The following is a 57,404-nucleotide window of genomic DNA, read 5'->3' as shown; positions in this document are numbered from 1 at the left end:
CGTCACCACTCGTTTTTCCGACAGCGGATGGTTGCTCGGCATGGCGCAGACCACCTGACTGCGGCGCCACGGCATGAGGTGAACACCAGTTCGTTGGATCATCGCACTCGTCAAACCAAGATCGTAGCGGAGGTCGAGAATGCCGGCGACCAGCACGTCTGTCGCCTGAATATCCAATTGAAGCTGCTTTCCTTCATTCTTCTTGAGAAAACTGGCGACCCTAGAGATGACAAAGTGATGCGCCAGTGTCGGCGGCACGATCAGACGCAACGGCTCGTTATCCGGAGTAGCCCATTCTGCGCCCTCGATATCGGCAAGCGTCTCGAAGATTGGGTCCAGTTTTTCGTTGAGGCGCAACGCTTCGTCGGTTGGGTCAATGCGTCCCGACCGGCGGAGAAACAGCGACCGTCCAACTCGGGCCTCGAGTTGCGACAAGGACCGACTTACGGCAGACTGAGAAATCCCGAGACGCCGTGCGGCGCCGATTGTCGTCCCAGTTGTGATCACGGCTCTTAGCGACTCGAACTCGCGCAGTCTGTGTCGGTGTTCCGTCATGCTGCATTCCTCCCCCGGTATGAGCGATTGAACATCCAAACTCTTGGATTGGTCTATGCAAAATTGCATAGCATTGAGTATTGGCAATGATTTTTGCGGTAGCTAGCCTTTTTTAATAGGGCGCGGGATCGGCCGAGGATTCGCCTATTCACAAGCGCCATACAAACAGGGAGTCTTTTTGATGAGGAAACTCACATCTGCGACAGCCGTCGCTGTCGGCATTTTGGCTTTCGGCGTCGGTGCTGTTTCGGCCGAAAAACTGACGATCGGCCTCGCTTCGGAGCCGACGTCGCTCGATCCGCATTTTCACAACTTGGGTCCGAACAACGCAATGTCTGTGCACATCTTTGACCGGCTGATCGCGCAGGATGAAAATCAGCGCCTATCACCGGGTCTTGCAGAGTCATGGGAGCCGATTGATGAATTGACTTGGGAGTTCAAGCTGCGTGAAGGAGTAAAGTTTCACGACGGAAGCGACTTTACGGCAGATGATGTAGTCTGCACCATGGCGCGCGCGCCGGACGTACCGAACTCTCCATCGGGATACGGCACCTATCTCAAGGGTAAGGAAGTCGTCAAGATCGATGACTACACGGTGCACTTCAAAACGGCCGCACCTTATCCGTTGATGGGCAATGACATTTCCACGATCCCTGTGATCTCAGAAGTGGGCTGCGAGGCAACGACGGAAGACTTCAACGCGGGTACGGCCGCCATCGGCACAGGGCCATTCAAGTTCCAAAGCTACACGCCGGGTGAAAGCATCGTGCTAGTACGGAACGACGGCTACTGGGGTGATGCGCCGATCTGGTCCGAGGTGGAATTCCGCCCGATCACCTCCGGTCCGAGCCGTGTTGCATCGCTTCTTGCCGGTGACGTCGACATGATATCGGGCGTCCCGACGACCGATATCACTACACTTCAGGGCAACGATGATATCCAGTTGAGCCAGGGCGTGTCCAACCGAGTGATCTATCTTCACATGGACCAATTCCGCGAGGATTCACCCTTTGTGAAGGCCAATGGTGGCGGCGATATCAAGAACCCGCTCATGGACGTCCGCGTCCGGAAGGCGATCAGCATGGCGATCAACCGCGATGCAATCGTTGAGCGTGTCATGGAGGGGGTTGCGTTACCCGCCGGCCAGCTTCTTCCCGAGGGGTTCTTTGGCGTGTCCGACAATTTGGACGTCGTGGCGTATGACCCGGACGGTGCTAAAGCGCTTCTGGCTGAAGCCGGTTATCCCGATGGATTTGAAATGACAATCCATGGGCCGAATGACCGCTACATCAACGACGCCAAAATCGCCGAGGCAATTGCGCAAATGTTGACCCGTGCTGGCGTCAAGACGGCCGTCGAAACCATGCCGCGTTCGGTATACTTTGGACGCGCTTCCAAAGGCAGCCCTGAGGGTCTGCCGGAATTCAGCTTTATCCTCGTCGGATGGGGCGCGGGGTCCGGCGAAGCGTCCTCGCCTCTCAAATCGCTGATCCATACCCATGACAAGGATGCGGGCTTTGGATCATCAAACCGTGGCCGACACTCGGATGCTGAAACCGACGCGCTGATCGAAGAAGCCTTGCGAACAGTCGATGACGCCAAGCGACAGGAACTGCTCGCCGCGGCGACAGAGCGCGCGATCGAGAATGTGGCAATCATTCCGACTCACTTCCAGGTCAACACCTGGGCGGCCAAAAAAGGTCTGAGCTACATCCCTCGGACCGACGAATACACTCTCGCGACAGGCGTCGTGAAAGAGTAACCGCAATGCATCCGGGCCGCCTTCGCAGCGGCCCGAAGCCTTTGCCCAGGGAATGTCCTCATGACCGTTTTTGTCATTCGCCGATTGCTGCAAGCAATGCTTGTTGTCTTTCTGATGTCGGTGATTGTCTTTTTTGGCGTCAACATCGTTGGTGACCCGGTCTACATGCTGGTAAGCCCCGACGCGGATCAGGCTGACATCGAAGCTGCCATTCGACGGCTTGGATTGGATCGGCCTATTTGGGAACAGTACTGGTTGTTCCTCAAAGGTGCAGCACAAGGTGACCTCGGCGATAGCTTCGTCTTCGGTGAGCCCGCGCTCAAACTGATCCTGCACCATATGCCTGCCACGATGGAACTGGCCTTCAGTGCACTCTTTCTTGCTATCGTGATCGGTATTCCATTGGGTCTTTATGCCGGGCTCTATCCCGATAGCCCGCTTTCCAAGGGAATCATGGCTGGCTCGATTCTCGGTTTCTCGCTGCCGACCTTCTGGGTCGGACTAATGCTCATCATGCTGTTTGCAGTCGAACTTAGATGGGTCCCGGCGACAGGGCGTGGCGATATCGGCTCGTTTCTTGGAATTCACAGCAGCCTTTTTACGCTCGATGGGTTGAGCCACATCTTCCTGCCTGCTCTCAACCTGGCACTTCTTAAGATTTCACTGGCAATCCGCCTTACCCGAGCGGGTGTCCGTGAAGCGATGGGGCAGGATTATGTGAAATACGCCCGGGCCAAGGGTCTTTCGACCCGACGCATCATTCTGGTGCATGTGATGAAGAACATCATGATCCCGGTTGTGACCGTCATGGGCCTCGAATTCGGCAGTTTGATCGGGTTCTCGGTGGTGACTGAATCGATCTTTGCATGGCCCGGAATGGGCAAACTGCTGATCGACGCAATACTGCAATTGGATCGGCCCGTCGTCGTCGCCTATCTGATGATCATCGTACTGTTTTTCGTGCTGATCAATCTGATCGTCGACATACTCTACTCGATCCTCGATCCGAGGGTTCGTTTGCAGGATCAGGGCGCATGACCGACACCGTCACAGATCATTCACTGACCCCCACCAAATCCCCGAAAGTCGAGACGCCGTTCCAGCGTTTTCGAGCCGAGTTCTTCGAAAGCAGGATCGCGACAGCGGCGCTCGGCATATTCCTGGCCATCGTTCTGCTGGCCATCCTGGCGCCCTGGATCACGCCGCAGAACCCCTACGATCTTGGTCAGGTCAGCGTCATGGATGGGCGCTTGCCTCCAGGTTCCGAAGCATTCGACGGATACACGATGTGGCTCGGCTCGGACGGGTCTGGACGCGATCTCTACTCGGCAATTCTCTATGGCTTGCGTATTTCTCTGACCGTTGGGCTTGCATCTGGAGTGATTGCCCTTCTGATCGGTATGGTGATTGGTCTGGTCGCGGCCTACGCCGGTGGCCGGACCGAAGCGTTCATCATGCGCATCGTGGACCTTCAACTGTCGTTCCCGGCATCGCTGGTAGCACTGATGATGGTTGCGGCACTTGGTAAGGGTGTCGACAAGATCATCCTTGCCCTCGTAATTGCGCAATGGGCATACTACGCCCGCACGGTCCGCGCGACCGCGCTTGTCGAGCGTGGCAAGGAATATGTTGAAGCCGCACAATGTCTCGGCATTTCGCGTTCGCGGATCGTCTTTCGGCATCTTCTCCCGAATTGCATGGCGCCTCTGATCGTCGTTGGCACGGTACAAACCGCCAGTGCGATCTCTTTGGAAGCGACGCTTTCGTTCCTTGGCGTAGGCCTTCCACAGACTGAGCCGTCGATTGGGGTGCTGATCGCAAATGGATTCGAATACATGCTTTCAGGACGCTACTGGATTTCCGTTTTTCCCGGCGTCGCGCTGTTAATGACGGTCGTGTCCATCAACCTTGTTGGCGACCATTTGCGCGATGTTCTGAATCCGAGGTTGAAGAGATGACGGCAGTACTCGAAGTCAGCGGGCTGAAGACCCACTTCTTCACGCATGCGGGTGTGGTCAAGGCCGTTAATGGTGTGGATTTCACCGTCTCCGAGGGCGAGGTCATGGGGCTAGTAGGTGAGTCCGGGTCGGGCAAGTCGATCACCGGGTTCTCCATCCTAGGGCTGATCGATCCTCCCGGGCGCATCGTCGATGGGTCAATCCGTTTTAATGGTGACGAGATCGCGAACGCACCGGAAGAGCGACTCAAATCCTTGCGTGGCAACCGAATCTCGATGATCTTTCAGGATCCGATGATGACGCTCAACCCGGTCTTGCGCGTCGATACGCAGATGATCGAGGCCATTCTCGCCCATGAAAACGTCAACCGCCAAACCGCCTGGGAAAGAAGCCGCGATGCGCTTGGATTGGTCGGCATCCCATCGCCGGAAGAGCGATTGCAGGCCTATCCGCATCAGCTTTCCGGTGGGATGCGGCAGCGCGTGGCGATTGCGACAGCCTTCCTGAACCAGCCGGACCTGATCATTGCCGACGAGCCGACGACCGCGCTCGACGTGACAATTCAGGCGCAGATCATCCACGAGGCCCAGAAGCTGACGAAACGCACGGGAACCGCGATGATCTGGATCACGCATGACCTGGCCGTTGTGGCGGGGCTCGCGGATCGGATATCAGTTATGTATGCCGGACGGATCGTTGAGCAGGGCGGCATCGACGATGTGATAGACCGTCCGCTGCATCCCTATACGGTTGGGCTTCTTGGATCTGTTCCGACCGCTAACCGGCGTGGGCAGCGCTTGTTCCAGATCGAAGGGATGACGCCGAATATGCTCGCCCTTCCTGAAGGGTGCGCCTTTGGTCCTCGCTGTCAGGCTCGGACGGCAGCTTGTTCCGAACAACCCCAGATTAAGGACGTGGATGGCCGCCGCCTTCGCTGTTTCAACCCGCAGCGTACGGAGGAGACTACGCTATGACAGAGCCGCTCGTTGAAATCCGAGGCGTTTCGAAGCGCTTCACCAAGCGTTTGGACGTAGCGGGGAAAATCGCGCAGCGAGTTGGCGCAAACATCCGTGAAGAAACTGTCCATGCAGTCGATAATGTAAACCTGTCGATCCAAAAGGGCGAAGTTCTGGGATTGGTCGGCGAGTCTGGCTGCGGCAAGTCCACGCTGGGACGTGTTGTGGCCGGCATTCACGCCGCTAGTGATGGGCAGATGTTCTATGAAGGCAAAGATGTCGCGACGTTGAGCGGCTCCGATAAACGCGCGGCAACCCTCGCTATTCAGATGATCTTTCAGGACCCTTTTGCCAGCCTCAACCCGCGTATGCGCGTCGAAGATATCATCGGTGAAGCACCGCGTATGCATGGGAGCGTCAGCAAGGCAGAGAGTGCGGATTTCGTGGACGACGTTATGCGTAAGGTCGGCCTCGACCCGTCGCTCAAGCGGCGCTACGCACATCAGTTTTCCGGTGGGCAAAGGCAGCGGATCGTGATCGCGCGTGCGCTCGCCGTGAAGCCGAAGTTCCTTGTTTGCGACGAGGCCATCGCTGCGCTGGACGTATCGATCCAAGCGCAGGTTATCAACCTGTTCATGGACCTGCGCGAGGAGCTGGGCCTGACGTATTTGTTTATCAGCCATGACCTGAGCGTCGTCGAACACATCGCCGACCGCGTGGCGATCATGTATCTGGGCCGCATTGTCGAGAGCGCATCGACAGAGGAAATCTTCTCTGACCCACGCCATCCCTACACGAAAGCTCTGCTTGCAGAGGCTCCGCGCCTTGATCAGCGCCGGCGTGAGTTTGCCCCGATTGACGGGGAAATTCCGTCGCCGCTCGATCCACCATCTGGATGTACCTTTCACCCGCGTTGCGCGGTGGCGACCGCTGAGTGCCGCACCACCGTTCCTGAACTGAAAGCCGGGCGCGGCGGGCGCGAAACAGCCTGCCTGCTGGAACACGCCGAAACCGTTTGAACGAGAAGCTGGAGAGCCCCTTGAAAAACGCCGATCCGATCTGGGACCACGTTGACCGCCATCGTGATGATTTTATCGCATTGTCTGACCGCGTCTTTGACACGCCCGAGACGCTTTACGCCGAGTACAAGTCCGTCGCTGAACATGTGCAGATGTTACGCGCTCAAGGTTTCAAGATAACAGAGAATGCAGCTGGCATTCCTACGGCCGTGATTGGCGAGGCAGGAGACGAGGGTCCGGTGATCGCCATCCTCGGCGAGTTCGATGCGCTGCCATATCTGAGCCAAGCGCCAGGTGTGGCTGAACATCAGCCGATTGAAGAGGGCGGCAACGGGCATGGGTGTGGTCACAATCTGCTCGGCGCCGCCGCACTCTTGGCTGCCACGGCGGTGAAAGACTGGTTGGCCGAAAACGGCATCAAGGGCCGTGTGCGGTACTATGGCTGCCCCGCCGAAGAAGGGGGCGCGGCCAAGACGTACATGGTGCGCGAAGGACTGTTCGATGATGTCGACGCGGCCATCTCCTGGCATCCGGCAACCTTCACAGGCGTGAATGAGGCCAAATCGCTCGCGAACACCCGGATCGACTTCACTTTTCATGGAAAAGCCGCCCATGCTGCTGGCGCGCCTGAATTGGGCCGGTCCGCGCTTGATGCGGTTGAACTGATGAACATCGGTGTGAATTATCTGCGCGAGCACATGCCCGACAGCGCCCGGGTGCACTACGCCTATCTCGATGCAGGTGGCGTTGCGCCGAACGTGGTGCAAGCCAAGGCCACAGTGCGCCAGCTCGTCCGGGCCAGTTCGCTACCCGACCTCGCCGATCTGGTTACGCGCGTCCGAAAGATCGCGGACGGCGCGGCGCTGATGACAGGAACGCAAGTTACCAGCCAGGTCTTTTCCGGCGTCTCGAACCTGCTTGGCAATCGTCCTTTGGAAGAAACCATGCAGCACGAGCTAGAGAAACTCGGACCCGTCGCCTTTGACGAAACAGACCTCAGCTTTGCCCGCGAGATTCAGACTACATTGACCAAGGCTGACATCAACACGACCTTCAAGCGGATCGGTGCCAAGCCCAAAAAGGATCTCGCTCTATGCGACTTCATCGCAGCTCTTGATCGCCACAGCGATGGCGGCGAAGGCTCGACGGATGTTGGCGACGTGAGTTGGGCAGTCCCAACCGTTCAGGCACGAGTTGCCACCTGTGCTATAGGAACGCCGTTTCATACGTGGCAAACAGTGGCACAAGGCAAGGCGCCCGCGGCTCACAAAGGCATGGTCTACGCAGCAAAAGCAATGGCCGCGACAGCGTGTCGACTGGTTGAGGATCCCTCGCGCATCGAAGCTGCACGCGCGACGCACCAAGACCATCTGGGCGAAACACCTTACACTTGTCCGATCCCGGACGACGTGCGTCCACTTGTCTGAGGTAAAACAACCTTGACCCGCGCCTCTGCTATAGACAACGCCGCCCAGTATTTCGACACCGGTCAATTTGCAACAGAACTTAGCGAACTGGTTGCCCATGAGACGGAGAGCCAGACACAGGAGAAAGCCGCCGAGCTTCCGCGCTACCTTGAGGAAGCCCTCGTTCCGCGCCTGCGCAGTATTGGGTTCTCCTGCGCAATCCACCCGAACCCTGTGCCGGATGCAGGTCCGATCCTTGTCGCTGAACGCATCGAGGACGACTCGAGCCCAACGATCCTGTCCTATGGGCATGGCGACGTGACCCGCGCGCAAACTGATCAGTGGCGAAACGGGCTTCACCCGTTTCGTCTCGTGGACGATGGTGATCGCCTCTTCGGACGCGGTACCGCTGACAACAAGGGACAGCACCTCATCAACTTAGCTGCGTTGAGCTCCGTCATCGACGCTCGTGGATCACTCGGCTTCAACATTCGGATCCTTGTTGAAATGGGTGAGGAGATGGGGTCGCCGGGGTTGTCGGAGTTTTGCGCCACGCACAAAGAAAACCTTGCCGCGGATGTCCTGATCGCATCGGACGGACCACGCCTTCAGTCAGACACTCCGACGATGTTCATGGGTTCACGGGGCGGCTATTCGTTCGACCTCATTGTTGACCTTCGAGACGGTGCGCATCATTCCGGCAACTGGGGCGGTTTACTTGCCGACCCCGCGATGATCCTTGCACAAGCCCTCTCGACGATCACCGATGTGAGGGGCCAAATCCAAATACCAGAGTGGCGACCGACCAGCCTAACCGAAGAGATCCGGCATGCCCTGCGCAACTTGCCGGTAGGCGAAGATGGCGGTCCGAAGATTGACGAAGACTGGGGCGAGGAAAGTCTGACACCGGCCGAACGGGTCTTCGGCTGGAACAGTTTTGCGATCCTCGCGATGAAAAGCGGTGTCCCCGAAGCGCCGGTTAACGCGATCTCGGGATATGCCAAGGCCGCCTGCCAGCTCCGCTTCGTTGTTGGCACCGATCAATCCGGTATCCTGCCGGCCCTTCGTCGCCACCTTGATGCAAGAGGATTTGAGATCGTTAATATCAAACCTCATGACCGTGGATTCTTTGATGCGACGCGGACATCGCCGGATCATCCTTGGGTGTCGTTTGTCGCGCGTTCGCTGGAAGATACCTCCGGAAAGCAGCCACATATTCTGCCAAATCTCGCCGGTTCCCTACCCAATGAGGTCTTTTCCGATGTGCTCGGCCTCCCAACGGTTTGGGTGCCTCATTCCTATCGTGGCTGTTCGCAGCACGCGCCCAACGAACACGTGTTGAAGTCGGTGTCGCGTGATGCATTGCGGGCAATGGCCGGGCTTTTCTGGGATATTGGTGACCTTGCCAGGCCACTCTGACCGCGCGCCACAAAGGATTTCATCCATACCTGGATCGGGCGGGTATCGCACTCCTGACTGTAAATGACCGCTTTCACGGATTGCGGGAGTTGTTATCGCACATGCAGCGAACGTCTTCTTCCCGCCCTTCAAGTCGGAAAGCTGGAATAACACCATACGCTCAAAGGTGGGCTATAAGGTGGATATAAATACAGATACCCGCCTTAAGTGATTGAAAAATATAATAATATTATGGAAATTTGGTGCCCAGGAGAGGACTCGAACCTCCACGTCCATACGGACACTAGCACCTGAAGCTAGCGCGTCTACCAATTCCGCCACCTGGGCAGGTGTCGTGGAGGGGCGTTTAAGCCTACTGGCGGAAGGCGTCAACCGGATTCGGAAAGTTTTTTGAAAGTTTTTTAACCACTGCTTTCAACCGTCTGTGCCGCGTTGCTTTTTCGTGGCTGCGCGGCGTTATTGCGCCTTGTTTGAAAGGGCATTGGGCGGTAGATCGGATCAGGACCCAATAGCAGGAGCCCTCAAATGTCCAAACTGGTCACGATTTATGGCGGATCCGGATTTGTCGGCCGGTATATTGCGCGACGTCTGGCGAATGAAGGCTGGCGCGTTCGGGTTGCGGTGCGCCGTCCGAACGAAGCGATGTTTGTTAGACCCTACGGTGCGGTGGGGCAAGTCGAACCTGTCCTGTGTAACATCCGCGATGACGCTTCGGTTGCTTTGGCGATGCGGGGGGCTGATGCGGTGGTGAACTGTGTTGGTGTGTTGAACGAGATTGGCCGGAATGAATTCGATACCGTTCAAACCGAAGGGGCTGAACGCGTTGCGCGTCTAGCAGCCGCTGAAGGTGTAAACCGTATGGTCCATATCTCGGCCATTGGTGCTAATGCCGAGGCGGGGAGCGAATATTCTCGTACCAAAGCGCGGGGAGAGGCCGGTGTTCTGGCGCATATGCCGGGTGCAATGATCCTGCGCCCTTCGGTGATTTTCGGAACCGAGGATCAGTTCTTCAACCGTTTCGCTGCGATGACCCGAATGGGGCCATTTCTGCCGCTGGTCGGGGCCCAGACGCAATTTCAGCCGGTCTATGTGGATGATGTCGCCAAGGCTGCGGTGCAGGGCGTGCTGGGGCAGGCCAGCGGGGGTGTCTACGAATTGGGCGGACCCGAAGTGAAAACCTTCCGTGCGTTGATGCTGCAGATGCTGGATGTGATCAACCGCCATCGGATTGTCCTTGGGATTCCCTTTTGGGTGGCCCGGATCATGGCGGGAATGCTGGACATAATGAAATTTGCGAGCTTTCAGTTGTTTCCGAACAATATCCTGACGCGTGATCAGCTCAAGAATCTGCGTCACGACAATGTTGTCTCAGATAGCGCGCTTGGCTTTGCCGATATGGGGATCGAGCCGGCGACGCTGGATTCGGTCCTGCCGGATTATCTGTGGAAGTTCCGCCCCTCGGGTCAGTATGATGACATACAGAACTCGGCCAGCAATATGCGGACCTGATCAGCTGTAGGCGATGACCAGAAGGATTGCGCCCACTACTACGCGGTAGATCACGTATGGCGTAAAGCTGACGCTGCGCAACAGGCGCATCATTAGCGACAAGGCAAGCAGCGCGGACAGAAACGCAAAGAACGCAGCAACAGCACTGTCGAACGCCAGTTGGGCATTTGCCTGGCGGATGACCTCTGTGGACAGCAGCGCTCCGGATGCCAGAATCGTGGGTATGGACATCAACATCGCGATGCGTGCACCGTCTTCGCGGCTGTATCCAAGCTGGCGCGCCCCGGTGATCGTGATCCCGGACCGGGATGTTCCGGGGATCAGCGCCAGAACTTGCCACAGGCCCATGATCATCGCATCGCGCAGGCCCCAGTCAGAGGTTTCTTTGCTTTGCGGCCCTTTCTGGTCCATCCAGTAGAGCAATATGCCGAACCCCAGCATCGTCCAGCCGATGACCGTCATTGAGCGCAGAGACTGGCTGAGCCCGGTTTTGAACAGGATCGCTCCGACAATGACGGTTGGGATCGTGGCCAGAATCAGCCCCAGGGCCAATCGGGCTTGTGGTGTATCGGTGCGCCCCAAAAGAGCCTGCGGCAGTCCGGAAATCGCCATTTTCACATCAGACCAGAAATACAGAATTACGGCGCCCAGAGTGCCCACATGCACAGCGACATCGATGGCCAACCCCTGATCGTCCATACCGGTCAGGCTGGGTAAAAGTATCAGATGACCCGAAGATGAGATCGGCAGAAATTCGGTAATTCCCTGAATGACTGCTGCAAGAATCAACTGAAAAAGACTCATTTACCTGCCCGTGCTGCCGCCACGTGTTCTTTGTGATCCCTGCGTATAAGCGCGGTAAGGAAAAGAAAAGGATGCAAATAGGTCCGAATCGGAACTAATATCCTGTATTTCTCACTGGTCATCGGTGGAATCCAGCAAAGTTTTTGAAAAAAGGTCAGCACACTTGACTTTTAATCCCCCTACGCATCTTTTAAAGAGGCGCGACCAAGCCAATTCATGGAGTCTGACCCGTGGCCAAGCAACCGATGCTGAAATTTGTGCAGATCGACCGAGTAATGCCGGAAAAACGGGCCGCAGATGCCCGTACGGAAGACTTTGACGAAATCTATGCCGAATTCGCTGCTGCCAAAGCTGAAGAACAGGCCAGCCGCTGCAGCCAATGCGGTGTGCCTTATTGTCAGTCGCATTGCCCGCTGCACAACAACATCCCCGACTGGCTGAACTTGACCGCAACGGGCCGTCTGGAAGAGGCCTATCACACCAGTCAGGCCACCAACACCTTCCCCGAGATTTGTGGGCGCATCTGCCCACAGGACCGCCTGTGCGAAGGGAATTGCGTGATCGAACAATCTGGGCACGGCACTGTTACCATTGGCTCGATCGAGAAATATATCACCGACACAGCCTGGGAAAAGGGGTGGGTCAAGCCGGTCGTGCCGGGTGCTGAGCGCCGCGAAAGCGTCGGCATCATCGGCGGCGGCCCTGGTGGGCTGGCAGCGGCGGACATGCTGCGCCGTGCGGGTATTCAGGTCTCCGTGTATGATCGCCATGACCGGGCAGGCGGACTGCTGATGTATGGAATTCCGGGCTTTAAGCTGGAAAAAGACGTTGTTCAGCGCCGCAATGACCTGTTGGCTGATGGCGGGGTTGAGTTCGTTCTGAATTGCGACGTGGACGCCGCCAAATTCGCGGAAATCCGTTCCAAACATGATGCGATTATCATCGCAACCGGCGTTTACAAGTCGCGCGACCTGTCCATGCCTGGCAGCGGTTTGACGGGTATTGAAAAGGCCATCGACTTCCTGACAGCCTCGAACCGCAAAAGCTTTGGCGATGAGGTCGAAGATTTCGACAATGGCCGTTTGAATGCCGAAGGCAAAAAAGTTGTCGTGATCGGTGGCGGTGATACCGCGATGGATTGCGTGCGGACTTCGATCCGTCAGGGTGCGACCTCGGTCAAATGCCTGTATCGACGCGACCGCGCGAACATGCCCGGATCGCAGCGCGAAACGCAGAATGCCGAGGAAGAAGGCGTCGTATTCGAATGGCTAAGCGCACCAAAGGGCTTTACCGGCGATGATCAGGTTTCCGGCGTTATGGTCCAGAAGATGCGTCTGGGTCAGCCCGATGCCACCGGCCGTCAGGCCCCCGAGTTGATCGAAGGCGCGGACTATGTCGAAGACGCTGATCTGGTGATCAAGGCGCTGGGGTTCGAGCCCGAAGACCTGCCCACCCTGTTTGGCCAGCCTGACCTGCCCGTGACTCGCTGGGGCACTGTAAAAGCAGCGTTCGAGACCGGCGAGACCGAGATGGACGGGGTTTATGCCATCGGTGACATCGTGCGCGGTGCCTCGCTGGTGGTCTGGGCGATCCGCGATGGGCGCGACTGCGCCGACGCGATCCTTGACCGTTTCAACAACACGGCTGCGGTTGCAGCCGAATAAGCCCCGCGACAGGAGGGACAGAGATGCCCGAATTGCAAGGCCAATGTATGTGCGGCGCGGTCACAGTGACTGCCACCCCGGCGAAAGATTCGTTGGGCGCGTGCCATTGCGACCAGTGTCGCCGCTGGACCAGCTCGATGCTGATAACGTTTCCCGCGCAAGAGGGGTATGCGGCCCTTGGGCCGGTTAAGACCTTTACGTCCTCGGATTGGGCGGAACGTGCATTTTGCGCCGATTGCGGATCGGCCCTTTGGTACCGGATCACGCTGCCGGGTGAAATGCACGGGCATACCCAAATGGCAGCAGGCCTGTTCGACGACACGGACAATCCGCTGCAACTGGAACTTTATATCGACAAAAAGCCTGACGGGTACGCGTTCGCAGGCGAGCGTCGGCAGATGACCAAAGCTGAGGTCGAAGCCATGTACGGCCTGCCGGAAGAAGGAGACAGCCAATGACCAAATATGATGCCGATTGGGTGCGGGCCGAAGAAGCCAAACGTCAGTTCATGGCCGAAAACGGTCTCTATTCCGAGGAAGAAGAGCATTCGTCCTGCGGTGTGGGTCTTGTGGTCTCAGTCGATGGCAAGCCGTCACGCAAGGTTGTGGATGCTGGCATCGCCGCGCTCAAGGCGATCTGGCACCGCGGCGCGGTAGATGCGGATGGCAAGACCGGCGACGGCGCGGGTATCCATGTGCAAATCCCGGTTCCTTTCTTCTATGACCAGATCCGTCGCACTGGGCACGAGCCCAAATTGGATCAGCTGATCGCGGTTGGTCAGGTCTTTCTGCCCCGCACCGATTTCGGCGCGCAGGAACAGTGCCGGACCATCGTTGAATCCGAAGTGCTGCGCATGGGTTATTATATCTATGGCTGGCGCCACGTTCCGGTTGATGTCACCTGCCTCGGCGAAAAGGCCAACGCGACCCGGCCCGAGATTGAGCAGATCCTGATCTCGAATTCCAAAGGCGTGGACGAAGAGACATTCGAGCGTGAGCTTTATGTCATCCGTCGTCGCATTGAAAAGGCTGCCGCAGCGGCCGGGATTTCCGGGCTGTATCTGGCGTCACTGTCCTGCCGGTCAATCATCTACAAGGGCATGATGCTGGCCGAGCAGGTTGCGGTTTTCTACCCCGATCTGATGGATGAACGATTCGAATCCGCCTTTGCCATCTATCACCAGCGCTATTCGACCAACACCTTCCCGCAATGGTGGCTCGCCCAGCCCTTCCGCATGCTGGCCCATAACGGTGAGATCAACACTCTCAGGGGCAACGTCAACTGGATGAAAAGCCATGAAATCCGCATGGCCAGCGGCACCTTTGGCGATTACGCCGAGGATATCAAACCGATCATCGCTGGTGGATCGTCGGATTCTGCCGCATTAGACTCTGTATTCGAAGTTCTTGTACGCGCAGGCCGCTCGGCCCCGATGGCGAAAACCATGCTGGTGCCCGAAAGCTGGTCCAAGCAAGCTGTGGAACTGCCGCAGGCCTGGCGCGACATGTATTCTTACTGCAACTCGGTGATGGAACCCTGGGATGGCCCTGCCGCGTTGGCCATGACCGATGGCCGCTGGGTCTGTGCCGGTCTTGACCGGAATGGATTGCGTCCGATGCGTTATGTGGTCACTGGAGATGGTCTTGTAATTGCAGGCTCCGAGGCCGGGATGGTCCCGATTGATGAGGCCAGCGTGACCGAAAAAGGCGCGTTGGGCCCGGGCCAAATGCTGGCCGTGGATATGAAAAAGGGCAAGCTGTATCGCGATACGCAGATCAAGAACAAGCTGGCCCGCGCACTGCCATTCGGCGATTGGGTCGGCAAGATCAACGATTTGGACGAGTCTCTGGCTGGAATCACCGAAGCGCCGATCTATGCGGGCGAGGAGCTGCGCAAGCGTCAGATCGCCGCCGGATATTCGATCGAGGAACTGGAGCAGATTCTGGCGCCAATGGCCGAAGATGGAAAAGAGGCACTGGCTTCGATGGGGGATGACACGCCATCCGCTGTTCTGTCGAAACAGTACCGTCCGCTCAGCCATTTCTTCCGCCAGAACTTCAGCCAGGTGACCAACCCTCCCATCGACTCGTTGCGCGAATATCGTGTGATGTCGCTGAAAACCCGGTTCGGAAACCTGAAAAACGTGCTGGATGAAGACAGCAGCCAGACCGAAATTATCGTGCTGGAAAGCCCGTTTGTGGGCAATGCCCAATGGGAAGCACTGGCAGAAAACTTCAATGCCCCATTGGCAGAAATCGACTGTAGCTTTGAAGCCGGACAAGGGGCGCTGGGCGCAGCTTTGGCCCGTATTAGAGCCGAAGCCGAAGAGGCCGTGCGCTCGGGCGCGGGGCATTTGGTGTTGTCCGATATGAATTCAGGTCAGGGTCGCGTGGCGATGCCAATGATCCTGGCAACAAGCGCGGTGCATTCGCATCTGACCCGCAAGGGTCTGCGCACATTCTGCTCGCTGAACGTGCGGTCGGCGGAATGCGTTGATCCGCATTACTTCGCCGTTCTGATCGGGTGCGGGGCCACTGTGGTCAACGCCTATCTGGCCGAAGATTCTCTGGCCGATCGTATTGATCGCGGGTTGCTGGATGGCAGCCTGACCGAAAACGTCGCGCGGTACCGCGAGGCGATTGACCAGGGCTTGCTGAAAATCATGGCCAAGATGGGGATTTCGGTGATCTCATCCTATCGTGGCGGATTGAACTTTGAGGCTGTGGGCCTCAGCCGTGCCATGGTCGCCGAATTTTTTCCCGGTATGACCAGCCGGATTTCTGGAATCGGTGTTACCGGCATTCAATCCAAGGCCGAAGAGATCCATGCCAAGGGTTGGGTTAGCGGTCTGGATGTTCTGCCGATCGGTGGTTTCTATAAGGCGCGTAAATCAGGCGAGACCCATGCGTGGGAAGCGACCTCGATGCACATGCTGCAGATGGCCTGCAATAAGGCGTCTTACGAGCTGTGGAAGCAGTATTCGGCCAAGATGCAATCGAACCCGCCGATCCATCTGCGCGACCTGATGGATTTCAAACCGCTGAGCAAGCCGATCCCGATTGAAGAGGTGGAATCTATCACCTCGATCCGCAAACGGTTCGTGACGCCGGGCATGTCGCTGGGGGCGCTGTCGCCCGAGGCGCACAAGACGCTGAACGTTGCGATGAACCGGATCGGGGCGAAATCCGACAGCGGCGAGGGCGGCGAAGATCCGGCGCATTTCGTGCCGGAACCCAATGGTGACAACCCCTCGGCCAAGATCAAACAGGTGGCTTCGGGCCGGTTCGGTGTAACCGCCGAATACCTGAACCAGTGCGAAGAGCTGGAAATCAAGGTTGCCCAGGGTGCCAAACCCGGTGAGGGCGGTCAGTTGCCTGGCATGAAGGTCACCGACCTGATTGCGCGCCTGCGCCATTCGACCAAGGGTGTAACACTGATCTCACCGCCGCCGCACCACGATATCTATTCGATCGAGGATCTGGCGCAGTTGATCTATGATCTGAAACAGATCAACCCGCGCTGCAAGGTGACGGTCAAGCTGGTGGCGTCCTCGGGTGTTGGCACGATTGCTGCAGGTGTAGCCAAGGCAAAAGCGGACATTATCCTTATTTCGGGTCACAATGGCGGCACCGGCGCGTCGCCTGCGACATCCATCAAATATGCTGGTCTGCCGTGGGAGATGGGCCTGACCGAGGCGCATCAGGTTCTGGCGATGAACAACCTGCGGGATCGCGTGACCCTGCGAACCGATGGCGGCTTGCGTACCGGTCGTGACATCGTCATGGCCGCGATGATGGGGGCCGAGGAATACGGTATAGGCACTGCCGCCCTTATCGCGATGGGCTGTATCATGGTGCGTCAGTGCCAGTCCAACACTTGCCCAGTTGGCGTGTGTACTCAGGACGAAAGCCTGCGCGCCAAATTCACCGGTAATGCCGATAAGGTCGTCAACCTGATCACCTTCTACGCGCAAGAAGTGCGCGAGCTGCTGGCCAGCCTGGGTGCGCGCTCGATTGACGAGATCATCGGTCGGGCAGATCTGCTAGCGCAGGTCAGCCGAGGGTCGGCGCATCTGGATGATCTGGACCTCAACCCGCTGCTGATCACCGTCGATGGTGCCCATAACATCGTCTATAATCGCGACAGAGACCGGAACGCGGTGCCCGATACGCTGGATGCGGAAATCGTGCGCGATGCCGCCCGGTTCCTGAAAGACGGCGAGAAAATGCAGCTGTCTTACGCAGTGCAAAACACGCACCGAACCGTTGGGACGCGGGTTTCCAGCCATATCGTGCAAAATTTCGGGATGCGGAACACGTTCCAGTCGGATCACCTGCACGTGAAGCTGCAGGGCTCTGCCGGTCAGTCGCTGGGAGCGTTTGCAGCGCCGGGACTCAAGCTTGAAGTTTCGGGTGATGCCAATGACTATGTCGGAAAGGGCTTGTCTGGTGGTATGATTGTTGTGCGTCCACCGCAGGTCAGCCCGCTGAAGGCGGATGACAACACCATCATTGGCAACACGGTTCTGTATGGGGCCACGGACGGGTATCTGTTTGCAGCAGGCCGCGCCGGGGAACGGTTCGCTGTGCGCAATTCAGGCGCCAAGGTGGTGATCGAAGGCTGCGGCTCGAACGGGTGCGAATACATGACCGGCGGGGTCGCCGTGATCCTGGGCAGTATCGGCGCCAATTTCGGAGCGGGCATGACAGGCGGCATGGCTTACCTGTACGACCCCGACGGCAAGGCGCAGGCGCTGATGAATATGGAAACGCTGGTGACATGCCCCGTGACCATTGGCCATTGGGAAGATCAGCTGAAATCGCTGATCGAAACCCATCAGGCCGAAACCATTAGCCGCAAGGCTGCGGATATCCTGCAGCACTGGGAGGTCGAGAAGGCGAACTTTATCCAGGTCTGCCCGAAAGAGATGCTGAACAAGCTTAGCCATCCGTTGGCGGTCGAGGCAACAGCGGTTCCTGCAGAGTAATCTGAGGACTAATGAAAATGGCAACCCCGCGTGTCTTTTAAACCACGTGGGGTTTTCTTTTATTGGTCCTAGGTGGTCGTTTGCTTGTCGAAACGGGCCCAATAAGCCTAGATTTCGTCACTTTTTGTTCGGAAGTTGCGGTTAGGCTGCTTTGCAGTCGTGCGAACGCGTAGGAGTCTGTTAGATGCCAACCACCTATCTTGATCAGTTTTATTCGTTTGACCCCGCGAATCCGCCACCGGGCGGTACATCGGTAGTTGTTGATAAATTCAACCTCACCGATGTGGATGACGATGGCGAGATCGACGCGCCCAGCGGGGATACGGTAAACGGCCAGGATGTTACTTCGTCGTGGCCGGGTGATGTTGTTACGATTAACGTGACAGGCGTTGGCAATGTCACCTATACCGGCACGACCTTCTATCTTGCTGACGGAACCCGTGTCTTTACACCAACAGACGGGCAGGTTCTGCAACCGGGCACGTTTGTCTCATCAACCTTTGTCAACACGCAGGGGCCGCTAGATGTTGGCAATCTTGGCCCGCCCTGTTTCACCCCCGGAACGCTGATCGAAACGGCTGATGGCCCTCGTATTATCGAAGATCTGAAGCCCGGCGATATGGTCATCACATCGGACAACGGTGCGCAGCCGCTGCTTTGGATGGGGCGGACCACGGTTGAGGCCGAAGGCAAGCTGGCGCCCATTCGGTTTGAGGCTGGCGTGCTGGGGCTGGAACAGCCTTTGATCGTATCGCCACAGCACCGGATGCTGGTCTCGGACTGGCGGGCGCCGTATTTGTTCGGCCATACCGAAGTGCTGATCGCAGCGCATTGCCTGGTCAACGGGGATTCTGTTACGCGTGTTGAGGGTGGTCAGATCGACTATATTCATCTTCTCTTTTCGCGCCATGAGATCGTCATTGCAAATGGGGCCAAAAGCGAAAGTTATTACCCGGGGCACGCGCTCTCTCAGTCTGACGCCGAAACAAAGGCTGAAGTTCTGGCCCTGTTTCCCGAATTGCAGACCCGCGACGCGGTCCTGCCAGAAACCGCCCGTCCCGTGATACGCCCGCGCGAGGCGCGCGCTTTGGCGATTTAATCCGTTCCAAACATCGCCGCCGCGTCGTATAGCAACAATATGGCAAAGAAAGCAGCGCGCAAATCGAGCAGTAAGAAAAGCAAGGCGTCGAAGGCAAAGAACCAGACACAATCGCGGATTCGCCGCTGGGTGACCCGCGCGGTATTGGGTCTGGTTGCGTTTGTTGTGGCGCTTGTGGTGCTTTTTTCTGTGGTGAATCCCCCGGTAACCCATACGATCTGGTCTGAATGGCGGCGGCTGGGCAAGGTTCAGCGCGATTGGGTGCCGATTGAACAGATCTCGCCCGTCATGGCGCGATCCGTGGTGGCGGCAGAGGATGCCAATTTCTGCCTGCACTGGGGGTTTGATGTCGATGCCATTCGCGATGCTTTGGAGGAAGGCGGTACACGTGGCGCCTCAACCATCACGCAGCAAGTGGTGAAGAATGTGTTCCTGTGGCAGGGGCGCAGTTGGGTGCGTAAGGCGCTTGAGACATCTCTCACGCCCGTGGTCGAGATTTTCTGGAGCAAGCAGCGCATTCTCGAGGTCTATTTGAACGTGGCCGAGACTGGCGAAGGTGTGTTTGGCGTTGAGGCCGCAGCCCAGCGCAACTTCAATGTGACCGCGGCCCAGCTGTCGCCAGTTCAGGCCGCACGTATTGCCGCAATCCTGCCTTCTCCCAAAAACAGGTCCGTTCGGGATCCGTCGGTCCGCACACGCAGACGGGCTGCCTCGATCCTCGATGGGGCGGCCACCATTCGCGCAGATGGTCGCGCGGATTGTTTCGAGGATTGAAACCCAAGGCCCTGCAAGGCTAAAGCTTGAGTGTATTCACTGGTTCGATTGGAAGCCCATGGCGCGTTTGTTTCATGTTCCCTTGTCCCCCTTCTGCCGCAAGGTGCGCCTGTCACTGGCGGAAAAGAAGATTGAGGTTGAGCTGGTCGAGGAGAAATACTGGGAGAAAGACCCGGATTTCCTGCGGCGCAACCCGGCCGGAAAAGTCCCGGTTCTTCGTCTGGACGGAAAGATCATGTCCGAAAGCAACGCGATTTGCGAATATATCGAAGAAACCCGGCCCGATCCTGCGCTGATGCCCCAAACGCCGGAGGCTCGATACGAAGTGCGTCGGCTGGTGGCCTGGTTTGATGACAAGTTCCATCACGAGGTGACATCCAAACTGGTTTATGAGCGCGTGAACAAGAAAGTTACCGGTCAGGGCTATCCTGACAGCAAAAATGTCAAGCAAGGTGCCAAGGCCATCAAGTATCATCTGGATTACATGGCCTGGTTGCTGGATCACCGCCGTTGGCTGGCCGGGGATCAGATGACATTGGCCGATTTTGCGGCTGCGGCGCATCTATCGACGCTGGATTATATCTCAGACGTGGATTGGAATCGGTCTCAGGCGGTTAAAGACTGGTACGCCAAGATCAAATCCCGACCTGCTTTCCGGTCGATCCTGGCGGATCAGGTTCCTGGGTTCAGGCCGCCCACCCATTACGCAGATCTGGATTTCTGATAGGGTCGCACAAGGGGGGCTGTCTGCCCCCCCATCGCGCCTTGGGGCGCGATTCCCCCCGAAGGTATTTAGGGCCAGATGAAGAGCGGATCGGGTTTAAAGGATAGGCTGGCGGCACAGGCGCTGAGCGAGGGCTTTGTGTCTTGTCGCATTTGTCGCCCGTGGGATGTCCCCGAAGTGCCCGCCCGGCTGGAGGCGTTCCTGCAGGCCGAATATCACGGGCAAATGGGATGGATGGCCGAGCGGACCCATTGGCGAGGCGATCCGGCAGCGCTCTGGCCCGAGGCGAAATCGGTGATCATGTTGGCAGAAAGCTATGCGCCCGAACATGATCCAACCGAGATTCTGGACCACCCCGAGAAGGGGGCGATCTCAGTCTATGCGCAGAACAAGGACTATCACGACCTGGTCAAGAAGCGGCTCAAAAGGTTAGCCCGCTGGTTGATAGCCGAGGCTGGTGGCGAGGTGAAGGTCTTTGTCGATACCGCCCCGGTTCCGGAAAAGGCCTTGGGTCATGCTGCGGGGTTGGGATGGCAGGGTAAGCACACCAATCTTGTAAGTCGCGATTGGGGAAATTGGGCCTTTATAGGGTCTGTTTTTACAACTCTGGACCTACCTTCGGATCAAGCAGAGGTGGATCACTGTGGATCCTGCCGGGCCTGTTTGGCCGCCTGTCCGACAGACGCATTCCCGGCGCCTTATCAGTTGGACGCGCGGCGCTGCATTTCTTACCTGACAATCGAACACAAGGGTCCGGTTGATGAAGACCTGCGCGCGAAACTCGGCAATCGGATCTATGGTTGCGATGATTGCCTTGCCGCCTGCCCCTGGAACAAATTCGCAGTCACGGCCAGTGACATGCGCTATGCAGCGCGTGAGGATCTGAAGGCTCCTCGGCTGGCAGAATTGGCTGGCCTGGACGATCCGGAATTTCGAACGAAATTCTCGGGCTCTCCAATTAAGCGGATTGGACGGGACCGGTTTGTGCGAAATGTGCTGTACGCCATTGGCAACTCAGGCCTGCAGGGGTTGATACCGATTGCACAGGATTTGACAGAGGATCCGGATTCAGCCGTGGCAGATGCCGCGCGCTGGGCGGTCAAACAACTCTCCTAGGTGCCGCAAACAGGCTGGACGTGTCGGTGCAAACCGCTAAACCCAATCACAGTGAACAGGAAGGAGAACCCGATGGCGCTGGCTTTGGGGGTTGATACAGGCGGAACCTATACGGATGCGGTGCTGGTCCGGGATGAGACTGAGGTGATTGCTTCAGCCAAATCTCTGACAACACGAGCTGATCTGGCGATTGGCGTTGGCAAGGCGATTTCTGCGGTTCTGACGCAGGCTCAGGTGTCACCGGAGCAGATCTCAATGGCGTCGCTGTCAACGACATTGGCCACGAATGCGCTGGTCGAAGGGCAGGGTGGCCGGGTTGCCCTTGTCTATATCGGGTTCAGGGAAGGAGATCTGGAAAAGCATGGTCTGCGGGATGCTTTGAAAGGGGATCCTGCTTTGGTTGTGGCGGGCGGTCACACGCATGCTGGAACAGAGGCCAGGCCATTGGATGTTCAGGCGATTGAAGCCTTTTTAGACTCTAATTCAGGGGTTTCAGGTTTCGCTGTGGCCGGTCAGTTCGCCACCAGAAACCCGGCGCATGAACTTGAGGTCGCCCGCATTATTACTGATCGGACGGGTGCGCCGGTGACATGTTCGCACCATCTGTCGGCCAGGTTGAATGGCCCAAAACGTGCGGTGACAGCGGTGCTGAATGCGCGGTTGATTGGCATGATCGACCGGTTGATCGGACGGGCACAGGATCAGCTTGTGACGCTAGGTATTTCAGCGCCAATGATGGTGGTTCGAGGCGACGGAGCGTTGATGAGCGCCGAACAGGCGCGGGATCGACCGATTGAAACGATTTTGAGCGGCCCTGCGGCCTCGATCGTCGGGGCGCGCTGGCTAACGGGAGCCGAGAACGCGCTGGTATCAGATATCGGTGGTACCACGACCGATGTCGCCTTGATCCGGGATGGCAAGCCCGCCATTGATCCCGAAGGTGCCAGGGTTGGCGGCTTTCGCACCATGGTGGAGGCCGTCGCAATGCGGACCCACGGGTTGGGCGGGGACAGTCAGGTACATGTTGTAACCGAAGGGCTGGGCGGGGGCATCTTCCTGGGACCGCGCCGTGTTTTGCCCGTATCTCTGATCGCGTCAGAAGCGCCCGACGAGGTTCACACGGCCTTGGATGCGCAGTTGCGGGCCCCAACCGTGGGTGAACATGACACCCGGTTCGCACGTCTGGTACCGGGTGTTCATGCCGAAGGTCTGGGGGCAAGGGAAACCGCCCTAGTGGATCGTTTGGGGCAGAAGGTCCTGCCGCTGTCCGATTTGATTAAAACGCGGATGGAAACAGGCGCACTTACTCGTTTGGTGGATCGTGGAATCGTTCAGGTATCCGGCGTGACACCTTCGGATGCCAGCCATGTTCTGGGCCGTTTGGATGCCTGGGACGCAGAGGCTGCACGCAAAGCGCTGGAACTGGTGGCGCGAAAACGGATTGGCACCGGCGATATGCTGGCTGCAACACCGGATCTGTTGGCGCAGATGATCGTTGATCAGCTGACCGAACAAACCTCTTTGACCTTGTTAGAGACCGCTTTCTCAGAAGAAGCCGAGGAGTTCGGCGTTCCGGCACCCGATCTGGCCCGGCATGTTTTGACGCGGAAAGGTCTGGCCGGGCATCGCGGTTTGGTGGCGCTGGACGCGGCACTGAATGTGGATGTGATTGGTCTTGGGGCGTCGGCCCCCAGCTATTACCCCGCAGTCGGGGAAAGATTGCGATGCCGCATGATTCTGCCGGAACACACGGGCGTGGCCAATGCGATTGGAGCTGTGGTTGGCAGGCTGACACTGCGCCGGGCCGGGACCGTCACCGCGCCATCCGAAGGGCGGTACAGGGTGCATCTTGAAGACGGGCCTCAGGACTTTAGCGATTCTGACGAGGCGATGGCGCTGCTGGAATCCATCCTGAGGGCTGAGGCGGAAGGAGAAGTGCGCGGAGCCGGTGCCGAGGATATCCGAGTGATCGTCGACCGGGATATCCGCACCGCCCGTATCGAAGCGCAGGAGGTCTTTGTTGAGGCAATGATCACCGTCGAGGCCAGTGGACGGCCGCGGGTAGCGTCGGACTAGCCCCTGATCCGGGGCTAATCCTTACTCGGCCGCGTCGCGTTTGGGCAGAACCCAATCCGGGCGCGGGAAATGGCAGGTATAGCCGTTCGGGATGCGTTCAAGATAATCCTGATGCTCGGACTCGGCCTCCCAGAAATCGCCAACGGGTTCCAGTTCGGTCACGACTTTGCCGGGCCAGATGCCACTGGCATTCACATCGGCAATGGTGTCCAGGGCGACCTGTTTCTGGGCGTCATCGACATAATAAATGGCCGAGCGATAGCTCATCCCCATGTCGTTCCCTTGCCGATTCACCGTAGTCGGGTCATGGATCTGAAAGAAAAACTCAAGCAGATCGCGATAGGTGGTCACGGTAGGATCGTAAAAAATCTCGATCCCCTCGGCATGGGTGCCGTGGTTGCGATAAGTGGCGTTGGGCACGTCTCCACCAGTATATCCGACGCGAGTGCGGAAAACGCCCGGGCGTTTGCGGATCAGATCCTGCATGCCCCAAAAGCAGCCCCCGGCAAGAACGGCGCGATGTTCGGTCATTCGATCTCCTCCACATGAATCAGGAATTCGCCATAGCCTTCGGCTTCCATCTGATCGCGATGGACGAACCGTAATGAGGCTGAGTTGATACAGTATCGCAGCCCGCCATGTTCGCGGGGGCCGTCGGGAAATACATGCCCCAAATGGCTATCGCCATGTTTCGAGCGAACTTCGGTCCGGATCATACCCAGCGAGGCATCGCGCAGTTCTTCAACATGCTCATGCACGATTGGTTTGGTGAAACTGGGCCAGCCGCAGCCGGATTCGTACTTGTGCGCCGAGGCGAACAAAGGCTCACCCGAGACGATATCCACGTAGATGCCGGGTTCTTTGTTATTCAGCAGTTTGCCAGTTCCGGGCCGTTCGGTGCCGCTGTTTTGCGTGACGTGGTATTCCTCGGGCGACAATGCGGCGACGGCCTCAGGGGATTTGGTGTAACGGGTCATTGCTCCTCCGGACTTCTGGTGGTTCGCATAATAGATGGGGATTATTGGCGGAAAGCAAAGGGTGTTCTGCCGGGCTCGCGCAGTTGTGCAAGGTCAGGCTGGTTTTCTGCCGGGTTGGCGAGACAGTTGCACCGCCAGAATGCCCAGTGTTGTGATAAGAACCCCGACCGCATCCAGCGGCCCCAGTTTTTCGCCCAACAAGATCGCGGCGATGGTGACACCAAAGACCGGGTTGAGAAAGTGAAACGTGGCCGCCCGGGTTGCGCCGATCCGATCCAGCAGCAGGAACCAGATGAACGTGGCCAGAAGGCCGGGAAACAGAGTTGTATAGGTGAAGGCCAGGACCAGCGGCACCGTCAAGTGGAAATGAATCGTTTCGAATACCGGTGCTGCAACAAACAGAATGGCCGATCCGACCAGCATCTGTAAGCCAACCACCATCATGAAATTCCCGCCCGATGTCGCCCCACGCACTGCGAGCGTGGCAAATGTCAGCGCAAGCGCTCCAATGCCACAAAGCATGACGCCGAACAGATCAACGCCGTCGCCGATCCGACTGCTCATGATCAGAGCAACACCGGCGAACCCGGCACACAGGCCGACAATTCCAACTGGCCGTAATCTGTCGCCCATAAACAGCCAACTGGCCAAGGCAACCAGCAATGGCATGGTCGAGGCGATGATGGCGGCAACAGAGGCCTCGATTGTTTGCATCGCATAGAAGTTTAGGCCCAAATAAAGGGCATTTTGACAAATCCCGAACAAGATGGTGGCATACCATTGTGACCGCGTCAGCCGCCAGCTTTGACCCATCGCCCGTGCAATCACGACGCCAATCAAACCCGAGATCAGAAACCGCAGAGCCAGGGAAAACAACGGCGATGCGTCCGCCACGATGATCCGGGCCGAGGTGAAGGCCGAAGACCAGATAAACGCAAATGTCAGCCCAATGGCCATTGCGCGAAAATCCATCGCGACCCCCTGTTCAGATTTTCGCGCACTGTTGACCGAATAAGCGCGCGCCGCAAGCAGTGCTGTTTTTATTGATTGATCAGCCAATAAACTATAACAGCGTCATGAACTGACATTAATGGGAGGATTGTCGGTGCTATTGGAGTACATACTATCATTTGGCGTCTTGCTGGCGTTGGGCCTTGTTGCCTTCTTTGTGGTGAAGTGGTGGAATCTGCGGATCGTCGGCGTAACGCCGGTTCATCTGTTCACCTTCATCGCGATTCTGTTCACATCCGGGTTGGATGTCGGCCTGATCATGTTTCCGCTGACCGAATTCGGCGGCTATGCCGAAGACCCCGCCTATGCGTTTGCCAACCCACTGGCGATCGAATTCGGGTTCTGGGGCTTTCTGATCTGGGCGTTCTACTTTCTGACCGCGTTCTATTTCTGTGTCATCGAGCCGCGCGTGAAGTTCTTTGAAATCCCGCTGGTCAAGCTGATCAACAATGTGGTCATCATCGGCACCTGCGCTTTCACCGCCAGCCTGTTCCTGATCTACCTGCCCGGCTACCTGCCCGAGGTCGGAGACGGCGAGTCAGTGGTCACCACCTTCTATGTCATCGTGTTTGTCGTCATTCTGGCAGCGGCCTATTCTTCGACCGACCTGAAATACGTGCGTATCCTGTCGGTGGGCTCGACCTTTTTGTTCCTGGCACTGATCCTGGGCATGTGGGTTGCTGCGGGCATGGGCGTGAATGGCTTTGTGGAAACCGGAAGCAATGTTGGTGCCTATTTCACCAACCTGCACAAGTTTGTCCTGCCGCTGACAGATTATCACGCCTTCTACCTGTTCTGGTGGTTTGCCTGGTCGATCATGATCGGCCAGTTCACATCTCGCTTTGTAGGTGGGCTGAAGACCTGGCAGCTACTGGCTGCTCTGCTGATCTTTCCGTCGATACCTTTGGCGATCTGGTTCACCGTTCTCTACTATTACCACCTGAACGGCATCAGTACCGCAGGCATCACCAACATTGCGATGGTGATTGTGGGCGTGACCTTCGTGATCAACTCACTGGATTCGTTGATCAGGCTCTATACGGACAACCTGAACATGACAGTCGCCCGCTTTGGTAAAGCGATCTATGTGGCGGGCAATGTTGTGCTGCTGTTCGTCCTGACCTTGCTGTTCCAAAGCCAGTGGTTGCAGATCCAGTGGATCGGCGCAGTTGTTGTCGGCCTCTATCTGGCCTGTGTGGTTTATATCCTGATCACCAAACGCAAAGAGGTGCTGAGCATAACTGGGATGCCCGAAGACCGTGATCTGGATTTCCACAAGGTCGAGGCGGTTCACTGATCAACATCGAGAAAAAGCTAATACGGGCGCCTTGGTGCCCGTATTTTTTTGGCCGCGACTGTGTAAGCAATGCGGAAAGGGTCAAAAAGGCCAAACAAAGCGACACGTGTGAAATCACAAACTTGCAATATCTTTTACTTATGTTGGCTTAGTTCAATCGTCATTCACTGGAGAGCTCTCTTGAGGTTCCATCTTCCTTGGAGTTGATAACCTCAATGTTCCCTCAGGCGCGTTTTTCACCAATCGTGGCCACACCCAGAACAGACAGGACCTTGGCCTCGATCTGTTCGGCATTCATACCGGCAACCGCATACATATCCGCCGGGTTTGCCTGATCAATGAAGATATCCGGAAACACCATCGAGCGGTATTTAAGGCCCTGATCAAACACACCCTCATCGGCCAGTAGCTGCGCCACATGGCTGCCGAAACCGCCAATCGCACCCTCTTCGATGGTGATCAGCGCCTCATGATCGGAGGCCAGATTCAGGATCAGGTCGCGGTCCAGCGGTTTGGCGAAACGTGCATCGGCGATGGTGGGGGTTATGCCGCGTGCGGATAGGGCCTCGGCGGCTTTTTGTACTTCGGCCAAGCGCGTACCGAAAGACAGCAATGCCACACGCGCGCCCTTCTGAATTATCCGGCCTTTGCCGATTCTAAACACTTCACCACGCTCGGGCAGGTCCACGCCCACGCCTTCACCGCGGGGATAGCGGAAGGCGATCGGGCCTTCGTCGTGGGCGGCGGCGGTGGCCACCATATGCATCAGCTCGGCCTCATCTGCGGCGGCCATCACGACCATGCCCGGTAGGTTGGCCAGATAGGCAATGTCAAACGATCCGGCATGGGTCGCCCCATCAGCGCCCACCAGACCAGCGCGGTCGATGGCAAATCGCACGGGCAGGCGCTGAATGGCCACATCATGCACGACCTGATCATAGCCGCGCTGCAGGAAGGTCGAATACATGGTGCAGAACGGCTTCATCCCGCCCGCAGCCAAAGCCGCCGAGAACGTCACACCATGTTGTTCCGCAATCGCTACATCGAAACAACGTGACGGGTAGCGTTCGGCAAACAGGTTCAACCCAGTTCCATCGGGCATGGCGGCGGTGACGGCGACGATCTTGTCGTCCCGCGCGGCTTCTTCCACAAGGGTCTTGCCGAAGACCGACGTATAAGAGGGCGCGTTTGACGGCGCCTTCTTTTGCTCACCCGTCACAACATCGAATTTCGCGGTCGCGTGACCCTTGTCGCGGGCCTGCTCGGCGGGGGCATAGCCCTTGCCCTTTTTTGTCAACACATGGATCAGGATCGGGCCGGTCGCCCGTGCCTTGACCGTGCGCAGCACCGGCAGCAATTGGTCCATATCGTGCCCGTCAATCGGGCCGAGATAGGAAAAGCCCAGTTCTTCGAACAATGTACCGCCTACGGCCATGCCCTTGAGCATTTCCTTGGCGCGTTTGGCGCCTTCGCGGAACGGTTCCGGCAACAAGGACACCGCGCCCTTGGCGGCGGCCTTCAGATCGTGGAACGGTTCTTCGGCATAGATGCGCGACAGATAACTGGACAGGGCGCCAACCGGCGGTGCGATGCTCATTTCATTGTCGTTGAGGATAACGATCAGGCGCTTTTTCAGGTGGCCCGCATTGTTCATCGCCTCAAACGCCATACCCGCCGACATCGAGCCATCGCCGATTACCGCAATCGCATCGCCTAGGCCTTCAGGTGTGACACCACCCAGATCACGCGCTACGGCAAAGCCAAGGGCCGCACTGATCGAGGTGCTGGAATGCGCCGCGCCAAACGGGTCATAGGGGCTTTCGCTGCGCTTGGTGAACCCGCTCAACCCGCCGGGTTGGCGCAGGGTACGGATCCGGTCGCGCCGCCCGGTCAGGATTTTATGCGGATAGCACTGGTGCCCGACATCCCAGATGATTTTGTCACGCGGCGTATCGAATACCGCATGCAGCGCGGTGGTCAGTTCCACCACGCCCAGACCCGCACCCAGATGCCCGCCGGTGACCGACACGGCCGAGATCGTCTCGGCCCGTAATTCCTGCGCCACCTGATGCAGCTGCGCGTCCGAAAACTGCCGCAGGTCGGCCGGGCGGTTCACAAGATCCAGCAGAGGAGTGTTCGGGCGGTCAGACATATGGCGCGTTCCTGGCTTAGCTGTCCCGGGCAATAACGAAGCGGGCGGCGTCCTTCAAGGTTTCAGCCGACGCGCCATAGCCTTCCAACGCGGCGCAGGCCTGTTCCACCAGCTCCGCGGCACGGGTTCTGGCGGCGTCGAGGCCCAGCAGAGACACAAACGTGGCCTTTCCCGCCTCGGCATCCTTCTGAAGGCGCTTGCCCGCAATTTCGGCGTTACCCTCTATATCCAAGATGTCATCTGCGATTTGAAAAGCAAGACCAAGGGATTGGGCATATTGGCGCAAGGGCGCAAGATCAGCTTGGGCCAGACGCGCGCCGGCGCATGCAGACCACTCGATCAGCGCTCCGGTTTTTCCTGCCTGCAAATGGGTGATTTCTTCCAGCGTCAGCGGAGAGTCTGCCGATTCCGCCGCGATATCCAGCGCCTGGCCCAGCACCATGCCCTGCGCTCCGCTTGCCTGCGCCAGAGACAAGGCCAATTCCGCGCGAATTTCGGCGGGGCCAATTTCGGGACGGGTGCAAAGTTCGAATGCCAGCGCCTGCAACGCGTCGCCTGCCAGAACCGCGATGCCCTCATCCCATTTCACATGAACTGTCGGGCGCCCGCGACGCAAATCGTCGTTATCCATGCAGGGCAGGTCATCATGCACCAGAGAATAGGCGTGCAACGCCTCGATCCCCGTGGCAGGCCAGATCGCACGCGCTGTATCCACATCATGCAGCCGCGCGCTTTCCAGCACCAAAAACCCGCGCAGACCTTTGCCGCCTTGCGTGGCATAGGCCATCGCCTGTGTCACATCCAGATCGTCCAGCGCGCCCAGAACCAGATCAAAATGGCCCTGAATCAGCGTTGCATCCTGCGCCAGTCTTTCGCGAAACATTTACTGACCTTCGACAACCGTCGTCCCGGTCGGTTGACCATCGGCGTCCAAGGTGATCGCGGCCACTTTTTCCTCGGCCCGCTTCAGTTCATCCTCGCAGCGTTTCTTCAGCGCTGCACCCCGTTCATACAAGGCGATGGACTGGTCCAGCGCCACATCTCCACGCTCCAGCTGGCCGACAACGGCCTCAAGCTCCTTCATCGCCTGTTCGAATGTCATCTGGTCAACGGGTGTATCTGTCATCGGGCTGCCTTCATCAACTCTTCCACATGGGCACGTGTGGCCTCGGCCAGCGCTTTCAGATCATACCCGCCCTCCAAAGTCGAGACGATACGTCCCGCGCAATGCTGATCGGCAATCTTGCACAATTCGGCAGTGATCCAGGCGAAATCTTCGGTGGCCCAGTTCAGATTGGCCAGCGGATCATCCTGATGGGCGTCAAACCCGGCAGAGATTATGATCAGCTCGGGTTTGAAGGCGCGCAGTCTCGGGAAAGCCATTGTTTCATAGGCGGCGCGCATCTCGGCGCCGCCGGTTCCGGGAGACAGTGGAATATTCAGGACGTTCTCAAAGGCGCCGGTCTCGTCGGCGCGGCCTGATCCCGGCCACAAGGGCATCTGTTGGCTGGTGATCACCAACGCGCGCGCCTCATCCCACAGCAAATCCTGCGTGCCATTGCCGTGATGCACATCGAAATCCACCACAGCGACGCGGCGCAGACCGTGATGATCCAACGCGTGTTTCACCCCCAATGCGGCGTTGCCGAACAGGCAGAACCCCATAGCGGTTTCATTCTCGGCGTGATGGCCGGGAGGGCGAATGGCACAGAACGCATTTGGGGCTTCTCCGCCCAGCACTAAATCCACGGCTTTTACCACAGCCCCTGCCGCCCTATAGGCCGCATCTACAGATCCCGGCGACATGAATGTATCGCCGTCCACCTGCCGGAATCCCTCTGTCGGGCGACTTTTGCGGATGTCGCGAATATGGCTTTCGGGGTGAATACGCAGCAGGTCATCATCGGCTGCAAGCGGCGCGGTCACACGATCCAGGTCCAGCCTATCCAGCGCATGAAGGATATGTTCCAGTCGCGCGATTTGTTCCGGATGCCCCTCGGGTGTCACGTGCCCAAGACAATCCGCATGGGTCAAAAGGGCAGTTTTCATCACAATCCCCTGTTCATCTGGTCAAAATACCTTCGCCGAAGGCAAAGAACCGCCACGCAGCGGCTCAATCAATCCGGTGCCAGCATGTACCCGGCCCCGCGCACGGTCTGCAGGTACCGGGGTTGTTTCGGGTCTTGCTCGATCTTGCGTCTCAGCCGTGTGATCTGCACATCCACGGCACGCTCCTGCGCCTGACCCTTGTCACGGCCCAGATCCTCGACCAGCTTGGCGCGACTGATAGGGGCGCCGGGTTGGGTCGAGAAGATCTTCATCAGCTGGCTTTCCGTTGCGGTTAGGCGGACCGTTTCTTCGCCCCGCCACATCTCACCGCGCTCAACATCATAGCGGATCGGGCCGAGATGCAGAATCTTGGTTGCGGCATCCTGTGCCGGGGTTTCCGGCATCCGGCGCAGGATCGCATTGATCCGCAACAAAAGCTCTTTGGGCTCGAACGGTTTGGCCAGATAATCATCGGCCCCCGCCTCAAGCCCGGCGATACGGTGTTCGGTTTCGCCCCGCGCCGTCAGCAACAGGATCGGGGTGGTGTGGGTCTCGCGCAGGGCTCTGGTCAGGCTGACACCATCTTCGCCGGGCATCATCACATCCAGAACGATCATGTCGAAATCCAGCCCCGAGAGCACCCGACGTGCATGGGCCGCATCCCGCGCCGCGGTCACCAGAAACCCGTTTCGCATCAGGAATTTCTTGAGCAGATCGCGAATACGCTCGTCATCGTCAACGATCAACAGATGGGCGTCCACATCACTCATGAGGTCGTATCCCGCAATTTGGTATAGGCATGACGCATATCAGCATCCATCATTGCTTCAAGCACTTTGCGAAACCCAGACACCGCTTCTGGGCCTGCGTCCTTATAGGCCGCGCGCATCCGCACGCGCTGGGCCTCGGACAGCCTGGTTTCAAGCGCCCTCCCGGCTTCGGTCAGAAACAGGTGCCGTTCGCGCTTGTCCACTGTACCGACCCTGCTTTCGACCAACCCATCGTCAATCAATGTCCGAAGGACCCGGTTCAGAGACTGTTTCGTCACTCCTAGAATAGCAAGCAGGTTATTGACGGTCGTCCCCGGCGCGCGATTTATAAAGTGGATAGCACGGTGGTGTGCCCGCCCATAGGCCAGCTGTGTCAGAATGCGATCCGGGTCCGCCGTGAACCCGCGATAGGCAAAAAACATCGCCTCGATCCCCTGCCGCAGCTGTTCATCCGTAAGAAACAACAGGCTTTCTCCGCCAAAGGCCTGGGCGGGGCGGGTATCTGACATAGTCTGCCTCATTCGTTACACAGGTCCGAGTTTATGTCAGCGTTGTTGACATTCCAAGAGCGGACAGGTATCGAATCGCAGTTTTTGCGCAACTTTATGTCCACTTCGGACCTATATTGCGCAATAATCGGAATATTCAACCCAGGCAGGGAGGTTTCGCATGGCGGGGTATGATGATCGTGACGGTGTCATCTGGATGGATGGAGAACTTGTGCCCTGGCGCGAGGCGAATGTCCACATTCTGAGCCATGCGATGCACTATGCGTCTTCGGTCTTTGAGGGCGAGCGGGCCTATAACGGCAAAATTTTCAAAAGTCGGGAGCATTCTGAACGGCTGGTCGCCTCGGCCAAGGCGCTGGACATGCCGATGCCCTATACGATCGACCAGATCGAAGCGGCAAAGGAAGGCGCGCTGAAGGCAAGTGGCTTGCAGGACGCCTATGTCCGTGCGCTGGTTTGGCGTGGTTCGGGTGAGGATATGGGCGTGGCCTCGGCCAAGAACCCGGTCCGCATGGCCGTAGCGGTCTGGCCCTGGGGTGCCTATTACGGCGACGCCAAGATGCAGGGCGCCAAGCTGGATATCGCGGAATGGAAGCGGCCCAGCCCTGAAACCATCCCGGTCCATGCCAAGGCGGCCGGGCTTTACATGATATGCACCATTTCCAAGCATAAGGCCGAGGCCAAGGGCTGCTCGGATGCGCTGTTCATGGACTGGCGCGGTTATGTTGCCGAGGCGACCGGGGCGAACGTCTTCTTTGTGAAGGACGGCGAAGTTCATACTCCGCTGGCCGATTGCTTTTTGAACGGGATCACCCGCCAGACAGTGATCCAGATGCTAAAAGACAAAGGCATCACAGTGCATGAGCGCCGCATCAAACCCGAAGAGATGGCCGATTTTGAACAATGCTGGCTGACCGGTACTGCGGCCGAGGTCACGCCTGTGGGCCAGATCGGCGACTATACGTTCGAGGTCGGTGACCTCACCCGCGAAATCGCCGCAGATTACGAAAAACTGGTGCGGGCATAACCTGCAACCAAGTTGAAACCCCGCCTTGGCGGGGTTTTTTTGCTTTTGGGCAACCGTCAACAGGTACGGTTAGATGTGTGAGTGCGTAAACTACCTTACAATGACCGAATTGAGCCCAAACTTCCTATGGTCGGATGAGTTCCACGCAATTCATTTCGTAGTACAGATAAGCCCATGAAGAGGCTAGCAGCAAACCGAAACAAGCAGACACGACGGCCAAGCCCTTCTTAGTGTTTTTCCAGAAAGTGAGCGAGATAGCCAATGCCACAAGGGCAATTAACCAGCTTTCCCAGTCGAAATATATGGACCGCAAACATTCTTCATAAGTCATTTAGTTTCGGTTCCATGTCGAGTTTACGTCTGGAATTCAAGCTGGCTTTCAAAGTATTGCCAATGACCGCATAGCCCGCTCATCAGACCTTGCGCTAGCATTCCCTCAACCCGGCCTACCCGCTCTGTAAAACTGACTCTAATCCTAGAAATCGACGCCGCGCTGGGCTTTGATCCCGGCTTGAAACGGGTGCTTTTCCTCGGTCATTTCGGTAACCAGATCGGCATAGTCGCGCAGCGCCTGTGGCGCATCGCGACCAGTCAGGAACACGCTGGTCTTGTCGGACCGCGCCTTGAGCCCGTCGATCACCTGATCGACAGTCAGATATTCATAGCGCAGGGCAATATTGATCTCGTCCAGAACGACCAGATCATACTCACCGCTTTCCATCAGTGCCCGCGCCTTGTCAAAAGCGGCGTTGGCAGCAGCGATATCGCGTTCGCGGTCCTGAGTGTCCCAGGTAAAGCCTTCGCCCATCGTGTGCCAGGTGACCAAGTCGCGCTCTTCAAAGAACCGTCGCTCACCGGTTTTCCACTTGCCCTTGATGAACTGTACGACGGCAACTTTCTGACCCCATCCCAGCGCTCGGATCACGACACCAAACGCGGCCGAGGATTTGCCCTTGCCCTTGCCGGTATTGATCAGCACCAGACCACGGCCCGGGTCGACGGCCTCGGACACTTTTTTGCGGTGCTTGGCCTGCACCTGCTGCATCTTTTCTTTGTGATCCTGCGCGTCGCTCATTCGGGCACCTCTGAGATTGTTGGGCCCAAACTAGGGCAAGATTGAAAAAGGTAAAGTCACGCTTTGTGATCGGTCAGGGACCGGGCCTTGCCGCGTTCCAGTCCCAGCTGGTGTTCGCGCCAGATCACGACCACATTGCCCGCAATCACCAGCGTCGCACCCAACAGGATCGCAAGCGTCGGCAGCTCATCAAACCAGATATAGCCGATGAATATGGCAAACAGCATGGTGGTATAGTCATAGGGCGCCAGCATTGAGGCCTGACCAAAGCGATAGGACGAGGTGACCAGAATCTGTGCAACACCTCCGATCAACCCCATTATGATCATAATTAGAGCCTGATTAATCGTCGGCATGGTCCAACCCCAAAACGCGGTCAGAGCTGAAAGCAGGGTAGCGGTCATCGAGAAATAGAACACGATCGCGGCCGGGTGATCCACCTTGACCAGCTGCCGGATGTGGATCTGAACAAAGGCACGGGCGAGTGTGGCCGCCAGCACGCAAAGCGCCCCGATTGTGGCTGCCATCTCCATCTGGGTGGTGCCCAGCCTTGGCCAAACCATAATCAGCACGCCCAACAATCCCAGCGCGACGGCACCGATGCGGATCATGCGAATGCGCTCGCCCAGAATCAGCGCGGCTAGGATCAGGGTGAAGATCGGCGTGGCATAGCCTATCGCTGTTACCTCGGGGAGTGGCAACAGGCTGAGACCCGTAAAGGTCAAACCCATGGCGCTAGTGCCCAGAACGCCGCGCCAGAAATGACCCATCGGCTTTTTGACCACAAAGCCCTGCGCCAGCTCTCCGCGCCAAAGCAACCAGGCAATGATGACGGGAATGGCGAAGAGCGACCGGAAAAACACCAGTTCGCCGGGCGGGAAATCTTCGGACAGGGCCTTGACCAGTGCAGACATTGAGGTGAACAGAACCAACGCGGCCAGTTTCAGGCCCACTGCAAGCATGGGTCGGTGGGAAGTCAGGGATTGTGCCATTGGCCGAGAACCTGAGCCTTTGACTGCGAAAGATCAACGATTGGATTGTACCAATCAGGCAGATTTCCACGTGTCGGGCAGGGGTTGGCCGATCTCTTCGCTGAACGCCTCAAGAAACCGGATCATCCGTGCCACACGCGCCTGTGCCAATTCGCGCCCGGTGGGCGTCAGCATGTCTGCCGGCAGGCTCAACAGTTTGACCTTCCAGTGATCAATCGAGAATTGCTGATCATTCAGATCGCGGGCAGTGGCAAAAGCATCCTCGGGATCATACAGGTCGCGACCTAGATCACCTGAAACAGCGAAGTTGCGCGCAATGCCGATGGCCCCCAGCGCATCCAGCCGATCTGCGTCGCGAAGGATGCGGGCCTCGGGCGTTTCAGGCAGTATCCCGGCCGAGAAACTATGTGCGGCGATGGCGTGTTGAGTGGCATCGATTTCAGGCTGAGAAAACCCCAATTTCGCTAGAATAGGCTCTGATTCAGCCGCAGATTGGCGTGAGGCGAGGTGACGATCAGGGTCATCTTTGGGCAAGTTGACCAGGTCATGAAGATAGCTTGCCGCAAGCAGAACCCGAATATCTGCTTGCGTGTCCGCGATGGCCTGTACATTGATCCAAACGCGATCCAGATGCGCCAGATCATGGGCAGGATCTGTTTTCATGCGCTGCGCGACGATGCCGCGCAGCCGGGCGCGCAGCTCAGCCGATATGGCCACGGTTCTCGCCGATCTGACCCCGGTGCAAGAGCAGGTGGTCAAGGATTACGCAAGCCATCATCGCTTCGCCAACCGGAACCGCACGGATGCCGACACAAGGGTCATGGCGGCCTTTGGTGATGATCTCGGTCTCTTCTCCGGATTTGGTGATCGTTTTGCGCGTGGTCAGAATCGACGAGGTCGGTTTGACCGCAAAGCGTACGACTATATCCTGCCCGGTCGAAATCCCGCCCAGTATGCCGCCTGCGTGGTTCGAGCTGTATTGCGGGCCATTCTGCCCCATGAAGATCTCATCGGCATTGGCCTCGCCGGTCAGTTCAGCGGCGGCCATGCCTTCGCCGATCTCAACACCTTTGACTGCGTTGATCGACATCATCGCTGCGGCCAGATCAGTGTCTAACTTGGCATAAACTGGCGCACCAATCCCGGCAGGGACACCACGCGCGACGACCTCAACCACTGCCCCGACCGAATTGCCGGACTTGCGTAACCCGTCTAAATAGGCGGCCCAATCCTCGGCGGCTGTCGCATCGGGCGTCCAGAATGGGTTCTGTTCAATCTGTGACCAATCGAAATTCGTGCGGTCGATCTTATGCGGGCCGATCTGGGTCATGTACCCGGTGATCTGCACATTCGGCGCGATCTGCTTGATGGCTTCGCGGGCCAGGCCCCCGGCGGCAACGCGCGAGGCGGTTTCGCGCGCCGAACTGCGGCCACCGCCGCGATAATCGCGGATACCGTATTTTTGCCAATAGGTTATATCAGCATGGCCCGGGCGGAACTTTTCCATGATATCGCCGTAGTCTTTTGACCGCTGATCGGTGTTCTCGATCATCAGCTGGACCGGAGTTCCGGTCGTCTGCCCTTCGAACACGCCGGACAGGATTTTCACCTGATCGGGCTCGCGCCGCTGGGTGGTGTATTTATTCTGTCCTGGTTTGCGCTTGTCCAGCCAGTGCTGGATCACCTCTGCGTCGATGGTCACCCCCGGCGGGCAGCCATCAACAGTGGCACCCAAGGCGGGCCCGTGGCTTTCACCCCAAGTGGTGACGCGGAAAAGATGGCCAAAGCTGTTCATCGACATAAGGCGTGCTCCTTCTGAGCATCGTGATTAGCGGGCAAGGCCCGTAGCCTCAAGCGGATTTGCGGTTGGGGCGCAGCACCCCAACCCTTTCCGGTCAGGCCGCCGAGGACAGCTGCGTCCTCATGGCGGTGATTTTCAACGCCGCCTGTGCCGCCTCGCGCCCCTTATCCACGAAATGCGCGCGGTAGATGGCATTGTGGTGGTCCGTCTCTTGATACTGGTGCGGCGTCAGCGAAACAGACAGAACCGGAACACCGGTATCCAGACCTGCGCGCATCAACCCGTCGACCACAGCTTGCGCCACGAAATCATGCCGGTAGATGCCGCCATCCACCACAAAGGCCGCGCAGGTCACAGCTGCATAGCGCCCAATCTGGGCAAGATCGCGGGCCAGCAGGGGCATTTCGAACGCGCCTGGAACGTCGAACACGTCCACCTGATCGGCGGGTATCAATTCCAGAAACCCGTCGAGTGCACGGTCGACAATATCGGCATGCCAGCTGGCCTTAACAAACGCATAGCGGGTGTGTGTCATCAAGATCTCCTTCCGGTTTGGTGGTCTGCTGGCGGTTGCGAAAACCGGTTCCCACTTTTCGCTGCCAGCACGACATGACACGTCACCCAAGGCGATCACGAGCAGGCGCGCGGGGTTACCGGCACACTGCACGTTCTCTTTCATCCGGACTGTAACCGTCGGCTCTGGCCTCTCACCAGATCTGCTGACACCCCGAAAAGGGGCCGCTCGCGGGCTTACGGCTCATCGCCCGCATACCGCCGGTGGGGAATTCCGCCCCGCCCTGAGAACGAGGCGCACCTTGCCAATAGGTGCGCGGTTCTGCAAGAGCTTTTGCAGGAGGACCGCCATGCACCCCAATCCCGCCTTCCGCGCCGAGGATCGTGACAGTCATATTGCTTTTGCGCGCGAGCGCGCATTTGGTGTTTTGGCTTTGTCAGCGGACCAGGGGCCTTTGCTTAGCCATGTGCCGTTTCTGTTGTCAGAAGATGGCGCAGAAGCCTCGCTGCATCTGGTGCGGTCCAATCCGATCGTCCGGGCATTGAATGAACCGCGCACGGTTCGAATCGCTGTATCGGGGCCTGACGGATATATCTCGCCCGACTGGTACGGGATTGAGGATCAGGTGCCCACTTGGAACTATGTGGCGGTGCACCTGACCGGAACGCTTTCGCTTCTTCCGCAGGACGCGTTGCGCGATTTACTCGATCGTCAGTCGGATTTTTATGAGCGCCGGTTGAACCCCAAGCCACCCTGGAGCGCCAGCAAGATGAGCGCGGAGGCTCTGGACAAGATGATGCGCATGATTGTGCCCTGCAAGTTGCAGGTAGATGACATTCAGGGCACCTGGAAGCTGAACCAGAACAAGCCGGACGATGTCCGTCTAGCCGCCGCAGATCATGTGGCGGTAGACGGGTTCGGAAGCGAGACCACTCACCTCGCCGCGCTCATGCGGTCTAGGTGAGCGGACGGGCTGGTCAGTTGCTGAAGGTCGCCAGATAAGCGGCGACATCCTCAGCCCCTTTTTTCAGTTTGACGCTCATGTTCGGACGGGCGGTTTCGTCATCCAGATAATCCCTCAGGAAAACAATCGGGTCCTGCGAATATTCGACGATGTTTTCCTGTGTCCAGACCAGCCCTTCCTGGCCAGCACGGATCATGTCATCGGTGTACATCCCGATTGGTAGGCGTTCGCTTCCGTTCAGGTAATCGGTTTCTGTTCCGGCCACCCGGCCTACGACCCCATAGAGATTCGGCCCGGTGATGCCGCCTTTGACCAGAACTTTTCCATCTTTGATAATTGCATGGCACGAAGAGCACCGATTGTAGAGGCTTTCCCCCTTTGCCGGATCGCCGGCGGCGATGGATTGCGATGAAAGGGTCAGGGCGAAGGTTAGAGTGGCTGTAAAAAGCTTTGGCATGGAAAAATCCCGTTAAGGTTGGTCCTGTTACAGGCCCTTGGGACATTCCAGCCAAATGTGCAATCGAATTGAGACTCGTCTAGTGTGTTGAAAAATATCTATTTTTAACTCATTATTTTAGCCAAGGTAGATTCAATCGAAGTGGATTTTTGCGTGGCAAAATCAGGTCAGAATTTTGCAGATCTTCGCCGGTCAACAGTCTCCGGTTCTGTGTTGTGAGGGTGTTTTCGTTGCCTGGTTGCCATCCGAATCACTCCCTGAACCACCCGCGCGGCAGGGCAAACTTTCACGGGTAATCCGGCCCATCCCTTGAAAAAAACGCCTTTCGTTGTGACATGAATGCCAAGATGCGGCGTAGTGCGCGCCTATGACCGCTGGACGAACCGATTTCTCCCGGATAGATAGCCGCGATGAGACGCCGCTTTGATGCGGTGCTGATGCATGTTTGCCCGGTATTGCCGGGCGCCGGAATCGGAGAAAACCTCGTGTCCCACGCAGAAGACCACGAAGGCACCCGCAGAGATTTCCTCTACTACGTCGCAGGCGGCGCAGGTGTCGTTGCGACGGGTGCAGCCGTATGGCCCCTGATCAACCAAATGAACCCCTCGGCAGACGTTCAGGCGCTGTCCTCGATCCGCGTGGATGTGAGCGGTGTCGAGCCCGGAACCCAGCTGACCGTCAAATGGTTGGGCAAACCCGTGTTCATCCGTCACCGCACCGGTGTCGAAATCGACGAAGCGCAGAAGCAGGACGCCGATGGCGTGGATGCCCTGCCTGACCCGCTGGCCCGTAACTTCAATCTGAATGCTGATGCACCGGCCACGGATGCAAACCGCGTGATGCCGTCGCCGGAAGGCGAAGCCGCAGGTGCCTGGATCGTCCAGATGGGCGTCTGTACTCACCTCGGTTGTGTCCCGCTGGGCGATGCTGGTGACTTTGGCGGCTGGTTCTGCCCCTGCCACGGCTCGCATTACGATATGGCTGGACGTATCCGCAAAGGTCCCGCACCTGAAAACCTGCCCGTTCCGCCCGCTGAGTGGACGGACGCCAGCACCATCAAACTCGGCTAAGGGAGACCCAGATGTCCGGAATTCCCCACGATCACTATGAGCCGAAGACAAGTGGCGAGAAGTGGCTGAACAGCCGCCTGCCCATCGTCGGCCTGATCTATGACACCCTGATGATCCCAACCCCCAAGAACCTGAACTGGTGGTGGATCTGGGGCATCGTCCTGGCGTTTTGCCTGGTCCTGCAAATTGTCACCGGTATCGTTCTGGTGATGCACTACACTCCGCATGTTGATCTGGCCTTTGCTAGCATCGAGCACATCATGCGCAACGTGAATGGCGGCTATATGCTGCGGTATCTGCACATGAACGGCGCATCGCTGTTCTTTGTCGCGGTATACATCCACATCTTCCGTGGCCTGTTCTATGGCTCGTACAAAGCCCCGCGCGAGGTTACGTGGATCATCGGGATGCTGATTTATCTCTGCATGATGGGCACTGCCTTTATGGGCTATGTTCTGCCCTGGGGTCAGATGTCCTTCTGGGGTGCGACCGTGATCACCGGCCTGTTTGGTGCGATCCCGTTTGTGGGTGACGCGATCCAGACTTGGCTGCTGGGCGGACCGGCTGTGGACAACGCCACGCTGAACCGCTTCTTCTCGCTGCACTACCTGCTGCCCTTTGTAATTGCGGCGCTTGTCATCGTGCATGTCTGGGCTTTCCACACCACCGGCAACAACAACCCGACAGGTGTTGAGGTTCGCCGCGGTTCGAAAGCCGAGGCTGAGAAAGACACGCTGCCCTTCTGGCCTTACTTCGTGATCAAGGACCTGTTCGCACTGGCGGTCATCCTTGTTGTGTTCTGGGCAATCGTTGGTTTCATGCCGAACTATCTGGGCCACCCGGATAACTACATCGAAGCCAACCCGCTGGTAACACCGGCACATATCGTGCCCGAATGGTACTTCTTGCCGTTCTACGCGATCCTGCGTGCCTTTACCGGCGAGGTCTGGGTTGTTCAATTCGCCAGCTTCATCACCGGCGGCATCATTGACGCCAAGTTTTTTGGTGTTCTGGCGATGTTTGGTGCGATCCTGGCTATGGCTCTGGCGCCATGGCTGGACACGTCAACCGTACGTTCGGGTAAATACCGGCCGATGTTCAAATGGTGGTTCTACCTGCTGATCGTCGACTTCTTTGCCCTGATGTGGCTGGGTGCGATGCCCGCAGAAGAGCCCTATGCGACCTTCTCGTTAATCGCATCGGCCTACTGGTTCGGCTATTTCTTCGTGATCCTGCCGGTTCTGGGTGTCATCGAAAAACCCGATGCACAGCCGGAAACCATCGAAGAAGACTTCAACGCGCATTATGGCAAGGCTGACGCCGATGCCACGCCGGCCGAGTAAGAAGAGGGACCGGAAACATGTTCAAGAAACTTGCAATCGGTGCCGCGTTTGCTATCGCATTTGCTCCTGTCGCGTCTAACGCGGCAGGCGGAGGCGAACAGCATATCGAGGACTTCCAATTCTCATTCGAAGGTCCGTTCGGAACTTGGGATCAACACCAGTTACAGCGCGGCCTGCAGATTTACACCGAGGTTTGCGCGGCCTGCCACGGCCTGCGCTATGTGCCTCTGCGTGACCTCGAAGCGCTGGGCTATTCGGAAGACGAAGTCACCGCTTATGCGGCGGGCAACTTTGAAGTGTTCGACCCCGAGCTGGACGACTTCCGCCCGGCAAAACCCGTTGACCATTTCCCCGCCAATGATGGCGTTGGCGCACCCGACCTGAGCCTGATGGCCAAGGCGCGCGCAGGTTTCCACGGCCCTTACGGTCTGGGGATCAACCAGCTGGTCAACGGCATGGGCGGCCCGGAATACATCGCCTCGTTGCTGGATGGTTATACCGGCCACGAAAAGGAAGAAGCGGGAACGATTCTGTACGAAAACACCGCCTTCCCCGGTGGTTGGATTTCGATGGCGCCCCCGCTGTCGGATGAGCAGGTCGAGTTTGCCGATGGCCACGCAAATGACGTCGAGCATATGTCGGAAGACGTTGCAGCCTTTCTGATGTGGACGGCTGAACCGAAGATGATGGAGCGTAAGTATTCGGGCTTTGTCGGTGTAGTCTTCCTGACGCTTCTGTCGGTCCTGTTGTACCTGGTCAACAAGCGTCTGTGGGCAGGTGTTAAAGGCAAAAAGAAACACTAAGCGCCTTTTCTGAAAAGTTAAAAACCCCCGCGCCTTTGGTTGCGGGGGTTTTTTGTTGCTTGGGGGTGGAAGGGGCCAGCCCCTTCTTGGCCTGCGGCCAATTCATCCCCGAGGTATTTTTAGCCAGATGAAGAGGCGGATCAGGCGCTGAGCTGCGTATCCGAGCAGCCGGTGATCGTCGCGGTCACGATCTGCCCTTCGGATTGAGGGGTTTGGAACGTAACTTCGGTAAACTGCGCGGTCCGGCCCATATGCGGGTTTTCCATCAGGATGTGATGTACCTTGCCAACCTGGGCGGTCAGGTGCTTGCCAATCTGCACCTCGCCAGCGGCGCGCAGACGGGCGGCGCGGGTTTTGATGACATTGCCGTTGACCTGCTGCGGAATGCGGGCGGCGGGTGTACCTTCGCGTTTGGAGTAGGGGAAGACATGCAGCCATGTCAGATCGCAATCGGCAACCAGCCTTAGCGAGTTTTCGAAATGGGCCTCGGTCTCGGTCGGGAAACCGGCGATGATGTCAGCGCCAAAGGTCATCTCGGGGCGCAGCTTGCGGGCCTCTTGGGTAAAGCGGATCGCATCGTCACGCAAATGGCGGCGTTTCATCCGCTTCAGGATCAGATCGTCGCCATGCTGCAGCGACAGATGCAAGTGAGGCATCAGGCGGGGTTCTGTGGCAATGGCCTGCATCAGGTTTTCATCGACCTCGATCGAATCGATCGAGCTGATCCGCAGGCGCGGCAAATCAGGCACTAGTTTGAGGATGCGCATAACCAGATCACCCAGCTTTGGCTGGGCAGGCAGGTCAGCCCCCCATGAGGTCAGGTCGACGCCGGTCAGAACGACCTCATTATAGCCCTTATCGACCAGACGCTTGATCTGGTCCACAACAACGCCCGCGGGGACGCTGCGCGAATTACCGCGGCCATATGGGATGATGCAGAAGGTACAGCGGTGGTCACAGCCATTCTGAACCTGTACATAGGCGCGGGAACGAGTGCCAAACCCGTCGATCAGGTGGCCAGCGGTTTCGGTAACCGACATGATGTCATCAACCTGGACGGCCTCGGTTTCACCAATGAAATCCGCCGCCATACCTTTCCAGGTTTCGGGTCGCATCTTTTCCGTGTTGCCAATGACGGCATCGACCTCTTCCATCTGGGAAAAGGTCTGCGGTTCTGTCTGCGCAGCGCAGCCGGTCACAATCAGCCGGGCATTCGGGTTTTCGCGGCGCAGTTTGCGGATTTCCTGCCGGGCCTTGCGCACGGCTTCGGCGGTCACGGCGCAGGTGTTCACCACCACCGCATCGGTCAGACCGGCCTGTTGCGACAGCTCTTTCATCGCCTCGGTCTCATAGGCGTTCAGGCGGCAGCCCAGCGTGGTGAATTTGGGCGGGTTCATCCCAGCGACCTCAGGAATTCCGGCGTCAGCAGGCCTGAGAAGACATGGGCGGTAGGGCCGGTCATCCAGACGCCATCGTTGCGCCAATCAATCCAAATCGTGCCGCCGTCCAGCTCGATCTGAACCTTGCGTCCGGTCAGGCCGCGCCGGGCTGCGGCCACGGCCGTTGCGCAGGACGAAGAGCCAGAGGCCAGGGTGATGCCAACGCCCCGTTCCCATACGCGCATGCGGATATGATCCGGACCGATCAGCTGTGCCACTTGTACATTGGTCCGTTCTGGATAGAGCGGATGATATTCATACCGAGCGCCGAACTCTGCCAGCGGAATCGCCTCGGCATTGTCGACAAAGAAGGTGCAATGCGGGTTTCCCATGCCGGTGGCGGTTGGGGCGCCTTCGATCGGCAGTTCCAAGGTGTCCACGTCTTCGGTCAATGGAATCTCGTGCCAGTTCAGCTGCGGCAGTCCCATATTAACCGAAGTCAGCCCGTCCCCCGCATCGCTTGCATAGAGCGTTCCCCGTTCGGTGGTGAGCGTCAGGGTCTGTTTGCCGGTTTCCTCCATCAGAAACCGCGCGATACAGCGGGTGGCATTGCCACAGGTGGCCGAGGTCGAGCCATCGGCGTTGTAGAACACCAGATGGGCATCTGATGCGCCGTTTTCGATGACGGCGAGCTGATCAAAGCCGACCCCAAATTGCCGATGCCCAATGGCTTGAGCCAAGGCTGGTGTCACCCCGACCTCATGCGCGCGCGCATCCACAATGACAAAGTCATTGCCCAGCCCATGCATCTTCATAAAGGGCAATCCGGTGTTCTGAATTCCTTGCATGGCGGGCATATAACGTTGCTGTGGATGGGAATCCACCCTGTGGCGCAGATTCGTGAAAAAAGGGGTTGACCCCCTTGCGCCACCTGCCTAAGTAGGCCGCCTATCGGGACGCCGTTTCGAAAGAAACTACAGGCGTAACGAGGTGTGAAATAAGGCCTTGAACCCAGTCGGGAAAATGCCTTACAGAGCGCCACGGATCCAAAGGATCCAAACAAAAGAGTGGGCCGTTAGCTCAGTTGGTAGAGCAACTGACTTTTAATCAGTGGGTCGCAGGTTCGAATCCTGCACGGCTCACCACTTTTTACATAACACCAAGGCGTTACGCAGGATCAGATTGATGCGAACGTATAACCACACCGCATGTGCGATGATCTGCCGAGGAGATCCGTGGCGATTGTAGCTGATCGGCGAAGGCTTCTTCGATGTCACCTTCGTCCAATAACGGGTGTGAGAAACCAAACGGCAAGTTGACGAGACAAAGCCCTTCGAAGTGCGGAAATCACTTTACGTTCAAGTGGTTGCGATTTCTGCTGACCTCTGAAAGTAAATGGTGCCTCAAGAGGGACTCGAACCCCCGACCTTGTCCTTACGAAGGACCTGCTCTACCAGCTGAGCTATTGAGGCAAGCGAGGCTCGTTTAAACCCTCGTGCAGGTGCTTGCAAGCGGTGAAATCCCGGGTTTCATGACCTTAGAAGCACCTGTTTCCGCATTTCGTTATCACCGTTCTTTGAGGGTCCGGCGCGCACTGGAAATCGGAACCGGGTTGACTGCAGTTATATATTTCGATATTTCATGAAATATGGAAATTACAGCAACAGAACAACTGGCGACTTTGGGTCACCCGCAACGGCTTTCAGTGTTTCGCATGTTGATGCGACGCTTTCCTGACGCTGTCCCGGCCGGAGAGCTTGCCTTGGGGCTGGGGATCAAGCCCAACACATTATCGAACTATCTGAACGCGTTGCGACAGGCGGGGCTGGTCCGGCAGAATCGGTCTGGTACCTCTTTGCTCTACTCGATCGATATGCAGAATGTGCAGCAGATGCTGGATTACCTACTGAACGATTGCTGCCGCGGACGCCCCGAAATCTGTATCCCGTCAGGCTGGGAAAGCGACAGATCAGCGGACCGAAAATATAACGTTCTTTTCCTGTGCGTTGGCAATTCCGCCCGTTCGATATTTGCTGAATCTATCCTTCGCGCGCTGGCGGGTGAGCGTTTCAACGCATATTCTGCGGGAACGCAGCCTTCATCCGGGCTCAACCCTATAGCGGTGCAGGTCCTTAAGGACAAAGGGCATGATGTTTCGGCTCTGCGCTCGAAACATATGTCAGAATTTGCCACCTCTGACGTGCCCGAGATGGATTTTGTCTTTACCGTCTGCAATCAGGCCGCGAATGAGGAATGCCCGGCCTGGGATGGCCAGCCGATCAGCGGTCACTGGGGCGTGGTCGACCCGGTCATGGCGACAGGCACGAAGGCTGAAAAAAGCCTGGCCTTCCAGAACGCCTATGGTTCGCTCAGGCGCAGGATCGAGGCCTTTACCTCGCTGCCGGTCGAAAGCCTCGACCGGATCGCCTTGCAATCGGCTGTCGACGATATTGCCAGAACATCTGACGAGGACATGACATGACAACCTACGCCGTGAATGGCCTTGGCCGGATGGGCAAGCTGGCCCTGAAACCACTATTGGAGAAAGGCGCAAAGATCGCCTGGATCAATGACGGGATCGGTGATCCTGAAATGCACGCGCATTTGCTGGAATTCGACACGGTTCATGGACGCTGGGAAGCAGATTTTGACTATGACAAAGACAGCGTCACCATAGAGGGTATGCACTTGCCGTTTGTCGGTACCCGCGACCTGAACGCGCTGCCACTGGACGGGGTCGACGTGGTGATTGACTGCACAGGCGCCTTCAAAACCGAGATCAAGCTGGCGCCATATTTTGATGCAGGCGTCAGGAAGGTTGTCGTCTCGGCACCGGTCAAGGATGGCCCGACCGCCAATATCGTGATGGGCGTGAACGAAGGTACATATGATCCGAGCGCGCATCACATCGTGACGGCTGCCTCTTGCACCACCAACTGCCTGGCGCCGGTGGTCAAGGTGATCCATGAGAATATCGGCATTCGCCACGGGTCGATGACCACAATCCACGACGTAACGAACACGCAGACTATCGTGGATCGCCCGGCCAAAGACCTGCGCCGCGCGCGGTCGGCTCTGAACTCACTGATCCCGACCACCACCGGCTCAGCCACGGCAATCACCCTGATTTACCCGGAACTCCAAGGACGGCTGAACGGTCACGCGGTCCGGGTGCCGCTGCTGAATGCCTCGCTGACCGATTGCGTGTTCGAAGTAGAGCGGGAAACAACCGTCGAAGAGGTCAACGCGTTATTCAAAGAAGCCGCCGATGGAGATTTGAAGGGTATTCTGGGCTATGAAACCCGCCCTCTGGTGTCGACCGACTATACCAATGATCAGCGTTCTTCGATCATCGACGCCCCGTCGACGATGGTGGTGAACGGCACCCAGGTAAAGATCTACGCCTGGTATGACAATGAGATGGGATACGCGCACCGTCTGGTCGACGTCGCGCTCATGGTCGGAGCCGCGCTGTGACCCAGAAGCCCGAAGGGTTGTCCGCCTATATCGCGGTCACGGCAGCCTATTGGGCATTCATGCTGACCGACGGCGCGCTTCGTATGCTGGTGCTGCTGCATTTTCATACGATGGGCTTCTCGCCGGTCCAGCTGGCCTATCTGTTTGTTCTGTATGAAATTGCCGGTATCGGCACCAATCTGGCGGCGGGCTGGATTGCGGCTCGGTTCGGGTTGACCTCGACGCTCTATGCGGGGCTTGGCCTGCAGGTGGGGGCGTTGCTGCTGCTGACTCAACTAGACCCTAATTGGGCCATTCCAGCTAAAGTGGCCTTTGTCATGATCGTTCAGGGTGCCAGCGGCGTGGCCAAGGATCTGGCCAAGATGTCTTCGAAATCCGCCGTGAAACTGCTGGCCCCGACCGAGGATGGCGGCCTGTTTCGCTGGGTTGCCCTGCTGACCGGGTCCAAGAACGCGGTCAAAGGGCTGGGCTTTTTGCTGGGCGCAGGTCTGTTGGCAACGTTTGGCTTTAACTGGGCGGTGCTGGCCATGGCTATGGTGCTGGGCGTCATCCTGATCGCGGTCGTTCTATTCATGCCGCCGGGCCTGCCCAAAGGGCGTAAAGGCGCAAAATTCTCTGAGGTTTTTTCGAAATCCCCCAATATCAACTGGCTGTGCTTGTCCCGCATGTTTCTGTTTGGCGCGCGCGATGTGTGGTTTGTGGTCGGGATTCCGATCTATTTCTATGCGGTATTGTCCGACGGGTCCGAAACCGGGAACCGAGCGGCCTTTTTCATGATCGGGACATTCATGGCGGCCTGGATCATCCTATACGGCGCAGTTCAGGCCAGCGCCCCGAAGATCCTGCGCGCCTCTGACCGGTCCGAGCCCCAATTGATCCGCGCCGCGCGCGATTGGGCCGTAACCCTGTTCTGCGTGCCTGCCGCCCTGACCGTCGCTGTAGCCTTATCCTCGGGGCCCGCCACTTGGCTGACCATTACGCTGGTGATCGGCTTGCTGATCTTTGGAGTGATCTTTGCCGTGAACTCTTCGCTGCATTCCTATCTGATCCTGTCCTTTTCTCAGGCCGAGCGGGTCACGATGGATGTCGGTTTCTATTACATGGCCAACGCGGCTGGCCGATTGCTGGGCACAGTGCTGTCTGGCCTCACTTACCAGATCGGTGGTTTGGCAATGGTTCTGGGAACAGCCGCAACAATGGTCGCTCTGTCCGCCATGGCCTCGGACAGGATGCAGGACCGTTTGGCGGTGGGTTAGCATTCTCACCAAGCTTGCTCGCGAATGCGGCATGGACGTCATTATTTTTGCCGATGAATTCTGTGACGGGACAAATGGAATTAGCCCCTACATGTTACGCTATCCGGCAGAAACGCTTTATTGGCGATGCCGCAGGGCATTTCAGCGGATCCAATTTGTTGTTTCGAAATCTCAGTGGCACACTCGGGAAGCGCGCAAAGCAACGCGTTCGAAAGCTCACTGAAGCAAAAGATTTTTTTTTTGGTACCCAAGCAATAAGGCTTGCAGTGGTTCGTGGCCGACCGCTCAGCCTTAACAATCCAATGTCACTGCCCAGAGGCATTTGACTTGGAATGCCACCACTCGAGTTGCATGAGGTCCGAGCATCAGCATTCCTTGGTCGGGTAGAAGTTGATGTCAGACCACCGTCGCTATTCTGCAGCGTTCGGAACCGTCGCTTCTGCGTACATTCCCTTCACACGTTCCTTTGTTGGATCGAAATGCGGGAATGGCACGATCTTGGCTTTCAACCGCTTTTGTTGGCCGTCCAGCTGCCCGATTTCGATGTCCGCTCCAACGATGGCATGGGTAACAGAAACCCGACCCAAAGCGATGACCTTGCCGAGGATGGGTGATTTCATCGCGCTGGTAATCTCTCCGACCTGCGCTTTCCCAACGCGCACGCAGTCACCGGGTGAGGGGACCGTACCCCCTTCGATCTCAAATCCAACCAGTTTGCGGTGTGGGTGGGCCTTGCGCTCCTCTATCGCCGCCCGCCCAATGAAGTCGTCGGTCTTTGATTTCAGCGGCACAGTAAAGCCGATGCCGGCCTCGAACGGATCGGTCTGATCGTCGAATTCTGACCCGGCAAAGATCAGACCGCCCTCGATCCGCAACATGTCCAATGCGCCCAGGCCCAGAGGCGCAATGCCATACTCTTGGCCCACCTCCCAGACACGATCAAAGATTTCGACGGCATCCTTGGGGTGGCAGAAGATTTCATACCCAAGCTCTCCGGAATAGCCGGTCCGAGAAATTACAACAGAAGTCCCCTGCACATCACCAACCCGCGCGACCGAAAGCCGGAACCACGGCAGTTCGTCGATCGTTGGTTGCTGAGGCGGTGTCCAGAATATCTTGGAAAGTATGTCGCGGCTATGCCGCCCCTGAACTGCAATGTTGTGCAACTGGTCCGTAGAGTTGCGCACCCAGACATTCATATTGCGTTTGAGCGCCTGTTCCTGCAGCCACAACCCGCTGGTGTCATTCCCACCGATCCAGCGGAAGTTCGTCTCACCCAACCGGTAGACGGTGCCATCGTCGATCATACCGCCGTGCTCATAGCACATGGCCGTATAAACGACCTGACCAACGCTCAGCTTTTTCATGTTGCGGGTCACGCAAAGCTGCATCAGTTCTTCGGCGTCAGGTCCCACGACTTCGTATTTGCGCAGCGGGCTGAGGTCCATGACAGCAACCTTGTCCCGGCAAGCCCAATATTCGGCAATCGCGCCATGATTGGTCATCGTGTTGGGCAGCCAATAGCCATTGTATTCGACGAAATCACGGGTGTGCCGTGCAAAGCAGTCGTGAAATGCTGTTTTCTTAGTTTCTTCCACATCCGCCTCCGCAGATTTTCTATAGCCATAGGACCGCTTGAAATCCTCAGTCGCCTTATAGGTTCGCACTTGAATGTCTGTTGGATTCCAGCCATTTGCCGGGTCGATATCGCAGGGACAGCCGGTGCTGACGCAAACCAGATCGGTCAGGGCGCGCAGCAGGACGAAGTCACCGGGTCGCGACCACGGATCGTCCATGCCAATGGCGTTGGTGTCATCCAGCATCGTGTTGAAAAAGAAGTTGATCGCTGGCCAGCCACCGCGCGGCTTGATGCCATATTGGTCCAGATCCTTGTTGATATTGTCCGAACAATTCACATGGCCGGGATAGCCAAGGTCTTCATAATATCGCGCCGTACAGGCCAGACCGAACGTGTCATGGCGCCCACAGGTATCTTGAACGATTTCGATCAAAGGCTCTTGATCTACTGACCAGTACTTTGAGAAAATCCCGGGTTGAGGATACAAGCTGCCCATCAGGCTGCGTGTTGTTGTCGGGTCGATTTCACGCTCGATCCCCTGATCCAGTGCGCGGCGGCTGAAGGCCTGAAAATCGGAACACTCTCGGCCACGAATATCGACGATCTGGATGAATTCACCGGCCTTCACTTCATATGAGTGCGCATTTCCCGGCTGAATATTGAAATCCTTAAGCGGATCGGCCAGCGGATCGGGCGGTCCGACATCGGGCTTTTCCAATCCGGGCGCTGAGCGCTGGATGTACAAGATGATATCCGTAGGAGGGTTGTTGTCCTCAGGGCGCATAGCCTTGCCTGGTGCAGCGACAATCAAAAGACCATCGCTTTCCGCCACGAAATGCACCATGTCGCCCGGGCGTGAACCGCCAGCGAATGCCCGGATTGCGTCGCCTTTTCCGATGTCGAAGCCCGCGATTTCCAATGCACGCAGAACTTTTTTGCCAGATGCTGATCCATTTGCGAGGGTTGCGATCAAACCTTCGGGCCGTCCATGCCCCTGTGTGCCCAGCATGGCTGCATCGGAGCTTCGGTCAGGAGAAAAGAAGACCATCTCAGCCGGTTGCATCCCATCGCGGTCCAGCAGCGTGATGGTATCGCCCTTGGACACCGGTACCGCGCGCGACCCCATTCCGGGGATCGGGTGGCGTTCCGTTCCATGCGGCAGGATCGGAAGGCCGGGGGCCAGAACCCCGCTGCGTTCGAATGGAACTTCGAAGACCGGCTTCACATTCATAGTGTGTTTTCCTGAATGGCTTCGGTTGCACCACGATGGGTAACCACCAAGAGGCATCCCGCCTCGGTTCGCGAATAGTGGCTGAACCCGGCAGCAAGGCTGACAAAATCGCCGCTGCGATATCGAAACCCGTCGTGGTCGGTCAGATCGCCCTCAAGCACAAAGAACTCTTCCGGCCCGTAATGGACATGAGGGTTCGAACGTGTGCCTGGCGCCATCTTCATCAGATAGCTGCCTTGTCCGGTTTCTTCATCGAAACTGATATTCTTCCACCAGACCTGCGCATCGGGCAGGCCGTCCATCCGCATCCGGACAAATCCGGGGTCATCGAAGCGGATAACGGTGCGTGCGCTCTGCTGTTGTGCCATCTTAGTCGAGCCCCAACCGCTTTTTGCGCTGATCAGCCCAACTGCTGATCGCCATGTCGAAGGTAAGCGCCATCAGCGAGACATTCATGCCGAGCACAAAGTTCTTGCCCAGTTCGGTACCTGCCAGAGTTCGTTGAAGTTCCTGCCCCAGGTCCTGCGTTCCAATGAAGGCCGCGATAATGACCATGAAGAAGGCGAACATGATGGCTTGATTAAACCCGACCGCCATAGTTGGCAGCGCCAGAGGGAACTGAACCGACATAAGCTTTTGCCGGCGGGTCGAGCCGGACATATCTGCTGCCTCGGTCATTTCCGGCGGCACGTTGCTGAGGCCAATAATAGTGTACCGGATCAGCGGGACGGCGGCGAAGATCAGAATCGAGAACACAACCGCGACATCATTGACCCCGAACAACATGATCGCAGGGATCAAGTAAATGAAGCTGGGGAAGGTTTGCGCAGTGTCGCAAGCCAGCAAAATGCTCTTGGACCAACGCGCGGACCGCGCAGCGACAACGCCCAGGGGGATACCGATCATGGTTGCCAGCGCAACGGCCGAGATCACGGTATACAAAGTAATAACCGACCGATCCCACCAGCCCGAGAACGCGACAATCGTAAAGAAGACTGCTGCGTAGATGCCGGGCTTTCGGCCACCAACCCAATAAGCAAAGGAAACAACCAGCAGGATGAACGCGGGAGTTGGAATGGCGAGTAGCGTATTCCGGAATGGAATCAGAACCTTGACGTTCAGAAACCAGCGTAACCATTCGGTTGTCCCTTTGATCATGTCGATGGCCAGGAACGACTTGATAACCACGTCGATTTCTTTGCCCTGGCTGAGATGCTGCTTGCGGCCAATTTCGGCCAGGATCGGGAAGACCTGAGACAGCAGAGTGAACCCAACAAACAGACCCAGTGCGACCAGCGAAATCTGGTGGCGCTTCCACCACGGGGTGCCGCGTTCGAAGTGCACTGGCTGTTTGACGACCCAGGCCTTTGACATCCGATCCAACGTGACAGCCAGAAGGACGATGGTTACGCCAATCTCGAAAGAACGGCCCAGCTTGAAACTACCCATCATCGCCAGCAGTTTCGCGCCAAGACCGGGCATTCCGATAAAGGCGGTCAGAACAACCATCGCAAGACACAACATGATCACCTGATTGACGCCGACCAGAACCTCGGTCCGCGCGGCTGGAACGTAGACGTGGCGCAACATCTGCCATTTGGTACATCCAGACATCTGGCCTGCTTCGATCACTTCGGGGCTGACTTTTTTCAAGCCCAGAGTGGTCATCAGGATCATCGGCGGGATGGCAAAAGTAATTGTTGCGACGGCCCCAGCTGTCGGTCCGACCTTAAAAAAGATCACTGCTGGCAAGAGATACGTAAAGAAGGGCAGGGTTTGCAGCACGGACAGCATGGGTTTCAGCATCCGCTCGAACCAGCTGTATTTCCAGGCGGCGATGCCCAGTATCAAGCCCAAAAGAAACGCCAGCGGTGCGGCAACCACGATGACAGACATCGTCTGCATGGCGATCTTCCACTGCCCGATCGCGGCCGTCCAGATGAAGGTTCCCGCGCCTAATGCGGCCAGACGCCAACCACCTACGGCGTAGCCGACGACGGCTGCCACTGCGGCGATTGCGGACCATGGGATCGGACCTAGATTGGGCCAACGGCGCTTGCCTTCCAGAAGGTTCGCTGACGTATCCAGCAGGAACTCAAGCGGACCTTCGGCGATAAATCGTGTGACATAGATCAGGCCAAGATCATTTTGGATAAAGTAGAAGACTGCATCCAGAACCTGCGCCGTCGGCGGAATCGCGGCTTCGGGGATGCGGTTTAGCCATTCGGGCAGAACTCCGACAGCTTTGGCAACGATCAGCACGAAGGCGGCGACCAGAAGTGTAGTCAGGACTCTGGTTTTTCCCCACGTCCCGTCTGAAGTGTCCGGTACTTCGGTGGACAGCGCCGCCATCATTCAGCTCCAAGCAGAACATTCAATGCGGCGTCACGTTCCAGAACACCGGTGACAACGCCATTGTCATCCGCCACCGGCAAAAGAATGCGGTTATCGTTGACAAGAACCCGCGCCAGTTCGTGAATGGTTGATCCACCATTGATTGGTGCGCCCTCCAAGGCATGACCGTTCACAGGTTTTGCCAGGCCTTTGGCATGTACGACCCGGGCCTTGTCGACATCTTCGGTAAACTTGGCCACGTACTCGGTGGCAGGGTTCATCACAATCTTGTCGGGGGTGTCACATTGTTCGACCGCGCCGTTGCGCATGATTGCAATCCGGTCTGCCAGACGTAGCGCTTCGTCAAAATCATGCGTGATGAAAACGATGGTTTTGCCCAGCATCTCTTGCAATCGCAGGAATTCATCCTGCATTTCGCGGCGGATCAGTGGATCAAGCGCCGAGAATGGCTCGTCCAGAAACCAGATATCGGGTTCAATGGCGAGCGACCGGGCGATTCCGACTCTTTGCTGTTGGCCGCCGCTCAATTCCCGTGGGAAGTATTCTTCCCGACCTTCAAGGCCCACCAACTTGATGACTTCCAGCGCGCGTTCGCGCCGATCATGACGATCTTGTCCGCGCATTTCCAACGGAAAGGCCACGTTGTCCAAAACCGTGCGATGTGGCAGCAGTCCGAAAGACTGAAACACCATGCCCATCTTGTTTCTGCGCAATTCAATCAGATCGCGCTCGCTCAGGCTCATGATGTCCTGACCGTCAACCTCAATCGTTCCGCCTGTAATGTCGTGCAGGCGCGAAAAACAACGTACCAGCGTCGACTTGCCTGACCCTGACAAACCCATGATGACCAGCATTTCGCCACGGCCAACCTCAATCGAGACATCCTTGACACCGGCGATATACCCATCTGCACGGATTTCATCAAAACCGCGGCCAGCGGGCATGGACTTCAGGTAGCTCTCTGGCGAGGGCCCAAACAGTTTCCATACATTTTTGGCTGAGATGACAGGCGCTGTGGCGGACATGGCTGCCTAACTTTCTTGTTGAGCGCGGCCTTGCATCGATCAGATGGTCAAGGCCGCGCCAGTTTCGGTGGATGTAGCCGGATTATGAGCTGCAGGAACTGATCCAAGGATCGACGACAGCGCGGTTGGCGTCCAGCCATTCTTCGGCGGCTTCTTCCGGTTCAAGCTCATCAGTATCGACCAGCTTCGCCATCTCAGCAATCTGCGGATTGGTGAAAGAAATCTCTGTCAGGGCGCAATACGCGGCCGGCCATTTGTCTTTCATACCATCCCAGGCTGCCTTTTTCAGGTAACCTTCGGCGGGGTTGCCGCAATCATACAACGCATTCGGGTTAGGACCCTTGGCTGGGTCTTTGTCGCATCCGTCTTCCCATGCTGGGAACTCAACGAACTCACCAGGCCAGACGGCTTCGGCAAAGTTTGGCGTCCAGTTAAAAACCAGTACCGGTGTTTTGTCGGCCTCAGCCGCGCCTATCTCGGCCCAAAGGGCTGCGGCGGAACCCGCATTGATCACGGTAAAGTTCAGATCAAGTGCTTCGGCGCGTTCTTTACCATGCTTCAACCAGTCAACTGGACCATCCAGATACCGACCCTTGTCGCCGGTTTCGGCTGTCGCGAACAGGTGTGCGCAGTCGTTCAATGCATTCCAATCTGGCAGGCCCGGGCAGGATTCCTTGGTCCACATGGGATACCACCAATCCTCACGTGTAACGGCGTCATGATCGCCTGCGTCATGCAGGCCACCTTTTTCCAATGCCGCCCTGTAGGACGCGCCAAACGCGCCTTCCCAGACTTCCATCTCCAACGCCACATCGCCCAGGCGCACCGATTCATAGACCGCCTGGCTGTCGGTGGTGACGTATTCGACGTTGTTGCCCATCTCTTCAAAGATCAGGCCGACAACGTTCGACATCACGATCTGGCTGGACCAATTGTGAATTGGGATCACGATCGGGTCGCTGCTGTCTTCTGCAGTCGCCCCTGTTCCCGCAACTGCTGCCAAAGTTGCAGCAGAAAGGAGGTTTGTAAGTTTCATGTTTGCTCCCTGAGTGATGTTCATTTTTTAGGTTGTGGACTCTTCCGGCCCCGAATTTGTGCATTCTGCGCAGAATCGCCCCAGACGCAGAACAGAAATTTGAGGGTCTTTGACCATAAATTCTTGAGGCTAACCCGACTTTTTGCTATCTTAACAATTAGTTGCCTGATCGATTGCCCGCAGATGAGGCCAAATGTTTTTCGATCGCTATAACGTCCAGTTCGGGAATCCGCTCTGAAATGCCAAAGAAAACTTCAGTCACAGGGAAAGTCCTTCCGCCGCTCGACTATTTGTTGGCGTTTGAAGCTGCCGCAAAGGCGCAGAGCTTTGCGCAGGCCAGTAAGGTTCTGAACATCTCTGAAACGGCGATCAGCCGCAAAGTGCGGTTGCTAGAGCAACACTATGATGTGCCGTTGTTTGTGCGAGGGCACCGATCTGTTTCGCTTACCCAACAAGGGGCCATCCTGCTGGCAACCGTGGAGAAGTCGCTGGACCTGATGCGGGATGTCAGCCGGGATATGCTGGCCAAACATCAGGCCAACACGGTATCGATCTCCGCCACCAACTCTGTCGCGTCTCTTTGGCTGATGCCGCAACTTCGCAAGTTCAACAAATCAAATGGCCGCATCCGTATTTCGCTGGTCTCTTCTGACAGCGACGCAGAGTGCCTGTCGGATTCGATGGACTTGACGATCCTGCGTGGAGATGGCGATTGGCCGGGATACGAGGCACAGCTTTTGTTCGGAGAAACCGTATTTCCGGTCTGCAGCCCAGAGTATCTCAAGAGCAACCCCAAAGCGGCAGATATATCTGCGCTGCCGGAACTGGACCTTATTGAAGTCGCCAGTGGTCATGCAGAGTGGATGACATGGCGCACTTGGTTCAGTGGCAATGGGGTATCGACGTCCTCGATGGAACAGGCAGTGGAGTTCAATACCTATCCGTTGTCAGTGCAAGCAGCTGTCGATGGACTGGGAATTGCATTGGGTTGGGCCCATCTTGTTGACCCATTGCTTGAAAGCGGCACCTTGGTCAGACCGGTTCAGGGCGCATCAGTGCGAACACAGTCCGGATACTACCTGTTAAAAAGGCCTCTTCACAAAGCTTTCCCAGAGCAGCGCATCGTTGAAGATTGGTTGCTTGGTCTCAGCGCGGGTCGGAAAAGATACGCCTGATCGCTGTGGCCAGCCTCTGTTTCCTAATGATGAATCGAGTAGCACTTTCAGGGAGTGTTAAACTCGCATATTGACCCTAGGGAATAAATATTTACTTTAAAGAAAAATATATGCGAATCTGGTTCGGCTCCTTGCCGTTCTGGTTGGAACACTATTGGCCTATTTTATGCAGGGAGACCGAAACCCAATGAGCTATAAATCTGACATCGAAATTGCGCGTGAGGCGAAGAAGAAGCCGATTCAGGAGATTGG

The 57,404-nt window shown here is 57.3% G+C and carries 50 protein-coding genes, 3 tRNA genes and 1 riboswitch (1 of these 54 running past the window's edge); of the genes, 27 read left to right on the top strand and 26 right to left on the bottom strand.

What is annotated here, in order from left to right:
* Positions 1-624, bottom strand: partial view of a LysR family transcriptional regulator gene (locus AC2FH8_RS18955; RefSeq protein ID WP_171127183.1) — the 5' portion only. The gene continues 357 nt to the left of window position 1, outside the view; the window shows 624 of its 981 coding nt (coding positions 1-624); its start codon is at positions 622-624; the stop codon falls past the left edge of the window.
* 112 nt (positions 625-736) lie between these two features.
* On the opposite strand from AC2FH8_RS18955, the gene AC2FH8_RS18950 reads away from it, so the two are divergent.
* From AC2FH8_RS18950 to AC2FH8_RS18920, 7 genes are read left to right on the top strand one after another with little or no spacing between them, the layout of a single operon-like run.
* Positions 737-2,317 carry an ABC transporter substrate-binding protein gene (locus AC2FH8_RS18950; protein ID WP_281995934.1) on the top strand — a complete coding sequence of 527 codons (1,581 nt, stop codon included), beginning with the start codon at positions 737-739 and terminating at the stop codon, positions 2,315-2,317.
* Positions 2,318-2,377: 60 nt separating this feature from the next.
* Positions 2,378-3,355: an ABC transporter permease gene (locus AC2FH8_RS18945; protein WP_142640320.1), complete on the top strand. Its 978-nt coding sequence runs from the start codon at positions 2,378-2,380 to the stop codon at positions 3,353-3,355.
* Positions 3,352-4,275: an ABC transporter permease gene (locus tag AC2FH8_RS18940; protein ID WP_281995935.1), complete on the top strand. Its 924-nt coding sequence runs from the start codon at positions 3,352-3,354 to the stop codon at positions 4,273-4,275. The genes AC2FH8_RS18945 and AC2FH8_RS18940 overlap by 4 nt, the downstream gene beginning before the upstream one ends.
* Complete coding sequence (locus AC2FH8_RS18935) at positions 4,272-5,249, top strand: ABC transporter ATP-binding protein (protein WP_281995936.1); 978 nt, start codon at positions 4,272-4,274, stop codon at positions 5,247-5,249. The genes AC2FH8_RS18940 and AC2FH8_RS18935 overlap by 4 nt, the downstream gene beginning before the upstream one ends.
* A complete protein-coding gene (locus tag AC2FH8_RS18930; protein WP_496690464.1) occupies positions 5,246-6,250 on the top strand; it encodes an ABC transporter ATP-binding protein in 1,005 nt (334 codons plus the stop codon). Before AC2FH8_RS18935 ends, AC2FH8_RS18930 begins: the two co-directional genes overlap by 4 nt.
* Positions 6,251-6,270: 20 nt before the next feature.
* Positions 6,271-7,677 carry an amidohydrolase gene (locus AC2FH8_RS18925; protein WP_281995938.1) on the top strand — a complete coding sequence of 469 codons (1,407 nt, stop codon included), beginning with the start codon at positions 6,271-6,273 and terminating at the stop codon, positions 7,675-7,677.
* A gap of 12 nt (positions 7,678-7,689) precedes the next feature.
* A complete protein-coding gene (locus AC2FH8_RS18920) occupies positions 7,690-9,075 on the top strand; it encodes a M20 family metallopeptidase (RefSeq protein WP_281995939.1) in 1,386 nt (461 codons plus the stop codon).
* 240 nt (positions 9,076-9,315) lie between these two features.
* On the opposite strand, the gene AC2FH8_RS18915 is transcribed toward AC2FH8_RS18920, so the two are convergent.
* Positions 9,316-9,402, bottom strand: a tRNA-Leu gene (locus AC2FH8_RS18915).
* Between the two features lie 198 nt (positions 9,403-9,600).
* On the opposite strand from AC2FH8_RS18915, the gene AC2FH8_RS18910 reads away from it, so the two are divergent.
* Positions 9,601-10,584 (top strand): complex I NDUFA9 subunit family protein, encoded by a 984-nt coding sequence (locus AC2FH8_RS18910; protein ID WP_496690463.1) that lies wholly within the window; start codon positions 9,601-9,603, stop codon positions 10,582-10,584.
* Here the strand turns inward: AC2FH8_RS18910 and AC2FH8_RS18905 are convergent, their stop codons facing one another.
* Positions 10,585-11,388: an undecaprenyl-diphosphate phosphatase gene (locus AC2FH8_RS18905; protein ID WP_142640289.1), complete on the bottom strand. Its 804-nt coding sequence runs from the start codon at positions 11,386-11,388 to the stop codon at positions 10,585-10,587.
* Between the two features lie 230 nt (positions 11,389-11,618).
* Here AC2FH8_RS18905 and AC2FH8_RS18900 point away from each other — a divergent pair, with 230 nt between their 5' ends.
* The 8 genes from AC2FH8_RS18900 (at position 11,619) to AC2FH8_RS18865 (ending at position 23,828) form a co-directional block, all read left to right on the top strand.
* Positions 11,619-13,052 carry an NAD(P)-dependent oxidoreductase gene (locus tag AC2FH8_RS18900; protein WP_271951679.1) on the top strand — a complete coding sequence of 478 codons (1,434 nt, stop codon included), beginning with the start codon at positions 11,619-11,621 and terminating at the stop codon, positions 13,050-13,052.
* A 23-nt stretch (positions 13,053-13,075) separates the two neighbouring features.
* Positions 13,076-13,510 carry a GFA family protein gene (locus AC2FH8_RS18895; protein ID WP_281995942.1) on the top strand — a complete coding sequence of 145 codons (435 nt, stop codon included), beginning with the start codon at positions 13,076-13,078 and terminating at the stop codon, positions 13,508-13,510.
* The gene (gene gltB, locus AC2FH8_RS18890; RefSeq protein WP_496690462.1) at positions 13,507-18,039 is read left to right on the top strand and encodes a glutamate synthase large subunit; all 4,533 of its coding nucleotides are present in this window, start codon (positions 13,507-13,509) and stop codon (positions 18,037-18,039) included. Before AC2FH8_RS18895 ends, gltB begins: the two co-directional genes overlap by 4 nt.
* 184 nt (positions 18,040-18,223) lie before the next feature.
* Complete coding sequence (locus tag AC2FH8_RS18885) at positions 18,224-19,138, top strand: Hint domain-containing protein (RefSeq protein ID WP_496690461.1); 915 nt, start codon at positions 18,224-18,226, stop codon at positions 19,136-19,138.
* A gap of 39 nt (positions 19,139-19,177) precedes the next feature.
* The gene (gene mtgA / locus AC2FH8_RS18880; protein ID WP_142640279.1) at positions 19,178-19,912 is read left to right on the top strand and encodes a monofunctional biosynthetic peptidoglycan transglycosylase; all 735 of its coding nucleotides are present in this window, start codon (positions 19,178-19,180) and stop codon (positions 19,910-19,912) included.
* Positions 19,913-19,970: 58 nt separating this feature from the next.
* Positions 19,971-20,636 carry an FtsZ-binding protein FzlA gene (gene fzlA, locus AC2FH8_RS18875; RefSeq protein ID WP_142640277.1) on the top strand — a complete coding sequence of 222 codons (666 nt, stop codon included), beginning with the start codon at positions 19,971-19,973 and terminating at the stop codon, positions 20,634-20,636.
* A gap of 78 nt (positions 20,637-20,714) precedes the next feature.
* Positions 20,715-21,752: a tRNA epoxyqueuosine(34) reductase QueG gene (gene queG / locus AC2FH8_RS18870; protein WP_281995945.1), complete on the top strand. Its 1,038-nt coding sequence runs from the start codon at positions 20,715-20,717 to the stop codon at positions 21,750-21,752.
* A 72-nt stretch (positions 21,753-21,824) separates the two neighbouring features.
* Positions 21,825-23,828 carry a hydantoinase/oxoprolinase N-terminal domain-containing protein gene (locus AC2FH8_RS18865; protein WP_496690460.1) on the top strand — a complete coding sequence of 668 codons (2,004 nt, stop codon included), beginning with the start codon at positions 21,825-21,827 and terminating at the stop codon, positions 23,826-23,828.
* A 21-nt stretch (positions 23,829-23,849) separates the two neighbouring features.
* On the opposite strand, the gene msrA is transcribed toward AC2FH8_RS18865, so the two are convergent.
* The 3 genes from msrA to AC2FH8_RS18850 form a co-directional block, all read right to left on the bottom strand.
* Positions 23,850-24,359, bottom strand: coding sequence for a peptide-methionine (S)-S-oxide reductase MsrA (gene msrA / locus AC2FH8_RS18860; RefSeq protein ID WP_282022325.1), 510 nt, complete (start codon positions 24,357-24,359; stop codon positions 23,850-23,852).
* A complete protein-coding gene (msrB, locus tag AC2FH8_RS18855) occupies positions 24,356-24,805 on the bottom strand; it encodes a peptide-methionine (R)-S-oxide reductase MsrB (RefSeq protein ID WP_142640268.1) in 450 nt (149 codons plus the stop codon). Before msrB ends, msrA begins: the two co-directional genes overlap by 4 nt.
* 93 nt (positions 24,806-24,898) lie before the next feature.
* Positions 24,899-25,777, bottom strand: coding sequence for a DMT family transporter (locus AC2FH8_RS18850; RefSeq protein ID WP_496690459.1), 879 nt, complete (start codon positions 25,775-25,777; stop codon positions 24,899-24,901).
* Between the two features lie 139 nt (positions 25,778-25,916).
* Here AC2FH8_RS18850 and AC2FH8_RS18845 point away from each other — a divergent pair, with 139 nt between their 5' ends.
* A complete protein-coding gene (locus AC2FH8_RS18845; protein WP_496690468.1) occupies positions 25,917-27,113 on the top strand; it encodes a BCCT family transporter in 1,197 nt (398 codons plus the stop codon).
* Positions 27,114-27,336: 223 nt separating this feature from the next.
* On the opposite strand, the gene dxs is transcribed toward AC2FH8_RS18845, so the two are convergent.
* From dxs to AC2FH8_RS18815, 6 genes are all read right to left on the bottom strand, one after another.
* Complete coding sequence (gene dxs, locus AC2FH8_RS18840; protein ID WP_496690458.1) at positions 27,337-29,265, bottom strand: 1-deoxy-D-xylulose-5-phosphate synthase; 1,929 nt, start codon at positions 29,263-29,265, stop codon at positions 27,337-27,339.
* A 16-nt stretch (positions 29,266-29,281) separates the two neighbouring features.
* Positions 29,282-30,148, bottom strand: a complete 867-nt coding sequence (locus AC2FH8_RS18835) for a polyprenyl synthetase family protein (protein ID WP_496678863.1) — start codon at positions 30,146-30,148, stop codon at positions 29,282-29,284.
* Positions 30,149-30,391 carry an exodeoxyribonuclease VII small subunit gene (locus AC2FH8_RS18830; protein WP_142640258.1) on the bottom strand — a complete coding sequence of 81 codons (243 nt, stop codon included), beginning with the start codon at positions 30,389-30,391 and terminating at the stop codon, positions 30,149-30,151. It abuts the gene before it with no gap.
* Complete coding sequence (locus tag AC2FH8_RS18825; protein WP_271951702.1) at positions 30,388-31,314, bottom strand: histone deacetylase family protein; 927 nt, start codon at positions 31,312-31,314, stop codon at positions 30,388-30,390. The genes AC2FH8_RS18830 and AC2FH8_RS18825 overlap by 4 nt, the downstream gene beginning before the upstream one ends.
* Before the next feature lie 68 nt (positions 31,315-31,382).
* Positions 31,383-32,084 carry a response regulator gene (locus AC2FH8_RS18820; protein WP_496690457.1) on the bottom strand — a complete coding sequence of 234 codons (702 nt, stop codon included), beginning with the start codon at positions 32,082-32,084 and terminating at the stop codon, positions 31,383-31,385.
* The gene (locus AC2FH8_RS18815) at positions 32,081-32,593 is read right to left on the bottom strand and encodes a MarR family winged helix-turn-helix transcriptional regulator (RefSeq protein WP_142640252.1); all 513 of its coding nucleotides are present in this window, start codon (positions 32,591-32,593) and stop codon (positions 32,081-32,083) included. Before AC2FH8_RS18815 ends, AC2FH8_RS18820 begins: the two co-directional genes overlap by 4 nt.
* 160 nt (positions 32,594-32,753) lie before the next feature.
* Between AC2FH8_RS18815 and AC2FH8_RS18810 the strand changes: the two genes are divergently transcribed.
* Positions 32,754-33,620, top strand: coding sequence for a branched-chain amino acid aminotransferase (locus tag AC2FH8_RS18810; RefSeq protein ID WP_496690456.1), 867 nt, complete (start codon positions 32,754-32,756; stop codon positions 33,618-33,620).
* A gap of 475 nt (positions 33,621-34,095) precedes the next feature.
* Here the strand turns inward: AC2FH8_RS18810 and cobO are convergent, their stop codons facing one another.
* The 5 genes from cobO to AC2FH8_RS18785 form a co-directional block, all read right to left on the bottom strand.
* Positions 34,096-34,695: a cob(I)yrinic acid a,c-diamide adenosyltransferase gene (gene cobO / locus AC2FH8_RS18805; RefSeq protein ID WP_271951707.1), complete on the bottom strand. Its 600-nt coding sequence runs from the start codon at positions 34,693-34,695 to the stop codon at positions 34,096-34,098.
* A gap of 56 nt (positions 34,696-34,751) precedes the next feature.
* Entirely contained in the window at positions 34,752-35,687 is a 936-nt protein-coding gene (locus tag AC2FH8_RS18800; protein ID WP_496690455.1) for a DMT family transporter, read from the bottom strand.
* A gap of 54 nt (positions 35,688-35,741) precedes the next feature.
* Positions 35,742-36,404 (bottom strand): HD domain-containing protein, encoded by a 663-nt coding sequence (locus AC2FH8_RS18795; RefSeq protein ID WP_271951710.1) that lies wholly within the window; start codon positions 36,402-36,404, stop codon positions 35,742-35,744.
* Entirely contained in the window at positions 36,388-37,488 is a 1,101-nt protein-coding gene (gene aroC / locus AC2FH8_RS18790; RefSeq protein ID WP_271951712.1) for a chorismate synthase, read from the bottom strand. The genes AC2FH8_RS18795 and aroC overlap by 17 nt, the downstream gene beginning before the upstream one ends.
* 94 nt (positions 37,489-37,582) lie before the next feature.
* Complete coding sequence (locus AC2FH8_RS18785) at positions 37,583-38,023, bottom strand: 6,7-dimethyl-8-ribityllumazine synthase (protein ID WP_496690454.1); 441 nt, start codon at positions 38,021-38,023, stop codon at positions 37,583-37,585.
* Between the two features lie 128 nt (positions 38,024-38,151).
* Positions 38,152-38,297: riboswitch (FMN riboswitch) on the bottom strand.
* Between the two features lie 54 nt (positions 38,298-38,351).
* Between AC2FH8_RS18785 and AC2FH8_RS18780 the strand changes: the two genes are divergently transcribed.
* Complete coding sequence (locus AC2FH8_RS18780) at positions 38,352-38,966, top strand: FMN-binding negative transcriptional regulator (protein WP_142640234.1); 615 nt, start codon at positions 38,352-38,354, stop codon at positions 38,964-38,966.
* A 13-nt stretch (positions 38,967-38,979) separates the two neighbouring features.
* On the opposite strand, the gene AC2FH8_RS18775 is transcribed toward AC2FH8_RS18780, so the two are convergent.
* Positions 38,980-39,423, bottom strand: coding sequence for a c-type cytochrome (locus AC2FH8_RS18775; RefSeq protein WP_142640232.1), 444 nt, complete (start codon positions 39,421-39,423; stop codon positions 38,980-38,982).
* Positions 39,424-39,908: 485 nt separating this feature from the next.
* On the opposite strand from AC2FH8_RS18775, the gene petA reads away from it, so the two are divergent.
* The 3 genes from petA to AC2FH8_RS18760 are packed head-to-tail and all read left to right on the top strand — an operon-like array spanning position 39,909 to position 42,639.
* A complete protein-coding gene (gene petA / locus AC2FH8_RS18770; protein ID WP_142640296.1) occupies positions 39,909-40,493 on the top strand; it encodes a ubiquinol-cytochrome c reductase iron-sulfur subunit in 585 nt (194 codons plus the stop codon).
* Positions 40,494-40,504: 11 nt separating this feature from the next.
* Positions 40,505-41,836 (top strand): cytochrome b, encoded by a 1,332-nt coding sequence (gene petB / locus AC2FH8_RS18765; RefSeq protein WP_142640230.1) that lies wholly within the window; start codon positions 40,505-40,507, stop codon positions 41,834-41,836.
* Positions 41,837-41,853: 17 nt separating this feature from the next.
* Complete coding sequence (locus AC2FH8_RS18760) at positions 41,854-42,639, top strand: cytochrome c1 (protein WP_496690453.1); 786 nt, start codon at positions 41,854-41,856, stop codon at positions 42,637-42,639.
* A gap of 140 nt (positions 42,640-42,779) precedes the next feature.
* Here AC2FH8_RS18760 and mtaB read toward each other — a convergent pair whose 3' ends face one another.
* Together mtaB and dapF are read right to left on the bottom strand one after the other, a co-directional pair.
* Positions 42,780-44,036: a tRNA (N(6)-L-threonylcarbamoyladenosine(37)-C(2))-methylthiotransferase MtaB gene (gene mtaB, locus AC2FH8_RS18755; protein WP_142640226.1), complete on the bottom strand. Its 1,257-nt coding sequence runs from the start codon at positions 44,034-44,036 to the stop codon at positions 42,780-42,782.
* Positions 44,033-44,875: a diaminopimelate epimerase gene (dapF, locus tag AC2FH8_RS18750; protein ID WP_282022318.1), complete on the bottom strand. Its 843-nt coding sequence runs from the start codon at positions 44,873-44,875 to the stop codon at positions 44,033-44,035. Before dapF ends, mtaB begins: the two co-directional genes overlap by 4 nt.
* Positions 44,876-45,087: 212 nt before the next feature.
* Here dapF and AC2FH8_RS18745 point away from each other — a divergent pair.
* Positions 45,088-45,163 (top strand) — tRNA-Lys (locus tag AC2FH8_RS18745).
* Positions 45,164-45,414: 251 nt separating this feature from the next.
* On the opposite strand, the gene AC2FH8_RS18740 is transcribed toward AC2FH8_RS18745, so the two are convergent.
* Positions 45,415-45,490 (bottom strand) — tRNA-Thr (locus AC2FH8_RS18740).
* A gap of 176 nt (positions 45,491-45,666) precedes the next feature.
* Here AC2FH8_RS18740 and AC2FH8_RS18735 point away from each other — a divergent pair.
* Genes AC2FH8_RS18735 through arsJ form a run of 3 tightly spaced genes read left to right on the top strand, consistent with a single transcriptional unit; the run spans position 45,667 to position 48,751 of the window.
* Positions 45,667-46,500 (top strand): arsenate reductase/protein-tyrosine-phosphatase family protein, encoded by an 834-nt coding sequence (locus tag AC2FH8_RS18735; protein WP_496690452.1) that lies wholly within the window; start codon positions 45,667-45,669, stop codon positions 46,498-46,500.
* Positions 46,497-47,495, top strand: coding sequence for an ArsJ-associated glyceraldehyde-3-phosphate dehydrogenase (locus AC2FH8_RS18730; protein ID WP_496690451.1), 999 nt, complete (start codon positions 46,497-46,499; stop codon positions 47,493-47,495). Before AC2FH8_RS18735 ends, AC2FH8_RS18730 begins: the two co-directional genes overlap by 4 nt.
* A complete protein-coding gene (gene arsJ / locus AC2FH8_RS18725) occupies positions 47,492-48,751 on the top strand; it encodes an organoarsenical effux MFS transporter ArsJ (RefSeq protein WP_496690450.1) in 1,260 nt (419 codons plus the stop codon). The genes AC2FH8_RS18730 and arsJ overlap by 4 nt, the downstream gene beginning before the upstream one ends.
* Positions 48,752-49,161: 410 nt before the next feature.
* Here the strand turns inward: arsJ and AC2FH8_RS18720 are convergent, their stop codons facing one another.
* The 5 genes from AC2FH8_RS18720 to AC2FH8_RS18700 all read right to left on the bottom strand — a co-directional run bounded on the left by AC2FH8_RS18720 (position 49,162) and on the right by AC2FH8_RS18700 (position 55,977).
* Complete coding sequence (locus AC2FH8_RS18720; RefSeq protein WP_496690449.1) at positions 49,162-51,561, bottom strand: trimethylamine N-oxide demethylase; 2,400 nt, start codon at positions 51,559-51,561, stop codon at positions 49,162-49,164.
* Positions 51,558-51,929 (bottom strand): cupin domain-containing protein, encoded by a 372-nt coding sequence (locus tag AC2FH8_RS18715; RefSeq protein ID WP_142640214.1) that lies wholly within the window; start codon positions 51,927-51,929, stop codon positions 51,558-51,560. The genes AC2FH8_RS18720 and AC2FH8_RS18715 overlap by 4 nt, the downstream gene beginning before the upstream one ends.
* Position 51,930: 1 nt before the next feature.
* Positions 51,931-53,913 (bottom strand): ABC transporter permease, encoded by a 1,983-nt coding sequence (locus AC2FH8_RS18710; RefSeq protein ID WP_496690448.1) that lies wholly within the window; start codon positions 53,911-53,913, stop codon positions 51,931-51,933.
* Complete coding sequence (locus AC2FH8_RS18705) at positions 53,913-54,941, bottom strand: quaternary amine ABC transporter ATP-binding protein (protein WP_271951750.1); 1,029 nt, start codon at positions 54,939-54,941, stop codon at positions 53,913-53,915. Before AC2FH8_RS18705 ends, AC2FH8_RS18710 begins: the two co-directional genes overlap by 1 nt.
* Positions 54,942-55,023: 82 nt before the next feature.
* The gene (locus AC2FH8_RS18700; RefSeq protein WP_281973700.1) at positions 55,024-55,977 is read right to left on the bottom strand and encodes an ABC transporter substrate-binding protein; all 954 of its coding nucleotides are present in this window, start codon (positions 55,975-55,977) and stop codon (positions 55,024-55,026) included.
* Between the two features lie 239 nt (positions 55,978-56,216).
* Here AC2FH8_RS18700 and AC2FH8_RS18695 point away from each other — a divergent pair, with 239 nt between their 5' ends.
* Positions 56,217-57,152, top strand: coding sequence for a LysR substrate-binding domain-containing protein (locus AC2FH8_RS18695; protein WP_142640206.1), 936 nt, complete (start codon positions 56,217-56,219; stop codon positions 57,150-57,152).
* Positions 57,153-57,404 lie beyond the last annotated feature (252 nt).

It is taken from the genome of Ruegeria sp. CDSC025, from assembly GCF_059610805.1.
This window is presented reverse-complemented; position numbering and strand designations above follow the sequence as displayed.

Bases quoted from the DNA above. Each gene is read 5' to 3' on its own strand.
- AC2FH8_RS18950 (WP_281995934.1), top strand. From the start codon at position 737: ATGAGGAAACTCACATCTGCGACAGCCGTCGCTGTCGGCATTTTGGCT.
- AC2FH8_RS18945 (WP_142640320.1), top strand. From the start codon at position 2,378: ATGACCGTTTTTGTCATTCGCCGATTGCTGCAAGCAATGCTTGTTGTC.
- AC2FH8_RS18940 (WP_281995935.1), top strand. From the start codon at position 3,352: ATGACCGACACCGTCACAGATCATTCACTGACCCCCACCAAATCCCCG.
- AC2FH8_RS18935 (WP_281995936.1), top strand. From the start codon at position 4,272: ATGACGGCAGTACTCGAAGTCAGCGGGCTGAAGACCCACTTCTTCACG.
- AC2FH8_RS18930 (WP_496690464.1), top strand. From the start codon at position 5,246: ATGACAGAGCCGCTCGTTGAAATCCGAGGCGTTTCGAAGCGCTTCACC.
- AC2FH8_RS18910 (WP_496690463.1), top strand. From the start codon at position 9,601: ATGTCCAAACTGGTCACGATTTATGGCGGATCCGGATTTGTCGGCCGG.
- AC2FH8_RS18905 (WP_142640289.1), bottom strand. From the start codon at position 11,388: ATGAGTCTTTTTCAGTTGATTCTTGCAGCAGTCATTCAGGGAATTACC.
- AC2FH8_RS18895 (WP_281995942.1), top strand. From the start codon at position 13,076: ATGCCCGAATTGCAAGGCCAATGTATGTGCGGCGCGGTCACAGTGACT.
- gltB (WP_496690462.1), top strand. From the start codon at position 13,507: ATGACCAAATATGATGCCGATTGGGTGCGGGCCGAAGAAGCCAAACGT.
- AC2FH8_RS18885 (WP_496690461.1), top strand. From the start codon at position 18,224: ATGCCAACCACCTATCTTGATCAGTTTTATTCGTTTGACCCCGCGAAT.
- mtgA (WP_142640279.1), top strand. From the start codon at position 19,178: ATGGCAAAGAAAGCAGCGCGCAAATCGAGCAGTAAGAAAAGCAAGGCG.
- fzlA (WP_142640277.1), top strand. From the start codon at position 19,971: ATGGCGCGTTTGTTTCATGTTCCCTTGTCCCCCTTCTGCCGCAAGGTG.
- queG (WP_281995945.1), top strand. From the start codon at position 20,715: ATGAAGAGCGGATCGGGTTTAAAGGATAGGCTGGCGGCACAGGCGCTG.
- AC2FH8_RS18865 (WP_496690460.1), top strand. From the start codon at position 21,825: ATGGCGCTGGCTTTGGGGGTTGATACAGGCGGAACCTATACGGATGCG.
- msrA (WP_282022325.1), bottom strand. From the start codon at position 24,359: ATGACCGAACATCGCGCCGTTCTTGCCGGGGGCTGCTTTTGGGGCATG.
- msrB (WP_142640268.1), bottom strand. From the start codon at position 24,805: ATGACCCGTTACACCAAATCCCCTGAGGCCGTCGCCGCATTGTCGCCC.
- AC2FH8_RS18850 (WP_496690459.1), bottom strand. From the start codon at position 25,777: ATGGATTTTCGCGCAATGGCCATTGGGCTGACATTTGCGTTTATCTGG.
- dxs (WP_496690458.1), bottom strand. From the start codon at position 29,265: ATGTCTGACCGCCCGAACACTCCTCTGCTGGATCTTGTGAACCGCCCG.
- AC2FH8_RS18835 (WP_496678863.1), bottom strand. From the start codon at position 30,148: ATGTTTCGCGAAAGACTGGCGCAGGATGCAACGCTGATTCAGGGCCAT.
- AC2FH8_RS18830 (WP_142640258.1), bottom strand. From the start codon at position 30,391: ATGACAGATACACCCGTTGACCAGATGACATTCGAACAGGCGATGAAG.
- AC2FH8_RS18825 (WP_271951702.1), bottom strand. From the start codon at position 31,314: ATGAAAACTGCCCTTTTGACCCATGCGGATTGTCTTGGGCACGTGACA.
- AC2FH8_RS18820 (WP_496690457.1), bottom strand. From the start codon at position 32,084: ATGAGTGATGTGGACGCCCATCTGTTGATCGTTGACGATGACGAGCGT.
- AC2FH8_RS18815 (WP_142640252.1), bottom strand. From the start codon at position 32,593: ATGTCAGATACCCGCCCCGCCCAGGCCTTTGGCGGAGAAAGCCTGTTG.
- AC2FH8_RS18810 (WP_496690456.1), top strand. From the start codon at position 32,754: ATGGCGGGGTATGATGATCGTGACGGTGTCATCTGGATGGATGGAGAA.
- cobO (WP_271951707.1), bottom strand. From the start codon at position 34,695: ATGAGCGACGCGCAGGATCACAAAGAAAAGATGCAGCAGGTGCAGGCC.
- AC2FH8_RS18800 (WP_496690455.1), bottom strand. From the start codon at position 35,687: ATGGCACAATCCCTGACTTCCCACCGACCCATGCTTGCAGTGGGCCTG.
- aroC (WP_271951712.1), bottom strand. From the start codon at position 37,488: ATGTCGATGAACAGCTTTGGCCATCTTTTCCGCGTCACCACTTGGGGT.
- AC2FH8_RS18785 (WP_496690454.1), bottom strand. From the start codon at position 38,023: ATGACACACACCCGCTATGCGTTTGTTAAGGCCAGCTGGCATGCCGAT.
- AC2FH8_RS18780 (WP_142640234.1), top strand. From the start codon at position 38,352: ATGCACCCCAATCCCGCCTTCCGCGCCGAGGATCGTGACAGTCATATT.
- AC2FH8_RS18775 (WP_142640232.1), bottom strand. From the start codon at position 39,423: ATGCCAAAGCTTTTTACAGCCACTCTAACCTTCGCCCTGACCCTTTCA.
- petB (WP_142640230.1), top strand. From the start codon at position 40,505: ATGTCCGGAATTCCCCACGATCACTATGAGCCGAAGACAAGTGGCGAG.
- AC2FH8_RS18760 (WP_496690453.1), top strand. From the start codon at position 41,854: ATGTTCAAGAAACTTGCAATCGGTGCCGCGTTTGCTATCGCATTTGCT.
- mtaB (WP_142640226.1), bottom strand. From the start codon at position 44,036: ATGAACCCGCCCAAATTCACCACGCTGGGCTGCCGCCTGAACGCCTAT.
- dapF (WP_282022318.1), bottom strand. From the start codon at position 44,875: ATGCCCGCCATGCAAGGAATTCAGAACACCGGATTGCCCTTTATGAAG.
- AC2FH8_RS18735 (WP_496690452.1), top strand. From the start codon at position 45,667: ATGGAAATTACAGCAACAGAACAACTGGCGACTTTGGGTCACCCGCAA.
- AC2FH8_RS18730 (WP_496690451.1), top strand. From the start codon at position 46,497: ATGACAACCTACGCCGTGAATGGCCTTGGCCGGATGGGCAAGCTGGCC.
- AC2FH8_RS18720 (WP_496690449.1), bottom strand. From the start codon at position 51,561: ATGAATGTGAAGCCGGTCTTCGAAGTTCCATTCGAACGCAGCGGGGTT.
- AC2FH8_RS18715 (WP_142640214.1), bottom strand. From the start codon at position 51,929: ATGGCACAACAGCAGAGCGCACGCACCGTTATCCGCTTCGATGACCCC.
- AC2FH8_RS18710 (WP_496690448.1), bottom strand. From the start codon at position 53,913: ATGGCGGCGCTGTCCACCGAAGTACCGGACACTTCAGACGGGACGTGG.
- AC2FH8_RS18705 (WP_271951750.1), bottom strand. From the start codon at position 54,941: ATGTCCGCCACAGCGCCTGTCATCTCAGCCAAAAATGTATGGAAACTG.
- AC2FH8_RS18700 (WP_281973700.1), bottom strand. From the start codon at position 55,977: ATGAAACTTACAAACCTCCTTTCTGCTGCAACTTTGGCAGCAGTTGCG.
- AC2FH8_RS18695 (WP_142640206.1), top strand. From the start codon at position 56,217: ATGCCAAAGAAAACTTCAGTCACAGGGAAAGTCCTTCCGCCGCTCGAC.